General features: G+C 61.9%; 47 protein-coding genes, 1 tRNA gene and 1 riboswitch (1 of these 49 running past the window's edge). Of the genes, 6 read left to right on the top strand and 42 right to left on the bottom strand.

The window, feature by feature from the left end:
* The 20 genes from VGB22_09165 to VGB22_09070 all read right to left on the bottom strand — a co-directional run.
* Nucleotides 1-700 carry the start of an Rne/Rng family ribonuclease gene (locus VGB22_09165; protein ID HEX9751436.1) on the bottom strand. 962 nt of this gene lie to the left of the window's left edge, so the window shows 700 of its 1,662 coding nt (coding positions 1-700); it begins with the start codon at nucleotides 698-700; the stop codon falls past the left edge of the window.
* Nucleotides 693-1,679, bottom strand: a complete 987-nt coding sequence (gene fmt / locus VGB22_09160) for a methionyl-tRNA formyltransferase (protein HEX9751435.1) — start codon at nucleotides 1,677-1,679, stop codon at nucleotides 693-695. Before fmt ends, VGB22_09165 begins: the two co-directional genes overlap by 8 nt.
* Before the next feature lie 43 nt (nucleotides 1,680-1,722).
* Nucleotides 1,723-2,043 (bottom strand): preprotein translocase subunit YajC, encoded by a 321-nt coding sequence (gene yajC / locus VGB22_09155; GenBank protein HEX9751434.1) that lies wholly within the window; start codon nucleotides 2,041-2,043, stop codon nucleotides 1,723-1,725.
* 11 nt (nucleotides 2,044-2,054) lie between these two features.
* Nucleotides 2,055-3,185: a tRNA guanosine(34) transglycosylase Tgt gene (gene tgt, locus VGB22_09150; protein HEX9751433.1), complete on the bottom strand. Its 1,131-nt coding sequence runs from the start codon at nucleotides 3,183-3,185 to the stop codon at nucleotides 2,055-2,057.
* Nucleotides 3,186-3,477: 292 nt separating this feature from the next.
* Nucleotides 3,478-3,957, bottom strand: coding sequence for a hypothetical protein (locus VGB22_09145; protein HEX9751432.1), 480 nt, complete (start codon nucleotides 3,955-3,957; stop codon nucleotides 3,478-3,480).
* A 6-nt stretch (nucleotides 3,958-3,963) separates the two neighbouring features.
* Nucleotides 3,964-5,325 (bottom strand): DNA repair protein RadA, encoded by a 1,362-nt coding sequence (gene radA / locus VGB22_09140; protein ID HEX9751431.1) that lies wholly within the window; start codon nucleotides 5,323-5,325, stop codon nucleotides 3,964-3,966.
* A gap of 353 nt (nucleotides 5,326-5,678) precedes the next feature.
* Entirely contained in the window at nucleotides 5,679-6,425 is a 747-nt protein-coding gene (locus tag VGB22_09135; GenBank protein ID HEX9751430.1) for an ABC transporter ATP-binding protein, read from the bottom strand.
* Nucleotides 6,426-6,435: 10 nt separating this feature from the next.
* A complete protein-coding gene (locus VGB22_09130; GenBank protein HEX9751429.1) occupies nucleotides 6,436-7,212 on the bottom strand; it encodes an ABC transporter permease in 777 nt (258 codons plus the stop codon).
* 63 nt (nucleotides 7,213-7,275) lie between these two features.
* Nucleotides 7,276-8,706, bottom strand: coding sequence for a replicative DNA helicase (gene dnaB, locus VGB22_09125; protein HEX9751428.1), 1,431 nt, complete (start codon nucleotides 8,704-8,706; stop codon nucleotides 7,276-7,278).
* A 124-nt stretch (nucleotides 8,707-8,830) separates the two neighbouring features.
* On the bottom strand, nucleotides 8,831-9,865 hold the full coding sequence (locus tag VGB22_09120; GenBank protein HEX9751427.1) for a Gfo/Idh/MocA family oxidoreductase: 1,035 nt from the start codon (nucleotides 9,863-9,865) through the stop codon (nucleotides 8,831-8,833).
* A 5-nt stretch (nucleotides 9,866-9,870) separates the two neighbouring features.
* Nucleotides 9,871-12,036, bottom strand: coding sequence for a glycosyltransferase family 39 protein (locus VGB22_09115; protein ID HEX9751426.1), 2,166 nt, complete (start codon nucleotides 12,034-12,036; stop codon nucleotides 9,871-9,873).
* 70 nt (nucleotides 12,037-12,106) lie between these two features.
* Nucleotides 12,107-13,126 (bottom strand): lysylphosphatidylglycerol synthase transmembrane domain-containing protein, encoded by a 1,020-nt coding sequence (locus tag VGB22_09110; protein ID HEX9751425.1) that lies wholly within the window; start codon nucleotides 13,124-13,126, stop codon nucleotides 12,107-12,109.
* Nucleotides 13,116-14,267, bottom strand: a complete 1,152-nt coding sequence (locus VGB22_09105; GenBank protein ID HEX9751424.1) for a glycosyltransferase family 4 protein — start codon at nucleotides 14,265-14,267, stop codon at nucleotides 13,116-13,118. The genes VGB22_09110 and VGB22_09105 overlap by 11 nt, the downstream gene beginning before the upstream one ends.
* A gap of 47 nt (nucleotides 14,268-14,314) precedes the next feature.
* Nucleotides 14,315-16,978 carry a DUF2723 domain-containing protein gene (locus VGB22_09100; GenBank protein ID HEX9751423.1) on the bottom strand — a complete coding sequence of 888 codons (2,664 nt, stop codon included), beginning with the start codon at nucleotides 16,976-16,978 and terminating at the stop codon, nucleotides 14,315-14,317.
* Nucleotides 16,975-17,427: a transcription antitermination factor NusB gene (nusB, locus tag VGB22_09095; GenBank protein ID HEX9751422.1), complete on the bottom strand. Its 453-nt coding sequence runs from the start codon at nucleotides 17,425-17,427 to the stop codon at nucleotides 16,975-16,977. The genes VGB22_09100 and nusB overlap by 4 nt, the downstream gene beginning before the upstream one ends.
* Nucleotides 17,428-17,543: 116 nt before the next feature.
* Complete coding sequence (ribE, locus tag VGB22_09090; GenBank protein HEX9751421.1) at nucleotides 17,544-18,026, bottom strand: 6,7-dimethyl-8-ribityllumazine synthase; 483 nt, start codon at nucleotides 18,024-18,026, stop codon at nucleotides 17,544-17,546.
* Between the two features lie 11 nt (nucleotides 18,027-18,037).
* Nucleotides 18,038-19,309 (bottom strand): bifunctional 3,4-dihydroxy-2-butanone-4-phosphate synthase/GTP cyclohydrolase II, encoded by a 1,272-nt coding sequence (locus tag VGB22_09085; GenBank protein HEX9751420.1) that lies wholly within the window; start codon nucleotides 19,307-19,309, stop codon nucleotides 18,038-18,040.
* 23 nt (nucleotides 19,310-19,332) lie between these two features.
* On the bottom strand, nucleotides 19,333-20,004 hold the full coding sequence (locus VGB22_09080; protein HEX9751419.1) for a riboflavin synthase: 672 nt from the start codon (nucleotides 20,002-20,004) through the stop codon (nucleotides 19,333-19,335).
* Between the two features lie 11 nt (nucleotides 20,005-20,015).
* Nucleotides 20,016-21,227, bottom strand: a complete 1,212-nt coding sequence (gene ribD, locus VGB22_09075; protein HEX9751418.1) for a bifunctional diaminohydroxyphosphoribosylaminopyrimidine deaminase/5-amino-6-(5-phosphoribosylamino)uracil reductase RibD — start codon at nucleotides 21,225-21,227, stop codon at nucleotides 20,016-20,018.
* Between the two features lie 138 nt (nucleotides 21,228-21,365).
* Nucleotides 21,366-21,504: riboswitch (FMN riboswitch) on the bottom strand.
* An 88-nt stretch (nucleotides 21,505-21,592) separates the two neighbouring features.
* The gene (locus tag VGB22_09070; protein ID HEX9751417.1) at nucleotides 21,593-22,216 is read right to left on the bottom strand and encodes a thermonuclease family protein; all 624 of its coding nucleotides are present in this window, start codon (nucleotides 22,214-22,216) and stop codon (nucleotides 21,593-21,595) included.
* On the opposite strand from VGB22_09070, the gene VGB22_09065 reads away from it, so the two are divergent.
* The 3 genes from VGB22_09065 to VGB22_09055 all read left to right on the top strand — a co-directional run bounded on the left by VGB22_09065 (nucleotide 22,203) and on the right by VGB22_09055 (nucleotide 27,187).
* Complete coding sequence (locus VGB22_09065) at nucleotides 22,203-24,167, top strand: ATP-binding protein (protein ID HEX9751416.1); 1,965 nt, start codon at nucleotides 22,203-22,205, stop codon at nucleotides 24,165-24,167. The two genes, VGB22_09070 and VGB22_09065, sit on opposite strands and share 14 nt — an antisense overlap.
* Nucleotides 24,168-24,227: 60 nt before the next feature.
* Nucleotides 24,228-24,313: transfer RNA gene (locus VGB22_09060), tRNA-Leu, on the top strand.
* A gap of 261 nt (nucleotides 24,314-24,574) precedes the next feature.
* A complete protein-coding gene (locus VGB22_09055) occupies nucleotides 24,575-27,187 on the top strand; it encodes a hypothetical protein (protein ID HEX9751415.1) in 2,613 nt (870 codons plus the stop codon).
* Nucleotides 27,188-27,338: 151 nt separating this feature from the next.
* On the opposite strand, the gene VGB22_09050 is transcribed toward VGB22_09055, so the two are convergent.
* Complete coding sequence (locus tag VGB22_09050; protein ID HEX9751414.1) at nucleotides 27,339-30,791, bottom strand: S8 family serine peptidase; 3,453 nt, start codon at nucleotides 30,789-30,791, stop codon at nucleotides 27,339-27,341.
* Between the two features lie 199 nt (nucleotides 30,792-30,990).
* Here VGB22_09050 and tkt point away from each other — a divergent pair, with 199 nt between their 5' ends.
* From tkt to VGB22_09035, 3 genes are all read left to right on the top strand, one after another.
* Nucleotides 30,991-33,018, top strand: coding sequence for a transketolase (gene tkt, locus VGB22_09045; protein ID HEX9751413.1), 2,028 nt, complete (start codon nucleotides 30,991-30,993; stop codon nucleotides 33,016-33,018).
* A gap of 117 nt (nucleotides 33,019-33,135) precedes the next feature.
* A complete protein-coding gene (locus tag VGB22_09040) occupies nucleotides 33,136-34,671 on the top strand; it encodes a PQQ-dependent sugar dehydrogenase (protein HEX9751412.1) in 1,536 nt (511 codons plus the stop codon).
* Between the two features lie 302 nt (nucleotides 34,672-34,973).
* Nucleotides 34,974-35,585 (top strand): transposase, encoded by a 612-nt coding sequence (locus VGB22_09035; GenBank protein ID HEX9751411.1) that lies wholly within the window; start codon nucleotides 34,974-34,976, stop codon nucleotides 35,583-35,585.
* Nucleotides 35,586-35,822: 237 nt separating this feature from the next.
* Here VGB22_09035 and VGB22_09030 read toward each other — a convergent pair whose 3' ends face one another.
* The 21 genes from VGB22_09030 to VGB22_08930 form a co-directional block, all read right to left on the bottom strand.
* Entirely contained in the window at nucleotides 35,823-37,136 is a 1,314-nt protein-coding gene (locus VGB22_09030; protein ID HEX9751410.1) for an amidohydrolase family protein, read from the bottom strand.
* A 1-nt stretch (nucleotide 37,137) separates the two neighbouring features.
* A complete protein-coding gene (locus tag VGB22_09025) occupies nucleotides 37,138-40,290 on the bottom strand; it encodes an amidohydrolase family protein (GenBank protein ID HEX9751409.1) in 3,153 nt (1,050 codons plus the stop codon).
* 158 nt (nucleotides 40,291-40,448) lie between these two features.
* On the bottom strand, nucleotides 40,449-40,874 hold the full coding sequence (locus VGB22_09020; protein HEX9751408.1) for a DUF420 domain-containing protein: 426 nt from the start codon (nucleotides 40,872-40,874) through the stop codon (nucleotides 40,449-40,451).
* A complete protein-coding gene (locus VGB22_09015; protein HEX9751407.1) occupies nucleotides 40,874-41,521 on the bottom strand; it encodes an SCO family protein in 648 nt (215 codons plus the stop codon). The genes VGB22_09020 and VGB22_09015 overlap by 1 nt, the downstream gene beginning before the upstream one ends.
* Nucleotides 41,518-42,318, bottom strand: a complete 801-nt coding sequence (locus VGB22_09010) for an ABC transporter permease (protein ID HEX9751406.1) — start codon at nucleotides 42,316-42,318, stop codon at nucleotides 41,518-41,520. The genes VGB22_09015 and VGB22_09010 overlap by 4 nt, the downstream gene beginning before the upstream one ends.
* Before the next feature lie 20 nt (nucleotides 42,319-42,338).
* Entirely contained in the window at nucleotides 42,339-43,331 is a 993-nt protein-coding gene (locus VGB22_09005) for an ABC transporter ATP-binding protein (protein ID HEX9751405.1), read from the bottom strand.
* A 31-nt stretch (nucleotides 43,332-43,362) separates the two neighbouring features.
* Complete coding sequence (gene cyoE, locus VGB22_09000; GenBank protein HEX9751404.1) at nucleotides 43,363-44,274, bottom strand: heme o synthase; 912 nt, start codon at nucleotides 44,272-44,274, stop codon at nucleotides 43,363-43,365.
* 8 nt (nucleotides 44,275-44,282) lie between these two features.
* A complete protein-coding gene (locus VGB22_08995; protein ID HEX9751403.1) occupies nucleotides 44,283-45,275 on the bottom strand; it encodes a COX15/CtaA family protein in 993 nt (330 codons plus the stop codon).
* A 27-nt stretch (nucleotides 45,276-45,302) separates the two neighbouring features.
* Entirely contained in the window at nucleotides 45,303-46,115 is an 813-nt protein-coding gene (locus VGB22_08990) for a cytochrome c oxidase subunit II (GenBank protein HEX9751402.1), read from the bottom strand.
* On the bottom strand, nucleotides 46,108-46,386 hold the full coding sequence (locus VGB22_08985; protein ID HEX9751401.1) for a hypothetical protein: 279 nt from the start codon (nucleotides 46,384-46,386) through the stop codon (nucleotides 46,108-46,110). Before VGB22_08985 ends, VGB22_08990 begins: the two co-directional genes overlap by 8 nt.
* Nucleotides 46,383-46,589: a hypothetical protein gene (locus tag VGB22_08980; GenBank protein HEX9751400.1), complete on the bottom strand. Its 207-nt coding sequence runs from the start codon at nucleotides 46,587-46,589 to the stop codon at nucleotides 46,383-46,385. The genes VGB22_08985 and VGB22_08980 overlap by 4 nt, the downstream gene beginning before the upstream one ends.
* Nucleotides 46,590-46,592: 3 nt before the next feature.
* Nucleotides 46,593-46,895 (bottom strand): cytochrome C oxidase subunit IV family protein, encoded by a 303-nt coding sequence (locus tag VGB22_08975; protein ID HEX9751399.1) that lies wholly within the window; start codon nucleotides 46,893-46,895, stop codon nucleotides 46,593-46,595.
* A gap of 20 nt (nucleotides 46,896-46,915) precedes the next feature.
* Entirely contained in the window at nucleotides 46,916-47,341 is a 426-nt protein-coding gene (locus tag VGB22_08970) for an SH3 domain-containing protein (protein ID HEX9751398.1), read from the bottom strand.
* 3 nt (nucleotides 47,342-47,344) lie between these two features.
* On the bottom strand, nucleotides 47,345-47,935 hold the full coding sequence (locus tag VGB22_08965; GenBank protein HEX9751397.1) for a cytochrome c oxidase subunit 3: 591 nt from the start codon (nucleotides 47,933-47,935) through the stop codon (nucleotides 47,345-47,347).
* A gap of 6 nt (nucleotides 47,936-47,941) precedes the next feature.
* Entirely contained in the window at nucleotides 47,942-49,720 is a 1,779-nt protein-coding gene (locus VGB22_08960; protein HEX9751396.1) for a cbb3-type cytochrome c oxidase subunit I, read from the bottom strand.
* A gap of 62 nt (nucleotides 49,721-49,782) precedes the next feature.
* A complete protein-coding gene (locus tag VGB22_08955; GenBank protein ID HEX9751395.1) occupies nucleotides 49,783-50,574 on the bottom strand; it encodes a carboxypeptidase regulatory-like domain-containing protein in 792 nt (263 codons plus the stop codon).
* 186 nt (nucleotides 50,575-50,760) lie between these two features.
* Nucleotides 50,761-52,236 carry a trehalose-6-phosphate synthase gene (locus VGB22_08950; GenBank protein HEX9751394.1) on the bottom strand — a complete coding sequence of 492 codons (1,476 nt, stop codon included), beginning with the start codon at nucleotides 52,234-52,236 and terminating at the stop codon, nucleotides 50,761-50,763.
* A 92-nt stretch (nucleotides 52,237-52,328) separates the two neighbouring features.
* Nucleotides 52,329-53,120, bottom strand: a complete 792-nt coding sequence (gene otsB, locus VGB22_08945) for a trehalose-phosphatase (GenBank protein ID HEX9751393.1) — start codon at nucleotides 53,118-53,120, stop codon at nucleotides 52,329-52,331.
* 154 nt (nucleotides 53,121-53,274) lie between these two features.
* Nucleotides 53,275-55,035, bottom strand: coding sequence for an Ig-like domain-containing protein (locus tag VGB22_08940; protein HEX9751392.1), 1,761 nt, complete (start codon nucleotides 55,033-55,035; stop codon nucleotides 53,275-53,277).
* Between the two features lie 231 nt (nucleotides 55,036-55,266).
* Nucleotides 55,267-55,632 carry a helix-turn-helix domain-containing protein gene (locus tag VGB22_08935; GenBank protein ID HEX9751391.1) on the bottom strand — a complete coding sequence of 122 codons (366 nt, stop codon included), beginning with the start codon at nucleotides 55,630-55,632 and terminating at the stop codon, nucleotides 55,267-55,269.
* Entirely contained in the window at nucleotides 55,613-56,065 is a 453-nt protein-coding gene (locus tag VGB22_08930; GenBank protein HEX9751390.1) for an SRPBCC family protein, read from the bottom strand. The genes VGB22_08935 and VGB22_08930 overlap by 20 nt, the downstream gene beginning before the upstream one ends.
* Nucleotides 56,066-57,671 lie beyond the last annotated feature (1,606 nt).

Raw genomic sequence — 57,671 nt, 5'->3', positions numbered from 1 at the left:
TGTCTTCCTTGAATTCCTTTTCGCTGCCGCCTTCGGCTTCGGTTCGGGCGATCAGTCCGCAGCCCTTGGGGCGTAACGGATCGAGCACGGTTCGCAAACGGCGTCGTTCGGCCCAATTGGAGATGCGCTTCGATACGCGGACGTGCGTGTCATCGGGCACCAGGACGACGAAGCGGCCGGGCAGCGAGACATTCGTCGTCAGCCGCGCGCCCTTGTCACCCAACGGTTCCTTGATGACCTGCACGAGCAGGACTTGATCTTTCTTGACGACGTTTTCGATTTTCCCGTACCGCTCGCGTTTGACCAGTTCGCGGCGCCCTTCGGCGGCCTCGTCGTCAAGGGCGCTTTCGTACTCGTCGTCGTCGAGCCGGCCGATGTCGCTGGCATGCAAAAACGCGGTCCGGGCCTCGCCGATCTCCACAAAGGCGGCCTGCATGCCGGGGAACACCGATGTGACCGTTCCCTTGTAAACGCTCCCCGCCAGTTTGGTTTCTTCCGGTCGCTCGTACCACAGCTCGACGAGCTTGCCGTCTTCGTGGATGGCGATGCGTGTCTCCGCCTCGCCGGCATTGACGATGATTTCTTTTTTGACCGGCGGCAGGTCGGCGGGCGGACTCCACTGGCGCGAGCGAAACGGCCGTGGTGCGCGGCCGCGTCCCGGGCGCGTCTGCCGGGGTTTGGGTTTTTCTGTCTCAGTCACTGTCGTTGTCATCCTGTACCGACGCTCCCTGTGGCGGATGGTATGGTTCGATGCGTTCGCCGGGGTTGATGCCATATCCGCGGACAAACTCCGCGCCGGTCTGTGCCCGTTTGCCGGAGGGTTGGATCATCGTGATGCGCACGGCGCCATCGACGCATGCGACTTCGAATCCCGTTTTGGGATCGGCGCTGATCACCGCTCCGGGCTGTTGAGAAGCTGTCGGCCCCGTGGTGGGGCGTGCGTTGAGAATCTTGATGGTTCGCCGCCGCCACATCGCCAATGCCGCCGGTCGCGGCGAAAGGCCGCGTATGCGATCGGCGATGCGTCGCGCGGGCTGATGGAAATCGATTCGCTGATCGTCGGTTGTGATCCTGGGCGCCGGCGTGCTCGCTGTGTCGTCCTGCGGACGCGGCGTCAGCGATCCGGCTTGGAGTCCGTCGAGCGTGTCGATGACAAGTTCGGCTCCGAGGGCGGACAGTCGAGCGGATAGTGCGCCCGCGGTCTCCTCGTCGCCGATCGCCGTGGCCCGTTGCAACAGGACCTCTCCGGTATCCACCGTATTGCGCAAAAGAAACGTTGTCACGCCGGTGCGCGTCTCCCCGGCCATGATGGCGCGCTGAATCGGCGCAGCGCCTCGATAGGCCGGCAGCAGCGAGGCATGCAGGTTGAAGGCAAACCGTGGAATGGAAATGACCGTCTCCGGGAGGATTCTGTAGGCGACCACCACATACGCCTCGGCCTCGATGTCGCGCAATTCCTCCAGAAAACTCTCCGACCTGAGTCGTTCCGCTTTGAGCACCAAGCTTGATTGCCGCGTTTGCGCCCACTGCGCGATCGCGGTCGGTTGCGGCCGGCGCCCTCTGCCCTGCGGCTTGTCCGGCCCGGTGACGATGGCCGACAGACGATGGCGCGGGTGCGCGGCGATGGCCTCCAGCGCGGGCAGACCGAAGGGAGCGGTTCCGAAGAAGACGACATTCACCGGTGTTCACTCCGGACATCTCCGCGCCGTTTCCCGACACGCGCTACCTGGACTCGGCCTTACCGGCGATGGCGGATTTGAGAAACTCGATTTTGGTGTCCTCGCCGACTTTCAACACCACAACATTTTCCTTGTCGCCGAAGCCGATGACAGTGCCGAACATCCCCGAACTGGTCACGACACGGTCGCCTTTGGCCAGCGAGTTGATCATCGCCTGCTGTTCCTTTTGCCGCTTGCGCTGGGGACGGATCAGCAGGAACCAGACCACCACGATCATCAGGACAAACGGCAGGAAGGTCAGAAACGGGTTGCCGCCAGACCCGTCTCCGGCAGGGGCAGGCATGGCCAGCAGGAATCCGTGCACGGATCGTCCTCCTATGGCGCCTCCGTGGCGCCGCTGCGGTAGCGTTCCAAAAAGCTTCCGGCGAACACACCCCAGCGACCTTCGCAGATCGCGGCGCGCGCCCGCCGCATCAAACTCAGGTAGAAATGCAAATTATGGCGCGTCGTCAACACCATTGCGGAGATCTCTCCGGCATTGAACAGATGCCGGATGTAGGCGCGGCTGTGCCGTTGGCAGGTGGTGCAGTCGCAATCGGGGTCAAGCGGCCCTGAGTCCCCGCTGAATCGGGCCGCTTTGATCGGCAGCGGGCCATCATGCGTGAAGGCGGAGCCATTGCGGGCGTTGCGGGTCGGCAGGACACAATCGAACATGTCCACGCCCAACCCTATGCATTCGATCAGATCTTCGGGGGTCCCGACCCCCATGAGGTAGCGGGGTCGATCCGGAGGCAAAAGCCCGGCCGACAACTCGGCCATTTCCAACAACAACGGCTTCGGCTCGCCGACTGACAGCCCGCCGATGCCATAGCCGTCAAAGCCGATCTGAAGCAACTCCGCAGCCGACCGCGTCCTCAGATCAGTATAAACCGACCCTTGAACGATTCCGAATAACGCCATGCCGTTCTGATAATTAGAGTGGCTCCAATCGTGTGACAGCCGCGCCCAGTCCAGTGTGATCGACAACTCTCTCTCGGCCTGGTCGCGCCCGGCGGGATACGGGGTGCAGACGTCTAAGACCATGGCGATGTCCGACCCCAGCCCCTGCTGGATTTCGCAGACCGACTCCGGCGTGAATCGGTGTTCGGAGCCATCGAGATGCGACCGAAAAGTGACGCCGTCGGGATCAAGCTTCCGAAGGTCCTGCAGACTGAAAACCTGATACCCACCCGAATCGGTGAGAATCGCGCCGTTCCAGCCGCTGAAACGATGCAGCCCGCCCGCCTGTCGAACGATCTCGACTCCCGGACGCAGATACAAATGGTAGGTGTTCGAGAGGACAATCTGAGCCCCCAGCGCCTCCAGATCACCGGGAGGGAGCGCTTTGACTGTGCCGGCAGTGCCGACCGGCATGAACGCGGGCGTGTCGAATTCGCGATCACGGACACGTATTCGCCCGGCGCGGGCGCCATCAGAGGCTGATTGGAGGGTGAAGGTGAGGCGCACGAATGGCAATGGTACAGTGTAGGGCAGACCATTCAAAACAGTTGGTAACGAGTATGCGTCCGTAGGGGCCGGGTTTCCCGGCCCGACGGATAGGGCGCGGAGACCGCGCCCCTACCCAGACGGTTTAATATCGATGGATGCCCCACCCGAAGGGTGGGTTGAACAGGTTCTTGTGCGTGTCAGCCCTCGGGCTGACCGCGGGCCGTCAGGCCCGACATGGCTCACTCATCGCCTCGTGATGCCGTCAGCCCAAGGGCTGACCGGCACAGATGGACCACGCGTGCGACAAGTCTCAGTTTTTCTTCAGAGAGTATTGACGGATAAGTTGCTTCAGCGCTGGGCTGAATCCGGTCACTAACACTCCGCATTGCGTACGTGCATATGCCGTACGGACTTTCTGCCAGTCGGTGGTAACTGAAGTGACAGAGACGCACTTTTTGTATGACGTATGTGGCTCAAGCCGCTGTGGAAGTTTTCCCGGATAATCCAATCCCTCCTCAAGTCTAAATGTGGCAATGGTCCTTCTCGAAACGCGTAACCCAACATCTTCGACAACCACGGGGAATTCGCTCAGGTTGAGAACCTCAATACAGAAGTTTATCGGAGAATCCTCGAGACCTCCAACACCCATTGCATGCGTGGGAGTCACCCTCAATCGCACCTTTCCACGACGAATCTGGTGCCAGATGTTGATAACTCCAAGGACAGCCCCGGTGACGCCGCAGACGGCGCCTATGATGGCAGTGATCAGTGTTATAGATTCGCGATCCATGACTTGCTACAGCATCTCCAGCGCCTGACTGATCGTGGTCACCGGCTTCGGTTCGATTTCGCCGGACAACGCGGAGCGCTTGAGGTCGAGGGCGGGGACGATCGCGGAGGTGAAGCCGCCCTTTTCGGCGACGATCAGTCGTTGCGCCAACTGCGGCACGCTGCGGATGTCGCCGGACAATCCGACTTCGCCGATGAACACAGATCGTTCAGGGGTCGCGCGTTTGAGCGCCGATGACGCGATGGCCATCGCCGCGGCCAAGTCGACCGCCGGTTCATCGGTCATATACCCGCCGAGGACATTGGCGTAGACATCACGTCCGGCCAGTTGCACACCCGCGACATTTTGCAGAACTGCGCCGAGAATCGCGATGCGACGTGAATCGAGACCGGCGACCACGCGCTGCGGCGTGCCGTTGGTCTGCCCGACCAGCGCTTGAATCTCCAACAGCAGCGGACGTCGTCCTTCTAAGGCAACTCCGACCGCCGAACCGGGTCCATGCGAACCAGCATCCGACAGAAATCGCGCTGACGGATCGGTCAACTCTGTCAGGCCGTGCTCGGTCATCTCGAAGAGGCCGACTTCGTGCGTGGCGCCGTAACGGTTCTTCGTGCAACGCAGGATGCGCACCCAGTGTCGGCGATCGCCTTCGAATTGCAAAACCGTGTCGACCAGGTGCTCGAGCACTTTCGGTCCAGCGAGAAACCCGTCCTTGGTGACATGCCCAACCAGCAGGGCCACCGCATCGGACCGTCGCGCCCAATCGGAGATCGCGGCGGCGCAATCACGCACCTGTGAGACCGTGCCGGGCGCGCTCTGCAGATCGGGATCGGAGACGGTCTGGATCGAATCGACGATCAGCACGCGCGGTTTGCTGTGTTCGACGGCGCTGAGGATGGCGGCGAGATTGGTTTCGGTCAGAATCGACAGTTCGCTGCGGATGCCGAGCCGTTCGGCGCGACGCTTGATCTGTGTCGCCGATTCTTCGCCGGAAACATACAGTGTCGCGAAGCCGCGCTGCGCGAAGCGTCCGGCCGCCTGCAACAGCAGCGTCGATTTGCCGATCCCCGGCTCTCCCCCGACCAGCACGGTCGATCCGGGGACTGCGCCGCCGCCGAGAATGTTGTCGAACTCACCGATGCCGCTGGGAAGTACGACGGCCTGATCGGTCCGTAGATCGGCCAGCGATGTGACGGCGGATGCGGCATTTGCGAGTTTCCGGCCTGGTTTCTTTCGGTCAGGCCCTGGTCCGCGCTCCTCCAGCAGTGTGTCCCAGGCGCCGCAGTCGGGGCACTGGCCCATCCAGCGGGCGAACACCGAGCCGCAGCCGGAGCAGGCGTAGAAGGTCCTGGCGGACACGGTTTTCATGTGAGTAGGAAACGGGGTGCGGCGTTGGGAAACAAGTGCGCGGAGATGAACTGACAAGGATCGCGATAGAAAGTGATGACCAGAGCGATCCCTTACAAATCCCGAATCCTGCCTTCCCCTCCTTCAGTTGGATCATGGAAATGCGGGTAATGTCATTCCGAATCTCTCCGTTCCGCACCACATGTGCGGGACGGGGGGGGTGAGGAATCTCCAAGGAGACGGCGCTGAACACGGAGATTCCTCACCCCCTCCTCTCAGTCCTGCCCTCGGCGGGACTGAGAGGAGGGGAATTCGGAATAACATTGAAATGTCGGTGAGTCGAACCGTGGCGCAAGACCGCTCGATTGTCTGCGTTACAGCGGCTCCAACGGTCCGGATGTATCGCCGCTGACGAATTGCCGAACGATGGGGTTGTCGACGGTCTTTGCTTCGTCGACTGTGCCGCAGAACGCGATGCGACCGCCATGCAGCATCGCCACGCGGTCGCCGATCTTGAAGGCCGAACGCATGTCGTGGGTCACGGCGATCGCGGTGACATGAAGCCGTTCGCGCAGCGCGACCAGCAGGTCATTGATCCCCTCGGCCGTGATCGGATCCAGGCCGGTGGTGGGTTCATCGTAGAGGACGATCTCCGGGTCCATCGCGATGGCGCGCGCCAATGACGCGCGCTTGCGCATGCCGCCGGAGAGTTGGGATGGAAACTTATCGGCGTGCTGCTCCAGTCCCACCCACGCAAGCCGCTCGGCGACACGATCGGCGATCTCCGCCGGCAACATCACGGCGTGGACACCGAGCCCCAGGCCAACGTTTTGCGCCACCGTCATCGAATCCAGCAGGGCGCCACTCTGGAACAGAAACCCGAAGCGCAGCCGCAGACGGTACAGATCATTGCGCAGCAGCGATCCAATGGTCACGCCGTTGATGGCGACCTCGCCGGAGTCGGGCGTGAGCAGTCCGACCACGTGCTTGAGCAAGACGCTTTTGCCGCAGCCGGATCGTCCGATGACCACCATGGTTTCGCCGCGTTCGACATCCAGATCGACGCCGTCGAGCACACGACGGCCATCGAATGATTTGGACAATGCGCGGATGGCAATCATCGACGAGGGCTCAGATTTGAAAGAGGAGCGTTGCGATCAGGTAGTCGGAGACGAGGATCAGGACCGAGGCGATGACCACGGCGCTGGTCGTGGCACGTCCGACGCCTTCCGCCCCGCCACGGGTGTTGAAGCCCTGGACGCATCCGATCAGGGTGATGATCAGCCCGAAGATGGCGGCCTTGGTCAGCCCCGCATACAAATCGCCGCTGACAAAAAACAGCCGGAAACTGTTCATGAAGTTCTGGGTGGTGATGTCGACAAACCACGCCGCCACCGCCAGCGCCCCGAGCATGGCGATGGTGTTCGCATAGAGCACCAGCACCGGCAGCATGATCACGCCCGCGAGAACACGCGGCCAGACGAGGTAGCCGACGGGGTCGATCCCCATCACTTCGAGGGCATCGATCTGTTCGGTAACTCGCATGGTCCCCAGTTCGGCGGCGATGGAGGCGCCGACGCGTCCGGCAACAACCAGCGACGTCAGGACCGGGCCCAGCTCGATCATGATCGCTTTGCCGACCGCACCGCCCAGGAAACGCAGCGGGACATAGTTTTCGAATTGATACGCCGCCTGCCAGGTCGCCACCGCGCCGGTGAAGAGCGATGTCAAGGCAATCAGCGGCAACGAATGGACGCCGATATCCAGCATCTGGTTGCTGGTGCGGCGCATGCCGCGAAACACATGCGGGAAGGCGGCCAGCATACGCACTACAAAGTGCGCCAGCCAGCCGACGTAGGAGACCGCCCCGATGAACCAACGGCCCGCGTTGCCGATGAGTGTCCGCACAGGAGGATTATCGGCGGGTGGGGCGGTGTGCGCAATGAATGAAAAGACGTGTCGAACCAGTGATCAGAACGGCGTCTCTTCGTCGCCCACTTCGCCGGTGACCATCGGGCCCCGATGGTCGGGGTCGCGCGACATATTCTCGAAACGGGCGAAATCTTTCAGGAATGTCAGCCGCACCGATCCGGTCGGGCCGTTGCGCTGCTTGCCGACGATGATCTCGGCGACATTGGCCAGGGGATTGCCCGCGCGGTCCTGCGTGATGTCATAGCGTTCGGCCCGGTATACGAACATGACGACGTCGGCATCCTGTTCGATCGCTCCGGACTCGCGCAGATCGGAGAGCAGCGGGCGCCGTTCCCCGCCGCGCTGTTCGACCTGGCGGGACAATTGCGAGAGCGCCAGCACCGGGAGGCTCAATTCCTTGGCGAGCGATTTGAGTGAACGGGAGATGAGCGCGATTTCCTGCTGGCGGTTTTCGGCGGATCGCGGCCCGTGCATCATCTGCATGTAATCGACCACGACCAGTCCGATGTGGTGCTGCGCCTTGAGGCGACGCGCCTTCGCCCGCAACTCGAGAATCCCGATGGCCGCGGAATCGTCGATGTAGATCGGCGCATCCGACAGGGGCCCCACGGCGATCGACAGGGCGGAAAACTCCGCCGGGCGGAGCCGCCCGGTCCGCATATGATGCGCATTGATCCGCGCGCGCGAACACAGCAGGCGCTCGGCGAGTTGCTCCTTGGACATTTCCAGCGAGAAGAAGGCGCATGGCTTGCCGCGATCGACCGCCACATGCTCGACGATGTTCAGCGCGAGCGCCGTCTTGCCCATGGAGGGGCGCCCGGCAAGGATGACCAGATCGGAATCGTGCAGTCCCGCCGTGAGGGCATCGATTTCATCGAAGCCGGTCGACAAGCCGGTGATGCCGCCGCCATGGCGGTGGTATTCTTCGATCGATTCGAACGTCTGCGGCAGCACGTCGGCCAGCGTGATGACATCGCGCCGTTCGCGCGCCTCGGAGATGGCGAAGATGCGCGCCTCGGCCTCATCGAGCAAGTCGCCGACGTCGCCGGGCGCGGTCTGGCAATCCTCGGAGATGTTGCGCGCGACCGACAGGAGCCGTCGCAGTACCGACTTGTCCTGCACGATGCGTGCGTGGGCCGGCGCATTGGCGGCGCTGAACACCGAATCGGCGATGTCGATGAGCGCGGCGCGTCCGCCGCAGGTTTCCAGGTCTCCGGCGCGGTCCAGCTCGGAGGAGACCGTCGCCAGATCGACCGGCTCGGCGCGGTCGAACAGCGCGCACATCGCCGCGAAGATTTTGCGGTGCGCCGGTTTGTAGAAATCGTCGGGCTCCAACAGTTCGATGACCTGCCCGACCGCGTGTTCGTCGCGCATCATCGCGCCGAGCACCGCAATTTCGACCTCCAGCGCCTGCGGCGGGATTCGTCCGGCGAGATCGGTATCGGTCGATTTTGCGGCGACGGGTGTCATCGAGCTGCTCTTTCACTATCACATACTGCGGCAATGAAGCCGCTGTCCAATCACTTTCCGATGTGAAGAGAAGTTGTTGGTAACTGACTTGAGGATGTGAATAAGTCGTGGTTTGCTGTTGAAATTACAGGGGAACCGGCGCGCCGCCCTGCTTCAGCGACCGGTCGGCTGCCTCGAGGATCGAAACGACGCGGCGGCCCGACTCGGCATCGCTGCGCGGCGGGCGTTTGTCGCGGATGGCGCCAATGAATTCATTGGTGACGAGCGTGAGCGCCTCGGTCCCGTCGATGTGCGGGGCATGCATGTCGCCGATGCGGTATTGGACCAGCGCGCGGTGGACTTCTTCGACGTCGGTGGGCATTTGCACACCCTTGTCGTAGACCTTCACCTTCTCCGACGGTTCGTTGTCGTCGAAGAAAATCATCTTCTTTGCGCCGCCGATCAGCATGTGACGCACCTTGACCGGCGCCAGCCAGTTCACATGGAAGTGCGCAATGGCATCGCCTGCGAATGTCACGGTCAGATAGGCAATATCTTCAATCTGGCGATCAAAGTGGGCGCGTCCCTGTGCGGCGACCGAGACGGCCGGCTTCTTGACGATGGCGTCCATGATCGACAAGTCGTGCGGCGCCAGGTCCCAGAGCACGTTGACGTCGTGCTGGAACAGCCCCAGATTGACGCGGACCGAATCGAAATAGAGAATCTCCCCCAATTCCCCCGCATCGACCAATTCGAGAATGCGCCGCACGGCTCCCGTGTACAGAAACGTGTGATCCACCATGAGGGTCAAACCGCGTCCGGTGGCCAGCGCGATCAGGTCGTCGCATTCGGCGACCGAGGCGCACATCGGTTTTTCCAGCAGCACATGTTTGCCGGACTCGAGCGCTGCCTTCGCCAGCGCGAAGTGCGTGTTGACCGGAGTGGCGATGATCACGGCGTCGATGTCGTCGGCGGCGATCAGCTTTTTCGCGTCGTCGTAGATCCGACACCCCGGGTAGCGCACCGCGACAAAATCGCGCCGCTCCGGCTTGCTGTCGGCGACTGCGGTCAGGACGGCCCGCGGGTTGATGCTGACGTTGCGGATGAGATTCGGTCCCCAGTATCCGGCGCCGATCACACCGACGCGAACCGGATCAGAATGGGCGGCCGCAGCAGTCATGGGCACTAATAGTAATGCCAGGTGTTATCGGACATCAAGAGCGCGATCAACAGGTTGTACTGCCCCACCTGGCGGCCGACATCGAATGACAGATCGTCGCCGGACGGGACATCGTGATCGAGCAACTCGCTGCGCGATGACGCCGATTTCAGCGCGAGATCGTCCCAGAGACGCGGGTCCATGCCCTCATGCAGGCGTTCGACCGCGGTATATGTAAAACCCGGCCCCGACCAGCGGCGGGGGTCGTCAGTCGGCATGGCGCCATAAAGCCGTACGCCCCCGGGACGCGGCGGAGTCGGCGTCACGCTCACCGACAGCTCGATCTCCCTGCCCGAAATCAGCGTCTCCATGACTTCCTTCGGAATCAAGATCTGCGACCAACTGCGCACGTCGCAGCGACGATCTCCATAAACGTCCAGAAACGGCTCATACGACCGCTTGCTGTAGAATGACACCGTGTCAACGAGATTGTCGACGGAGACAATCAGTCCGAGATCACCGATCCTCACGAGCACCTCGCAGGTGGAATAATCGTCCGCCACGATGTCCATCAGCGCGAGTCCCTTCAGGACGTCGGCCGTGTCGATATCGTCGGGACAGAGGATCGTCCGGCGCGCCGACACCTCGGGATTGTCCAGGCCCACCGACCATTCGGCATGCCCGTCGCGCGGAACTGTTGTCACCAGATAAAGGATCGCGACGACACTCCCGACCGTGATCGCGGCGGCGGTCCGGGAGGGAGCGGACGCATCGAGCAGACGCACGCACGCCCCGACACCGCCGGCAACCAACGCCACGCCTCCGATCCAATACGCCATCACGGCAGCGGCGGGCGACAAGATTCCCACTGAGAGCCACAGCGCCGGATTCAGCAGCGAGAGCCCCCCGCCGACGCCGGCGAAGATGGCTGCCGCCGCCGCCCACTTCCCAGCGGCGTGTGCGCCGAAGGATTCATGCATCCACATAACGCCCATCGCGGCGGCGCCGATGACGAACGGCATCGCCACGAGATTGTAGCGCGATACCGCGTGCATGACGAGATGAAGCAGCACGAAGTACGCGATCACCGATACCGGGAGCCATGCCAGCGGCCCGGCGCGTCGCGGCCAGGCAATCAGTCCGATCATCGCGAAGATGACCACTCCATGATGGTACCACTGCACGCCGGCGATGCCGAACGGGAAACCACGGCGGTAGTCATCGGATGCTCTGTTCCAGACCCGCAGGAACTTTGTCAGGTACAGATGCCCATAGGCCAGTGGGCGCTCCATCATGTCGTGGAGAATCGGCCGCGTCCAGAAGTCCACCGGGAACAAGTCGAGATTGGCGCCCTGTGCGTCCAATGTGTTGGCGACGCGGAAGTTGCCGACGCCATAGGCGGGATCGCGCAGGCCGAACCGTTCGTAGCGGACATTGACAAGGACGGCCCACGGCAGCAAGGTCAGCAATGCGGCCGCGCCGGTTACCGTCGCGCTGAGCATCCCCCAGCGCCACTCCCGGCGCAGAATCCAGAGCCACACGCCCAACAGCGGGACAATCAATCCGATCGCCGACGCCTTGGTCATCGCCAGCAGTCCATAGAGGAATCCGGCCAGCAACAGCCACTTCACGCGTCGGGAACCGTGCGCTTTGACCATGGCAGCGACCATCGCGACGGCGAAGAAGACGGACAGAGTTTCGGTCACCAATTCTCCGGTCCGGAAAATCGCCGGGCCATAAAGCGACCAGCCGAGCCCCGACAGCCAGCCGCCGACCGGCGACATCAGTTTCGCCATGAGCAAAAACAGGATCGCCGCCGTGGCCGCATCGAGGAGGGCCTGCACGATGCGGACAACCCAGAAGTCGTATCGGGGGGCGATTCGAAATACAGCGCCCAGGAGTGCGGGATAGATCGGGCCGCTGAAGAACACGTCGTCGAAGGCGCCGTAAAACGTGGGCGGCTTGTATGGGTACCACGCGACATCCTCGTCGTCGATCAGGTCATCGTAGAGGAGATCGAATTGAAGTCCGCGCGCGGCGGTCGAGTCGATAAACAGACGGGGATTGGTCAGGACCAGGGGCCCGGCCAGGCCGACCGACACGTAGCGACGTGCGTCGAAAAACACCGGCGGCTGATCGATTAGCAGGAAATAAACCAGCCGGACGCTGAGGGCGAAGGCAAAGACCAGCAACGCGGGCTCGATCCGTCGAAGACTCCCAGTGACGGAAGGCGGCCAAAACGGACGTCGTGGCAATGGCATGTCACACAGTGTGTGCGCTGCCGGCGATGTCCGGCGTGGCCTCTCCGGAGCCGCTCAGCTTGAGGTGTTCATGCCGCAGGTGATAAAACCCGACCAGCGTGATCGGGATGTATTGCCCCGCGTGCATCAGAATCGCCACGGCCACCGCCTGTGTGTCATTGAGCCCATACAGCTTCAGGGAGATTTGGACCGCCCAGTGAAACACGCCGACAAATCCCGGCGATGCCGGCACCGAGATCATCAGCGAGACGACGACGAGCACGACGAACGACGCCTCCAACGGGAGATGGCCGAATCCCAGGGAGAGAAACACGAGATAATTGGACGCACCCAGCAGAAACCACAGCAGCAGCGACGAACTGATGACGCCGGCGGTCGTGGGCAGATCGTGATGGATGGTCAAGCCACGGGCAAACTTGGCGGTGATGTCGCCGGCCACACCCTCGGCGCGCTTGAAGAGTCGCTTCGTGAGATTGCTGATCCAACGGACAGCGATCTCGTTGCGCAATTGAATGAACACGAGAATGCCGACCAGCGCGATATTGATGACCAGAAAGATCCAGCCGATCTTGCGTATGTATCCGTACTCCGACAGCGTCGATGTGCGCGAGAAGAAGGTCAGCACCAGCCAGAGGAATATCAGCAGCGTGAACGAATCATAGATGCGTTCGACGATGATGGTCGCCAGCGCCGCCGAACGCGACACGCCCGTTTTGATGCCCAGCGACACGGCGCGCGCGATTTCGCCCAGCCGCGCCGGCAGCACGTTGTTGGCCATGAAACCGATCATCGTCGAGGCATAGACTCGGGCAAAGGGGATCGTGCCGATCGGGCGCAGGATCAGCATCCAGCGCCAGGCGCGCAGGCGCATGAGCGCTACGGCGGAGACAACGTAGGCCGCCAGCCACCACCACTGAGCGCCGCGCAGCACCGTGACCAACTCGCTCCATTCCACCTTGCGCAGCGCCAGATAGAGAAAGACGGCGCTGATCAGAATCCCGATGATCGCCTTACGCCGCACGGACCGTCTCCCGTTTGAGAGCGATCTGCGTTGTGCCGGCCGCGACCGCTTGCAGGATCTCCTCGGTGTCGCGGGCGGCCGCGTCCCAGTTGAAACGCGCGGCCCACTCCAACGCCCCCGTGGCGAGGCGATCGCGCAATGCCGCGTCGCTTAAGATCAACCCAAGCCGGTCGGTCAACGACGCGATGTCGCCATAGGGATACAGCAGTCCGGTTTCTCCGGCGCGGACGGAGTCGCGCAGGCCGGGGACGTCGGCGCACACCACCGGCGTTCCGCACACGTTCGCCTCGATGTTGGTCAGGCCCCATCCTTCTTTCAACGACGGGCAGACGACCGCCCACGACCGCCGGATCAGGCGAATCTTCTCCTCGGCGTCGAGAAAACCGTGGAACGTGACGCAATTGTCCATCGCGGTATGCCGCGCCACAGACTGCAGGCGCGGCATATCATCGCCGGCGCCGATGATGTGGATGGACAGCCCCGGAAACCGGTCGCGCAGCAGCGACGCGGCGCTGAACAGATGGTCGATGGACTTGTAACGCTTGATCCGCCCCAGATACGACAACATCGGCGTCGGGCTCTTCGCGACGGCGGCATCGGGCCGGTAGCGCGTGTGGTCGATGCCGTTGTGAACGACGCGGATCATCGCGGCGTTCATCCCGCGCCGCACCAGATCATCGCGCGTCGATTCGGAAACGACCATCATGGGCACGTCACGATAACGGCGCGGCACCAGCGATTCCATGAAATAAACATAGGACGCGGCCAGCGGGTTGACTTCGCGGTAAATCGCGGTCCCGAACAGATGGTGCACGATGCCCAGCACCGGCGCCGTGGCAAACCGTTTTGAGAAGAAGGGAATCTTGTTGATGTCGTCGATGACGACGTCGAATCGCTGTTGTTTCAGGAGACGGCGGGCGGCTCCGGGGACCGTCCAATTGAAAGTGTTGCGTCCGCCCACGCGCACGACGCGCATGCGGTCATACCTCTCCTCCGGCGGAGCACCGGCAAACCGCGAACACAACAGAACAATGTCGTGACCCGCGTGTCCCAGCCGGGACAGGATTTCGTGCAGATGGACTTCGGCGCCGCCGGCGAGCGGGTGCTTGCGGTCTTGCCAGTTGAGCGCGAGAATGCGCAACAGTCATCCCACGGCGACCGGATTCGCCTCGGCGCGGCGCCCGGGCGCTACGGCAGCAATGTGTCCGGCGGCGGCGTCTGGACGCCCCGGGCCGCGCGCTCGTTGGCCACATCCTGCGCCCGCGCATAGAGCTCCTGCGTCGCCGAATCGGCCGGATTGGACGCCATCCAGCCCTCGATAATTCCCAGGAGCGTATCGAAACGTTGATTGTCGTAATAGAATTGCGCCAACGCCCGGAATGCCGACTCATCATCGGGGTATTCCGAATACGTATCGGTCATGATCGCTTCGGCGCGCGTGTGCTCTTGCATGCGACGAAATGCATAGGCGATGTTGAGGCGGACGCGCACTTCGTCATCGACGCTGCCCAGAGCCGCCGTCAGCAGTTGATCCAGCCCGCTGCTGTCCCGCAAATCGGTGTAGAGCTGCGACAAATAAACATACGGCTCCCATTGATGCTCGAAGAGACGGATCGCGTGCCGCATCATCTCGACGGAACCTTCCAGATCGCCGCCGCGGCGCAGACTATCCGCCACCATGAAGAAGCCGGAAATGTAGTTTTGCACCATCCGCCCCGACGTCTCGTCTTTATAGACCGACGGATCATCGATGCCACGGAATTGGTAGACGTTGAGGAGTCGGTGAGCGAGCAGATCGACGTCGACTGATTGACTGCCGGATTCGGGAACCAGCCGATACGCCATTCCGACCATTCTCAGATGCTCCTCGATCGACTGGTTGCGAAACTTGCGGTTGGCGGGCGTCACGGTCACGGAGAAATTGATCGGGTATTTGCCGCGGTTCGACGAGAGGATGACGTCGATCATCTGATCCTGAATCCGATGCAGCGTGCCGTCGGGATCGCGGTAGTGCACGAGCCGATCGATTTGTTCGTCGGTCAGATCGATCGGGACATCATGGAAGTCTTTCAACTGTTTGATGTACCAATGGGTGTTGGCGAGACTCAGATTGACGATGCGGACATCGGTCCGGACGCCGTAGACGGTCTGCAGGCACCACACGGGAAACGTGTCATTGTCGCCGTTGGTAAACAGCACGGCCGACGAATCGGCCGAGGCAAGGATATTGTGCGCGTAATCGTAGGGGATGTAGTTGTTCGAGCGGTCGCAGGCGAAGTAGTTGGCCTGAATGGTGCGCAACGGCATCACCGCAACCAGCAGCGCGCCCAGCGCCGGCAGGACCACCGACCGTGTCGCGCCGCCGAGCCAGCGCACGACGGCCGCGCCGCCCAGACCGACGGCCATGCCGAAGAGCATGAACGCCGGCAGGAAAAAGTAATCCCGGTCGCGCACTTCCAGATAGGCGTCCTGGGTCGCCGGGTTGTAACGGGTCCCGTCGGCGAAGTTCATATACCAGACAAGTCCGACACTGCTGATCAACAGCAGCGCGAGCAGCAACAGGCCGGTGATTTTCCGGCGGCGCAGGGCGACGCCGGTTCCGATCAGTCCGAGCACGAACAGCGGCAGGAACGCGCGGTCATTGTATCCGTACTGTCGGTCGAAGAACCCCCAGAATCCCATGCGCGAGTGCTGTCCGAGTTGATTGGCCCACTCGCCGCGCCGTTTGAGCGCACGCTCGAACATCGACTGGCTGCCGTATTGCTTGCGCTCCAGAAACCCGGAGAATGCTGTCCACGATCTCGGATCATTCTCGTTGATGGTCGGATTCAGGTTCGCGCGGATCGGGATGTACAGGTGTGTCGAATAGCCCAGCAAACCGGCGACCAGCATCGCGCACGGCAGCCCCCAGGCGACCGAACGAATAACCCACGGCATGATTCCCAATCCCCAGATCAACGCCGCCAGGAAGATCGGCCACGGCTCCGCCCGCCCGACGGACAGCGCCAGACCGAGCCCCCAGACCACGGCTGTCCAAATCCATCCCGCATACGACCAGCGGCGATACCCGGCCATCAAGCCGGTCACGGCGATCCAGATGGCCATGCCCCAGAAAAACTGAGAAACACCCAGCATGATCAGCGCGAGCACAAAGCCCGTCGCCCAAAACCGCCAGTCACGTCGCAGCCGTTGCGACAGCAGCACCACGGCGAGAAAAATCGGCGGCATCACCAGAAAGACGGTCATGTGAATACCGATGGATGCCATCGCCACAAACGACAGCGCGATGAGGAAGCGGTCGCCGGCGGGCTGCTCGCGGCGCTCTTCCCACAGCAGCGTCAGCCATAGCAGAGCCAGTATCAGGAACATCGAAAGCGAATAGACTTCGGCCTCGACGCTGTTGGACCAGTTGGTCGCACCGAATGCGAACAACAGCGCGCCGCTGAATGATCCGGAGTAGACCGCGAGGCGTTGCGCCATGCTGAGATTCCGCGACGGATATTCGTCGGCAAACCACTTGGTGATGATGCGCGACAGGATGAAGAAGGCCAGCATGGCCGCCAGCGCCCCCGAGATGGAGGACAAAAGGTTGATGCGCAGCGAGGGGTCGGCCGCCAGTGGCAGCATGGCGAAGATGCGTCCAATCAGAACAAAAAGCGGCGTGCCGGGCGGATGTGGCACGCCGAGGATATGTGAGCAGGCAATGAATTCACCGCAATCCCAGAACGGCACCGTCGGCTGCACGGTCCGCCCGTAGATGAACAGTGTGATCAGCAGGACAATTCCGCCCAGCAGGGGCAGCAGCGGATCCGTCGCCAGTCGGTGGCGCCATTCGTCGAACTGCAATTTCATGTTGGGTCGGTCTTGTCGGGTTTGACGCTCGACGATTCCTCTTCCTGACTGATTCTCTTGTACACGGCATCGAGAACGCCGTTCACGAACGCGCCGGAATCCGCGCCGCCGTATTCCTGCGCGAGCGACACGGCCTCGTCGATGATGACGGGCATCGGTGTCTCCGGGCAGGCCTGCAACTCGGCGATGGCCGCACGCAGGATATTCTTTTCAATCGAGCCGATGCGGGCGAAGTCCCAATGCGCGGCGCTGTCGCGCACGAGGCGATCGATTTCGTCGGCGCGCGCGATCGCCGCGCGGAACACACGATCGGCGTACGCCAGCGTCTGTGCGTCGTAGGTCACGCGTCGCGATTGATCGGCAAAAATGTCCTGCGGATCGGACGCAGTTGTGTGATGGGCGTAGAGACACCCCAACACCAATTCCCGCGCTTGACGCCGTCGGCTCATCGTCTCTCTCGCGGTCGCACAATCGACCGGGCAGAATGTACTCCGGCCCTTAGGGGCAGTAAAGCTCTTATCCCTGCGATGACGGTGAATCGAATGCGACAGTGCGCGGAGGCGACTTACGAGACTGACGTCAGCCGCCGCTGGACATCGGCCATTTCGATGGCGGCCACGGCGGCGTCGGCTCCCTTATTGCCCGACTTGCCGCCGGCACGATCGATCGCTTGTTGCACGGTGTCGGTCGTCAGCACGCCATAGAGGACCGGTATCGCACTGCGCTGCGCGATGTCGGCGATGCCCTTTGTCACCGCCGAGGCGATGTAATCGAAGTGCGGCGTCTCGCCGCGAATGATCGCGCCGAGGGCAATGACGGCGTGGAATCCGGCGATCTGGCTGATGCGTCGAACGACACCCGGTAATTCGAACGCACCGGGGACCTTGACGACCACAATCGCCGATTCGGCCGCCCCGTGGCGTCGCAGCGTGTCGAGCGCGCCCGACAGGAGCTGGTCGGTGACGACGCTGTTGAACCGCGATACCACGATCCCGAACCGCAGATCGCGGGCATCGAGCCGGCCTTCGATCGTCTCGGAGACGGACATCGCATCGGCTCCTATGGCTCCGCCGTCTCCAGCCGCTGCAGCAGGTGCCCGAGCTTGTCGCGCTTGGTGGTCAGGTAGCGCCGGTTGGGAGCGACCGGGGTCATTTCAATCGGGACGCGTTCGCTGATCGTCAGGCCGTATCCCTCCAGACCGACAACCTTGCGCGGATTGTTGGTCATCAGGCGCAGAGACGACAGCCCCAGATCCTTGAGAATCTGCGCGCCGACCCCATAGTCGCGCAGATCCGCGGGGAATCCCAGGCGCAGGTTCGCCTCGACCGTGTCGAGCCCGCGATCCTGCAAGTGGTACGCGGAGATTTTGTTGGCCAGCCCGATGCCGCGCCCCTCCTGGCGCATATAGAGCAGCACGCCGGTCCCCTCGTCGGCGATCATGCGCATCGCGCGGTGCAACTGCGTGCCGCAGTCGCAGCGCTGCGACCCGAACACGTCCCCGGTGAGACATTCGGAATGCACCCGCACCAGGACGTCCCGGCGGCCGTTGACGTCGCCTCTGACCATGGCGACATGATGCGCCCCGTCAAATGTCGATTCGTACAGACGCAGGCGAAAGGTTCCGTGTTCCGTCGGCAGATCGACTTCCGACAACGGTCGAATCAGCTTTTCGGTGCGACGGCGGTACGCGATCAGGTCGGCGATGGAGACCAGTCTCAATCCCATCGCGTCGGCGAGCGCGCGCAATCGCGGCAGCCGCGCCATGGATCCGTCGGCGTCCATCACCTCGCAGACGACACCGGCGGGGACGCGTCCGGCCAGACGCGCCAGATCGACGGCGGCTTCTGTGTGCCCCGCGCGCACTAGCACGCCGCCGGTGCGCGACTTGAGCGGAAAGACGTGCCCCGGACGCGCCAAGTCCTCCGGACGCGTGGACGGATCGACGAGCGCTCGTATCGTCGCCGCACGATCGGACGCGGATATTCCGGTCGTGGTGCCGCTGAGAGCATCGACCGATTCCGTGAAGGCGGTCTGCAACCGTGCCGTGTTCTCGGCCACCATCGGATGGAGGTTGAGCGCGCTGAGGCGATCCTCTTCCAACGCCACGCACACCAATCCGCGGCCGTGAGTGATGAGAAAGTTGATCTTTTCGGGCGTGGCCGCATCGGCCGCCATGATCAGATCGCCCTCGTTCTCGCGGCGCGCGTCATCGACGACGATCACGAACTCGCCGCGCTGTATCGCCGCGATAGCATCGTCGACGGAATCCAAGCCGACGTGATGCCCGTTGCCGTTGCCGCCGTACTCACTGGTGAGACTGGATGGCGCCATCTGTGCCTCTCTCCTATCGGTGATTACAATCGCCCATCGCGTCCAAACAGAGCCGCCGGTGATGTCCCTTCGGCTCCCGGCTGCCCCCAACCGTCACGTTCCGCAAACACCCTGCGAACATACCCGATCACCGCTTTGATCAGCGGATCAAACTCCAGATTGAGCGCATCGCCGATGCGGGCTGATCCCAGCGTCGTGCGCGCGAGCGTCTCCGGGATCAGCGCGAGGCGGATCAGGCCCGGCGCGTCCGACGCGATGGTGAGACTGACGCCGTCGACTGCGATCGATCCTTTGGGCACGATCCATGAACCGAATTCATCAGGGTAGGCCACATCGATTACGTGGCCCGATGAATCGATTCGGCGGGACCGCAGCGTTCCGGTCGCGTCGACGTGACCGTTGACGAAGTGTCCGCCGAGTCGGTCCTGCGGGCGCATCGCCGGTTCCAGATTGACCTCGGTGCCGACGTGCCACGCCCCGTAATTCGTCCGTCGCAGCGTTTCGGGTATGGCAACGCCGCCGAACGTGCCGTGACCGACCTCGGTCACCGTCTGGCATGCTCCGGCGACGTTGATCGAATCGCCGCGCTGAACCATTGCCGCAATCGCCGGTGCGGAGATCGTCCAGCGAACGCCGTCATCAGTCCGCACGAGGCGTTCGACCTTGCCGATGTCCTGTACCAGTCCGGTGAACATAGCCCAGCCCGTTACAACTCCCGGTCGTTCTCGCCGGTTCCCTCGTCGGCGCTCACCGCCGTCGGTTCGGCATCATTGAGTCGTTCGTCGACGGACGGAATCGACACATCGGGTTCACTATCTTCGGGATCATAGTTCGGATAACCGCTGATCAGCAGGTCGCGTCCCAGCCAGCTCACTTCGGCATCGACCAGCCGCACCGCATCGGCAATCGACGACGCCCGCCAGCGGCCGAGCATCGAGAGCCCGTCGCCGAGCAGACGCGTGGCGACAATCAGATGAATCTTGTCCGCCAATTGCTCGCGAATAAACGATCCGAAGACCTGCGCCCCGCCTTCGACGAGCAGACTGGTGATGTTGTTGCCTGCGGCGCGTTCGAGCAATTCGCGCAGATCGATTTGGTGCCGGTCGTCGGGGTTGACATACCAGTCGAAACAATCGGGACGCGGCGCGGTCACCGGGCGGCGTCCGATCGTCAGCGACACACGCACGGTTTTGCGGTCGCCATTATCGGCGAAGACGGCGGCGCTCGGGGGAATCTTGGCCCATGAATCGAGTATCAGGCGCAACGGGTCGCGTCCGGTGACGCGGCGCACGGTCAGATGCGGATCATCGGCGAGCACCGTATTCTTGCCGACCAGGACCGCGTCGTAACGCGCGCGCAGCCCATGCACGAACTCGCGCGCTTCCGGTCCGCTGATCGATTCGCCGCGGCCGCCGGTGGTGGCGATCTTGCCGTCGAGCGTTTGCGCGATCTTGAGCGTGACCAGCGGACGCCCGGTCATCGCGAACTTGATGTGCGCTTCGTTTTGTCGCATCGCCTGCCGTCGCAGTGTGCCGACACGCACGCCGATGCCGCTGGAGCGCAGACGACGGATGCCGTCGCCGCGCACCTGCGGATTGGGATCCTCCATCGCGCAGACAACATTGGCGATACTGGCCTCGATGATCGCCTGAACACACGGCGGGGTCTTGCCCCAGTGGCTGCATGGCTCCAGCGTGGCATAGAGCGTTGCGCCTTCGGTCTGTCCACGCGCCTGTTTGAGAGCGATGACCTCGGCATGCGGGCCGCCGGCCTGTTCGTGATGGCCACGCCCGATGTCACGGCCGTTTTTGACCACAATGGCGCCGACCATCGGGTTGGGGCTGGTGCGTCCGGCGCCCTTCTCGGCCAGCGCGATGGCCTCGGCCATCCAGTGTGCGTCGATTGCTTTCTGATCCATGAATTCTTGGGGCGGGAAATAGAAAACCCGCGCTCTACCTTCGGACACACTCCGGGGTAAAGCGCGGGTTTAGCAATACGTGCGTATCGCAAAGACCCACAACGGCTTATTCACACGCCCATTCTGGACGCATGCGCCGTCTGCCTTCTCCCATCCGGACTGTACCGTCGGCGCCGGGATTTCACCGGCTCAGCCGTCCCATTATGGCAATCTGATCGGGACGGGTCGCGGGCTGTCACCGCCGGTTGAGGAATTGCGCCTCACCCCGAAGGCCCGATGTCACACCTATGTACGCGGCTGCGTCGATTCCGGTCAAGAGTATTTGGTGCGGGCACAGAGAACTTTGACACGCACGGCGCGTCACGCTACGGAGCGCAGTTCGCGCACGGCGCATAGCCGTAATAGAACGCGGAGTCGCGGGATATGAATTGAAGTTCGTACTCGAGTTCGATGGCAGCGACGCTGGCGCACTCGGGGTAATGGAAGCGATGACCGAGAAAGGATCCGATATAAGGCGTGTCCGCTGCGCCGGACGCTTCGCGCCATAAACCGCGACGCGCGTCCATCGCCTCCTGCAATGCGAGGACCAGGCGGTCGCTGTCGAGAAGATTCCCCTCGAAGAAATAGCACCACGCCCACCCGGCCCGTACCAACGCCTCGTTGACACAGACGTCGTCTGCTAAAACAAAAGCGAGCGTGCGGCCATAGCGGTCGACGCGGTCGTGGCCGAACTGTAGACGGACTTTCTTGCCCATGACCAATGCCGTGTTCAGTGCCGTGGCCGAATCGGCGCCGGGCTTGCCGCGTTCGGGGGTGTTGATGCCGATGTAGCGGACAACGCGGCCGTCGTCGAGCTCAATCGTGTCGCCGTCACGTACCGTAACGACCCGTGCCGTATCTGTGACACTCTCCGAGGTGCGATCCGAACAGGAGAGTACGCCCACGGACACAGCCAATGCAACGGCGAGACGCCCGATGGCGCTCGTCAACGGTATCCGGCAGGCGGCCGATAATGGCAATGTGGGTCCCATTCTCCGAGCGGCCGACGGCGCAGCGTCGGGCATGGTGAGCAACCGGCGCCGGAAATCACGCCCGTTCGCGCATTATGTCAAAGGAGTATTCTTTTTCCTGGTCTGTCTGTTCGCGGTCAGCACCCTCTCGCCTTTGATCCTGCTGCAGCGTCTCATCGCCGAGGAGGAACGGCAGATGACGCTGCGGCTGTGGCGCGCCGGCGAAGAGGCACGGCGCGTGTGGCATGATGCCGATGACAGTGTGCGTCTGGTTGATGAACTGCGTCGCATCGCGCGCCAAAACTCTCTGCGGCGATTTTCCATTGCGGCCTACACGCCGGCGGCCGGCCCATCGGGGTGGCGCCATGTCTGGGTCGATCTGCATGCCATCGGCATCACCGGCGGCGATACGCTGCTGCCCTCACCGCCACCGCAACATGCCACGGAGACGAGATTGGGCGAGGTCCGCCTGCGGACGTTGGCCATCAATTGGGCCTCGACGCCGGTCGTCCTGACCGCCGTCATTCCGGCGGCGCAATTGGCCGCGCTCCAACGGCAGCGGGACATCGAGCTGTGGGTGCGCGGCGGGACGCTGTTGGCGTTCCTGGCATTCTGCTGGATGTTTTATCGCAGCGTGATTTTGCCGTTTCAGAGCATGCGACGCCGCGCGAATGCATTGGTGGCGACCGGTGTCCTGCCGCCGCAGCCGGGCGGAACCGAAAGCGACCCGGAATATGTCATGGAGACGTTCGACACGCTGGTCGCACGGTTGCTGGAACAGGCGCAGCACCTGCGTTCGCGCGCGGCCGACTCGGAGCGTCACGCCCGCGACCTGGAGCAGTTCAACGATTACATTCTGCGTTCGCTGTCGACCGGCGTGATGATCGTCGGGCACGACGGCGACATCCTGCGTTTCAATCGCGCCGCCGAGGAGATTCTCAAGTGCGACGGCGCCGCGATGATCGGCTGTCTCATCGACGACGTGCCGGTGCCGCAACCGCTGGTGTCGCTCTGCCGGGAAGCATTGGGCGAATCGATCACCTACGCCCGGCGCGAACTGGAGATTCCCCGTCCCGTCCCGGAGGGCACGCTGTATCTGGGCGTCAACACGTCGCTGATCCGCAACGAACAGCAGGATGTCATCGGCGTGAGCATCCTGCTGACCGACCTGACCAATATTCGCGTGCTGGAGCGCGAGATGGCCGACCGTCAGCGGCTGGCCGATTTGGGCGGCATGGCGGCCGGTCTGGCGCACCAACTGCGCAACTCGATCGCCGCGATCCTTGGATACGGCAAAATGCTCCGGCGCGAGGCGTCCGGCCGCGCCAAAGAAACCGACTGGGCGGATGCCATCGTGCAGGAGACGATGGAGACCAGCGACATGGTCACGCGTTTCCTCGAATTCGCGCGACCGCTTGAAGGAGACCGCAGCACGGTTGAGCTCATGGAGGTGCTGGGCGACGCGATCGAGGTGTGCCGTCCGGTCCTGCTGCAACACGGCACCCGCGTCATCGAACCGACTGTGCACTCGCGGGCCGATCATCGGATCGAAGGCGATGCCCTGCTGCTCAAACAGGTGTTCGTCAATCTTCTCCAGAATGCCGCGGAGGCCGCCGGCCCGGAGGGTGTGGTGCATATCGAAGCCGACGAGCGTCTCGCCGACGACGGCGCCAACCGCCGTGTGGTCGTGCGCGTGCGCGACAACGGGCCCGGCATCCCCGACGACGTGCGCGCCGACCTGTTTCAGCCCTTCTTCACGACCAAGGAGACCGGCACGGGGCTGGGGCTGGCGCTGGCCAAAAAAATCATCACCCATCATGGCGGTTCTCTCTGTCTGCTGCACTCCGGCCCCACCGGCACGGTCTTTGAAGTCTCCCTCCCGGCGATTCGGGCGAAAACTACGGCCGCTTCTTCGGCAGCGCATGTCTGACGGCCTGTCGGCTGTGTTGACTTCCCCGGTGACGAATCCTATTCTGGCGGCAGCTTGGCCGCCGGAGTGGTGGAATTGGTAGACGCGCCGGACTCAAAATCCGGTGGGACCTAAATCCCGTGTCGGTTCGATTCCGACCTCCGGCACTTTCCCGGTCCGGTTCCATTGTGACTCCGACCTTTCGATACCGACACGAGGTTTCTGCCCGCGTACCGCTGATTGGTTGGAATATCATCGGGGTTGGCCGGTAGTAGCGATGAGGTTTGATCCGAGGACGTTGACTTGAACCCCAGTGTTGCTGATCTTGACAGCGGCCGGAGAGAGCGCCGACTGGCACGTTCGGCCCGGCGATGTCGCCTGGCGGGCGCGTGGCGATGTAATTCTATATGTGGCAAGGAGATGATAGATTGCGCCAGAGTGACACTCTAACTGGTGTCCCCGGTCATGGGTCGGTCCGGGTCGTGGGCCTGTTGCTGTTGGCGTGCGTGTCGTTGTCGATGACATCGCTGGCCAGAGACAACCCGCCTCCGCTGGAACCGCCGAAGGGATCGGGGGCCTGGGTTCATCAGGCCGCGCCGGTATTCGACCGACGGCTGCACTATATCGGCGAGCTGTGGACCTCATTTGGCAATGACGGTTCCTGGGGTACCTCGCACGGCGACGATGCCTGCCCGATCGACGAGACGTTACTTCGCATCAACTGGTGCCCCTCGCTGGAGTACCCCGGCGGCACCCGCATCGACTATCTCTACAATGGCGGCTTGTGGGTCGGCGGCATTGTCGGGACCGACACGCTGGTGTCGGTCGCCTACGACGGCTGGGATGGCATCGGCGATGAGTTTAACGGATTCGAGCCGATCCGGGAGGGGCTGCCCGACGGGTATGTCTCCGCCGGTTGCGCCGGCGGCGGGTCAGCCAAGTCGCTGGAGCAGGTTTATTACACCGAATACGTCGATACGGTTTTCACCAGCACGAATTTCACGCAGCACACTCCCATGGGCCTGATGGTGCGGCAAGCCACGCATCAGTCATCGGACAATTTCGCCCGTGACTTCGTGATCTACGATCTGGAAATCGAGAACATCGGCACCAACATAATCAAAGAAATCTACACCGGAGTCTTTAACGATTGCGACGTGTACTACCAGTTCGCGACCGGGAACACGCAGGATCGTTTCAACGACGACATCTCCGGATTTTTGCCCTATTGGCCCAATCCGATCGATCCGACTTATACCGATACGCTGCTGGTGGCGTGGGTGGGCGACAACGACGGCGACCCCGACGGCGGACAATTTCCGCGGGCGTCGGCACGGGGGGCGTTTGGCTGGCGCTTTCTGCGTCTGCCGGAGGGTGCCGGTGTCAGTTTCAATTGGTGGACATCGAATGCATCGGCCATTCTCGACTGGGGTCCCCGTCTCGCGACCGATCTGCGCCGGCTTACCCATGGCGGGCAGGGCACTCCCTCGCGTGATTTGCAGAAGTACTGGTTCATGTCCAATGGCGAGCAGGACTACGGACAGTTGTACTCGGCGGTCAACTTCAGTTCACAGGGATGGAAGCCGCCCTTGACGGAGGCGGTCGCCTGCAATCTGGCCGACGGGCTGGATACGCGCGCGCTCCTTTCGGCCGGACCGGTCAACGAGTTGCGGCCCGGCGAGAAGTTTGCCATCACCTTTGCGTTCCTGGGCTCCGACGATATCCATCGCTATCCCGACAATGCGTTCGACTGTGTCGATCCGACGCAGTTCGTCAACAATCTGGATTTCTCCGACCTGGCCAAGAACGCGTGGTGGGCGGGGTTCGTCTTCGACAATTACGGCGTGGACAGCGATGGTGACGAAGATGCGGGCCGGCACTACCCGATCATCGGCCCCGACACCATCTTTTACACAGGCGACGGGTGTCCCGACTTCACCGGCCCGAAACCGCCCACCGGTCCCGCGAGCAATAACCTCTCGTTAATCTCGCGGCCCAACGAACTGGAGATCAATTGGAACGGCGCGAATTCCGAAACGGTCCTCGACCCGTTGATCCGTCTCATCGATTTTGAAGGGTACCGCGTCTACGTCGCCGAACGCAATTCTCCCGATGACTTCCCCAGCTCCGGCGATTATGCCATGGTCGCCAGTTGGGACATCGAGGATTTTCGCCGCTTCACGCTCGACCCCTTATTGAACCGCTGGGAGGTCACATCGCATCCGTTCACGGTCGAGACCTGGCGGGACATCTTCGATGATCCCGTGTTCGATCCCATCTATCACGGGACACCCGATTCGGCGTACACGTACTCCGATTTCAACGATCAGGGGCAGGTGGTCGAGCGGAAGGGATACTTCGAGCGGCAGGACTTCAACCAAGGCAATACGATCATCTCCAACGGAGTCGAAAAACCCAACCTGATCCAGCGCGTCGGCACACGCGACACGATCGTCGGGCTCGATACGCTCACGTACGGGGTCTACAAGCTCGTCCTGGACAATCTGCTGGCGTCCAAGACGTATTTCGTTTCGGTCACCGCGTTCGATTACGGTGATCCGTTCAACGATCTGGATCCGCTGGAGACGATCCCCGGCACCAACCGTGTCTACGGCATTCCCATCTACTCGTCCGACGTGGTCGAGGATTATTGGCAAGTCGGAGGCGCCCGCAAAGATTCAGTCCGCGTCAGCGTCTATCCGAACCCGTACAAAAGCGCGATCATCGGCGCCAGCGGCCAGTTGAGCACGTATTTCGATGAAGGGTTCGAGGGTCGGTTCGCGCAAGGCAGCTTCGATGAGCGGCTGCGCCGAATTCACTTCATCAACATGCCCGATTCGGCGACTGTGCGCATTTACACGCTCGACGGCGACCTCGTGCGCGAACTGAATCATCCCGACCCGTTCCTGTCGAGTTACTCTTCGGAGATTTCGTGGGACCTGATTTCCCGCAACCAGCAGGCGGTCGAGTCGGGCATCTACATCTACCGCGTCGACTCACACCTCGGCGCGCAGGTCGGCAAGATCGTGATTATCAAGTAGTCGCACCGGCATATCGCCGGGGTGTCGCAGCACCCGTGACTATCCGCGCCGCAGTCGTTCAGTCGCAACCGAGTAATAGAGTTTACACGAATCTGAACGCCACGCCCAACGTTGGCGGTACGAACTTGCTGACCGTCGCATTCTCGTAGTTCTATAACGGCGTGCAGGGCGGCGGGCCGGCGCGGAACACGTAATCGACGAGGGCCACGGCATCGAAGACATCGGGCGGCGGCGGCGAGCAGTTGCATTCGGCGCGTCCTGGCGGATTGGGGAGCGGTTCGGCGCGGAAGACGACGCCGATGAGCAGGACGACATCGAACACGTCGCCGACGCAATCGAAGTTCATATCGCCGGGGATGTATACGGCATACGAGTGCGCCGGCGACGGCGCCGACCAGTTTCCGGCATCGTCGCGCGCGGTCACGCGCCAGTAGACGACCGTGCTGCACTGTTCCAGCGGCGTGCTGTCGGGCAGCGTATACGTCGTGACCGAGGTCCAAAGCGAGTCGACATCCGAGGCAAATGTCGAATCGGCGCTGATCTCCCACCGATACACGACCGGCGATGACAGACTCTTCGCGGTGACTGCGCTCCACGCAAACGTGGGCGTGATGTCCGCTTCGTAGGCGAAGTCGGCGGGTGACAGCAACGACGGCACATCGGGCGCCTGCGTGTCGACTTCGAAAGTGCGTATCTCCGAGTAGGCACTCGAATCGCCGAACACGTTGTATGAAAGAACACGCCAATAGTGGACACCGTCGGCCAACGCGGGCGAGGCCACGCTGCTGTCGTCTGACGCGTCGAGATGAACGAGATTCGCCGTGAACGCCGGATCGTCGCCTATCTCGACTGCAAACGCAAAGACATCGTATGGAGGCGGATATGGCACGTATGCGCCCTTCCCCCATTCGAGCGTGGGAGTCGCATTATTGAACGGTGCGCCATCGGCGGGAGCCACGAGCAGCGGCACCGGGGGATTATCGAGCACGGTCACGCGCAGCGAATCGGCGGCTGCCGCGCCGGGGTCGGCCTGGGAGACCGCATTGACTTTGACCCAATTGGTCGAACCGGCTGATGCGCCCGGATCGATGGTAAACTCCAGCCCCAGCGTGTCGTCTTCGCCGGGGGCCAGCGATGATGTGCCGCCCGGCGGACTGACGCTCCAGCCCTGCTGGTCGGTCAGCGACCAGTCGATGTCGTCGGCGAAGAACCCCGTGTTGGTGACCGTCGCCGCCGACTCAATGGTCTTGCCCGCTATACCGAGCGTGTCGTTGGACGCAACGGCTTCCACCGCGCGCCCGGAGATGACCGCGACGATCTTTTGATCGGATGAATTGACGGCGGGATCGGCCTGCGAGACGGCGGTGCCGGTGATCGTGTCATTTACGTTAAACGGCCCGCTTACCGGAATCGCGACCGTGAAGCTCAAAAGCGAGTCATCCAAGCTGAGGATGGAAATTGTGACCGGGTTGGGCGTGATCGTCCAGCCGTGAGAGCTGCTCAAGGTCACATCGTAGGTGTCGTTTTGTGCGCCGTTATTGGCGACGAGGATGCCGAACGGAAGATCGGCGGGTATGCTCGTTGTGTCGTTGTCGGCTGCGACGGTCACGGCATAGTCTTGCGGCCCCGATGAAAGATCGATGGCCGCCGAATAGACGAGCGAAAAGTCCTGCGGTCCCTGCGGGACATTGAAACCCTCGACTTCAATTGTCCAGATGCCGGCCGGGAGCGGTCCGGTGATGCGCACCTGCTCGATGTTGTTGCGCCGATCCAGGCCGGTCGTGGCGTCGGCAGAGGGATTGGCCGGATTGAGAACCCACGGCAGATATGTGGTCGCGCCGCCGGGCGAAATCAGCCGCAAATCGAGATCATTGATCAGAGTCGGATTGGCGCCCGCAAACGCGCCGGGATCATCCCAGGCGAGCGTGATGGACATCGGCGTGACCGAACCATCGCTGACAAAAGTCCATTGCGGCGTCTCGCCGTGATCGACACTCGCCTCCAAGAACGCTCCGTCGTCCAACCGATCGACCGCCGCGACGATGTCGAGACGACCGTAGCCGAAATCGTACTCCGGGCCGGTGGAGCCCAGATCGAAGGCCGTTTCGCAGAACATCGCGCGCACGGTCGATGCCAGCGGCACCTCGCCGGGATGCAGATCGTTGAATCGTTCAAGCCACAGGGCGACGCATCCGGTGGTGGTCGGCGCGGCCATCGAGGTGCCGCAATAGACCGTGTAGCCGGATGTCAGCTTGGTGGATGTCACGCCGAAGTCGGCGCCGGTCTGGCAGCCGGGCGCAACGATTTCCGGCTTGAGACGCCCGTCATCGGTCGGCCCCCAACTGGAGAAACTAGTCATGGTCGAGTTGTTCGAATTGATCGCGCCGATGGTGAGCGCATTCTTGGAGGTTCCATAGGGGATGATCGTGCCCCACGTAAAACCCACCGAGCCGCAGTAATCGGGGCTGTTCAGCCGCTCGTTGCCGGCCGACCACACATTGATGACCGGCTTGCCCAAGTCACCGCGCACGACGTCATCGATCGCGCCGCATTCGGAGAAGTAGTTCCCCAGATAGGCGTTGCAGTTGGATACGGTGGGCGGCGAGTAACCGACCCCCCAGGAGTTGTTCGACGCCCAGATGTCGTGCGTGTTGATCGCGCTTTGGGTTTCATTCTCCATTTCGAAGGCGAAGTTCCACCACAGATAAGTGACCAGCCCCGCGGCCGGCGCCATCCCGCGATAGGTGCCGCCCGACTCGGAGCCGGAGCCCAGGATCGTACCGGCGACATGAGTGGCATGCGTCATAAAGGAAGCGGCGTCACCGGAGACGACCCGTCCGCCGAAATCGCTGTGGTTAATGTCGGCGCGGCCGCCGTCCCATTCGCCGACCATGATCCCGGAGCCGTCGAGGTTGTACGGCGCGGTCTGCGCCTCTTCGGCGCGGCTGTTGGTACGGCATGAGTTGTTTGTCTCCCGTCGCGGCCAGAAGGGTTCGACCGTCAGCACGCGTGAGTCATGGGCAATGTCGAACCAGTTGTCCGCCGGCAATGCGACAGCGACGGCGTTGGCGAGACGAGAGACTCCCAACGTCACCGCGCCATACTCGGCGGCCAGCCAGACGGCGGCCGCCTCCGGTTCGATGTGCGGAAAAACAGAAATCGAAAATTGCGGGCGGCCGGACTCATCCAGACACCATTCCGGGGTTCCTGCGACTTGGAGCCCCTCGGGGAACTTTTCCTGGGGCTGGAGCGCCCCGATCCATGTGATTCCGTAATTTCCGGTTTCATCGGCGCGGAAATCAGCCGGCAGCGTCGCGATGTAGGCGTTTTCCGGTATGTACCGGTGAAGCGTTATCCCGCGCGCTGCCAACGACAGACGATCGGTTGCCGTGGGTATCTGTTCGAACTGGATGATCGCGCCATCGCGATCTGTTCCAGCGGCCTGAATCCGTTCGAGGTGCTGCTCGGTCTCGGCGGGATCCGGGAGCCGTGTCCCGGCGGTCAGCCGCAGCGGACGGACTCGGGCGGTGTCGGCGACCGACCCAGCGGAGACCAGAATGGTCAGGAGCAGGACAACGACGAATGCGCCTGTGTACCGGGACATGACGACGGCGATCCTTTCGTCTGGATTCAGAAACAACTGCGACGTAGACTGGGCAACAACGCGAGGGATCGCGTGTGATGCGCCACAACGCAGTTCAGTATACCCCGCATGACGCAATTGTCAACGCTGCAAATCATCGCCCAAAGAGAGCCGGCGCATGACTTTGGGACCACGCGACTAAGACTGGGGACCTTCGGCAATGACTGATCGCGCCCTCGAGCAACAGTGCATCAACACCATCCGCTTTCTCGCGGTCGATGCGGTCGAGCGCGCCCAATCCGGACACCCGGGCGCGCCGCTGGGGATGGCTCCGACCGCGTTCGTCCTTTGGGATCGGTTTCTCAAGCACGATCCGTGCGATCCCGCGTGGTGCGACCGCGATCGCTTCGTCCTCTCGGCCGGACACGCGTCGATGCTGTTGTATTCGTTGCTGCACCTGACGGGATATGACCTGCCGCTCTCCGAACTGGAACATTTCCGCCAATGGGAGAGCAAGACACCGGGCCACCCGGAGTGCGGCCTGACCCCCGGGGTCGAGGTGACGACCGGACCATTGGGGCAAGGCTTCGCCAACGGCGTCGGCATGGCGATGGCGCAGCATTATCTCGCGCAGCAATTCAATCGTCGGGACCACTCCATCGTGGACCACTTCATCTATGCGCTCGTATCCGACGGCGACTTGCAGGAAGGAATCTCCTCGGAGGCCGCCGGTCTCGCGGGGACATGGGGATTGGGGCGTCTGATCTATCTGTATGATTCAAACGGCATCCAGATTGATGGCTCAACCGAAAAATCGTTTCGCGAGGATGCGGCCGCGCGATTCCGCGCCTACGGCTGGCAGGTCATCGGACCGGTCGATGGAAACGATGTCGAGGGAATCGCGGCGGCGATCCGTCGGGCGCAGGCGGATACGAATCACCCTTCGCTGATCGTGATCAACTCGGTCATCGGATACGGCAGTCCCAAGCAAGGCACAGCGGCCGTGCACGGGGCGCCGCTGGGAACCGACAATGCCCGTGCCGCGAAGGACGCACTCGGCTGGCCGCAGGCGCCGTTGTTTCACATCCCCGGCGAGGTCCTGGCGCACATGCGCAGGGCGGTCGAACGCGGGCGGGAGTCTCACGCGCGGTGGCGGGAAAGATTCGACGCGTACACGAGGGCCCATGCGGAACTGGCCACCCGGTTTCAGTCGACGGTCGAGGGCCGACTGCCGGACGGATGGGACGACGGACTCGACACTTTGTTTGAGGGAATCGGCAAAGCGATGGCGACGCGTTCCGCTTCCGGGACGGTGATGAATCATCTGGCCGAGCGTCTGCCGCAACTGATCGGCGGCTCCGCCGACCTGGCGGAGAGCAACAAGACGCTGCTGAAGGATTATGGCGACTTCATTTGGGATGCGCAACGCGGCCGGAACATCTATTTCGGAGTGCGCGAGCATGCGATGGGCGCCATCGTCAATGGCATGGCGCGACACGGGGGCGTGATTCCGTACTCGGCAACGTTTCTGACATTTTCCGACTACATGCGTCCGGCGATGCGCCTGGGCGCGCTCATGGGAGTGCGCGCGATCTACATATTTTCGCACGACAGCATCGGCCTGGGCGAAGACGGGCCGACCCATCAGCCCATCGAGCACCTGATGAGTCTGCGGCTGATCCCTAATCTGACAGTGATCCGTCCGGCGGATGCGCGTGAGACGGCCGAAGCATGGCGCGCAGCGATTACGAATGAGAGCGGGCCGACCGTGCTGGTGCTGACACGGCAGAATGTGCCGGTCCTCGACCGCCGGCAGTGTGCCCCGGCGTCGGAACTGCATCGGGGCGCCTACACGCTCTGGCAGTCGTCGGGCCGGACACCGGAGATCATCATTATCGGAACCGGCTCCGAGGTGGCATTGGCGCTTCAAGCCGGAATGGCACTGGCCGGGGATGCAACCTGCGTGCGTGTGGTATCGATGCCGTCGTGGGAGCTCTTTGAGAAGCAATCGTCGAGGTATCAAGATGAGGTTTTCCCATCTTCGGTGAGACTGCGTATCGCAGTCGAAGCCGGGATCACCATGGGATGGGAACGCTATGTCGGCTCCGAGGGAATCGTCATCGGCATGACGAGATTCGGAGCGAGCGCCCCCGCCGAGGTTCTTTATGAAAAATTCAACATCACCGTTGCACGCATCGTGCAGGCGGGCACCGAATTATTGATGCGCCGGGGCGCCGTGGTTGCGTGACACCGACGCGCGCCGTATGAATCCTTGACTCGGTCTCGGATAAGCCGACATTAGGGATATGCGGGGCTCGGTCAGCCCCGACCACGAAGTAAACTACCTGCCGGTTTGGAGGGTCGCATGCGATCATTGCCAATCAGAACTGTTGTGGTATCGGTTGCGGCATTCATGCTCACCATCGGCGCGACGGATGCCATGGCCGGGCTGAATACGGTTCAGGTCATCGACGGGCTGATCCGCCCGATCTACATCACCTCTCCCCCGGGCGATTTCGAACGCCTGTTTTACATCGAACAGAACGGGACGATCAAGATCATCAAGAATGGTGTCCCGCTCGCCAAACCGTTCCTGAATATCACCAGCAAGATATCCTGTTGCGGCGAGCGCGGGCTGTTGGGGCTGGCGTTTCACCCCGATTATGAGACCAACGGGTATTTCTTCGTCAACTACACCCGCGTCACGACCGGCGCGACATGGATCGAGCGATACAAGGCGTCGGAGACCGATCCCGACACCGCCTGCACCCACGCCGACAGCATCCTGAAAATCATCGAGATCGCGCAGGACTTTCCCAATCACAACGGCGGCTGCCTGCAGTTCGGTCCCGATGGAATGTTGTATGTCGGCATGGGCGACGGCGGCTCGGGGTACGATCCGAATGAGAACGCGCAGGACCCATCGTCGCTGCTGGGCAAGATGCTGCGCTTCGATATCGACATCGCCGCGCCCTTCGTGCCCGCCGACAATCCCTTCGTCGGTGCACTCGATACGCTGCCGCAGATTTGGGCATTCGGACTGCGCAACCCCTGGCGCTGGAGCTTCGACCGCGCGACCGGCGACCTGTACATCGGCGACGTCGGTCAGGATACGACGGAGGAAATCGATTATCAGCCCGCCGCCAGCACCGGCGGCGAAAACTACGGCTGGCGCTGCATGGAGGGCTCGCACTGCCTGCCATCGCTCTCCGGGTGCGGCGGGCCCTGCCCGATCCCGGGGCGCGTCCTGCCGATCAGCGAGTATGATCGCTCGCTGGGTTACTCGGTCACCGGCGGGTATGTGTACCGCGGCTGCGCGATTCCCTGGCTTGACGGCGCCTATATTTTCGCCGATTACGGGTTCGGCAACATCTGGAGCTTCCGCTACGACGGGGCGGTCAAGAGCGACTCCACCGAACGCACGGCGGATCTCGATCCGCCGGGGGCCGACGCCATCGATCAGGTCTCCTCGTTCGGGGAGGACGCGTTCGGCGAGTTGTACATCGTCGATTACGACGACGGCGAGATTTACAAGATCGTCTCCGACACGCTCGATGATTGCAACACCAACAACCGTTCCGACCGCTGCGACATCGCCTTCGGATTTTCCACCGACGTCAATGCCAATCAGATTCCCGACGAGTGCGAAGGGCTGTGCGCATGCGACTGCTTCGGCGATCCGGTCTGCAACGGCGTCGTGAATGTCTTCGACGTGGTCGCGGCGGTCGATATCGCCTTCCGCAACGGCGACGACATTCCCGACCCCAATGTCCTGTGTCCGCGCACGACGACCGATGTCACCTGCGACGGCGTCACCAATGTCTTCGACGTGGTGGCATTCGTCGATGTCGCGTTTCGCAACGGCGACGCGGCTGTCGTCTACTGCGATCCGTGCGCGTGAATTGAGGGGGAGCGGTCAGCCCAAGGGCTGACCCGCACAGGAATCAGCTTATGCACTATCAAAAGTGATTGCTGCTCGCTGCTCATGGCGCTAACCTCTGCATCACTAGGCCTACAGAATCAACCTGCGGGGGCAGAAGGAGTCATGCCATGCGCTTTGCCGCGGTTCTTTGTGCGGGTCATCCGTTGGGCTGACCCGCACGGGAACGTTGTTCATTGCACTCTTCGGGTGTGACATGGGGCCGAATTGTTCGTGTGCCGGTCAGCCCTTGGGCTGACCGTCCAGCGCAGAGTGATCGCGATATGAAACGTGGACGATCAGGGATTGACGATAGCACGTACCCGCTGTTCATCACCACGACGCTCACAGGATTCGCCCGGCTGTTCACCGACTCAGAATATGCCCGGGTCGCACTCAGACTCATGGAACAAAGACGCGCTCATCATGGAATGACGATCCATGCATATGCGCTGATGCCCAGCCATCTGCACGCCATCGTCAAGGCACCCGTGAAGGGCGAGACTTCACGGTTCATGGCATCTTGGAAAAGCTTGACGGCTCAGGCAATTCTGGCACAGTTAAGCGAGACCGAACGGATACCGTTTGCTGCCGCCGCGCGCCGGTACGGAGAACCGCAACGAAAGCAGCACAAGTTGTGGATGTCCCGATTCGATGATCTGGCGCTGTACGACTCCGACACGTTCGCGGTCAAGCTTGAGTACGTTCACCGCAACCCTGTGAAGGCGGGATTGGTGATCTCGCCGGCTGATTTCGAGTTCTCCTCGGCACGGTTTTATGAGTATGGCTCAGCGGATGCATTCGTGACGCTGACTGATTGTCGTCCGCTGCTCCTCGCGCGGGGCACTGCGTTATGTCCCCCCCGCGCCGGGGGGAGCGGTCAGCCCAAGGGCTGACCCGCACGGGAAGTGCGGGCGGCGTGTGAAGGACAGCGCGAGGGCAGACCGCCACACGAGCGTGGCATGACGTCCTGTTCCCGGCGACCGGCGAGGACGAGGTCAGCCCAAGGGCTGACCGGCACACGAATGTCCCCCCCGCGCCGGGGGGAGCGGTCAGCCCAAGGGCTGACCGGCACTCGAAGTGAGGGATGCGTGTGCGGGTCAGCCCTTGGGCTGACCCGCACGGGACGATACTCAGTTCGTAATGCCCTGACGCCGGTACTTCTCTTTGTATTTCTCCCAGAGAATCTTCTGCTTGTCGGACAGATCGGTTTTGCGTCCACTGATGAATTCCATTTCGACGTTCGTGGGCGTTTCCATGATGTCGCCGTCGGAGACGATGATATTGGCGTCTTTGCCGACCGTCAATGACCCGATGCGGTCGGCCACGCCGATAATCTGTGCGGGATACAGTGTGATCGCTTTGAGCGCTTCGTCTTTGGGCAGTCCGTATGAGGCCGCCTTGGCGGCCTGATACGGGAGATTGCGAACGCTGGATGCGCCGCCCTCGGTGATGCAGTAGCGGACACCGGCTTTGCGCAGGCGGTCGGGGACGGTGAACGGGTCATCGAAGGGATCATCGTTGCGTTGCGGCAGCCGATTGATGCCCTGGATGATCACGGGGATGTCGCGGCGCTTGAGCAGCTCGGTGCAGTGGGGGGCGTCGTATCCGCCCAGCACAATCAGCTTGATGTTTTCACGTTCGGCGAAGGCCACTGCCGCCTGGATTTGCTCGAGTTGATCGGCATCGACGATGACCGGCAGTTTGCCTTCAAGCACCGGAATCATCGCCTCCCAACGGGCGTCGTGCTCGTGGGCGGAACCGTTCGCGCGGCGCGCAATCATGTAGGCCCGCGCGTCATCGAAGGCCTGCTGAATCTCCTTGAGGTTTTTGTCGCGCTGCTTGAGCTGGTCTTCCTCGGATTCGCGCATCCACCACGCGGTGATCGTCGTCATGCGCGGCCAATTCACGCGCATCGCGACCGGGGCGCGCAGGGTCATGTCTTCCCAGGTCCAGCCGTCCAGATTGAGGACCGCCCCCATGCCGGAGATGACGCCGCCGCTGGGAAGCGTCAGGACCGATGTCACGCCGTTGGACCTCGCCACCGGAATCAATTCACTCTCCGGGTTGACCGCGACTTCGGCGCGGGCATTGGGATTGATCGACCCGGTTTCGCTGCGGTCCTCGGTCGCCCGGACAGAGCCGATCTCAGTCAGACCGATGTAGGTATCCGCGTCGATGAGTCCGGGATAGACATGCTTGCCGGCGACGTCGATGCGTTCGGCGTTGGCGGGCACGGAAACATTCGTGCCGACCGCCGTGATCCTGCCGTTGTCGAAGATGACTGTCCCGCCGCTGATGTCGTCGCCGTCGACGGTGTGCACGGTGCCGCCGATCAGCGCGATCGGACGGTCCTGCGCCGGTGCGGGAATCTGAGTCGAAGCGAGTGCGGCGGAACCGATGCCGACCGCGAGGACGGTGGCCAAGATATGCTCAGTGGTGTTCATGTTAACGGCCCTCCCCGGTGATGGCATCCAGTTCCCATTCGTGCGCGCCCTCGTCGATGGCGTGATCGAGTCCGTGTCCGCAGTAGATGTCGCAGCGCGGCCACTGGCGACCGCCGCGTCCTCCTGCCTCGCCGGGTTCGTCGCCGGAGTCGAGCACTTTTTGCACCAGCGCGGTCTTCATTTCGTCGAGCCGGGCGCGGCGCGCCATGTCGTCCTGGCGGTCGAAGTATTTGCGTCCGTCGATCCAGGTCTGTTCACAGGCCGCATAGGTCGATAGCGGCGGGGCATTCCAGATCGCCAGATCGGCGTCCTTGCCCGCCTCGATCGATCCGACACGATGATCGATGCCAAGCTGCCTGGCGGGGTTGAGCGTGACAAAGTTCAGCGCGTCCTCCTCCGAGAGACCGCCATACTTCACCGCCTTGGCGGCTTCGGTGTTCATGCGCCGGGCCAGTTCGCCCGAGTCGGAGTTAAAGCTCACGACGACGCCGGCGTTGTGCATCAACGCCCCGTTGTAGGGGATGGCATCGATTACTTCCATCTTGTAGGCCCACCAGTCGGAGAAGGACGAGCCGCCGACCCCGTGTTGGGCCATGACATCGGCGACCTTGTATCCCTCGAGGATGTGTTGAAATGTTCCGAGCCGCACGCCGAAATCCTCGCAGGTGCGCATCAGCGCGAGGATTTCATCCTGGCGGTATGAATGGCAGTGCACCAGCCGCTCGGCATCGAGAATCTCCGCGATGGCCTCGAGTTCGAGATCACGGCGCGGCGGCATGCCGCGCTTGGTACTGTTCCAGGTGTCCCAACGCGTCTTGTACTCGCGGGCGGCGGCGAACTCATCGCGGACCAACTGCTCGACACCCATGCGCGTCTGCGGGTAACGCGACGTGAAACGGTCGCCCCAGTTGCTCTGCTTGACATTCTCACCGAGCGCGAACTTGATCCCCGGCGGCGCTCCGGCAAACTTGATTTCTTCCGGCAGTGCGCCCCAGCGGAGCTTGATCACCTGATTTTGCCCGCCGATGGTGTTGGCGGAGCCGTGCAGGACATTGGCCGCGGTCAGGCCACCGGCCAGTTGGCGGTAGATATCTACGTCATTGCAGTCGATGAAATCGCCGATGCGAACTTCGGCGGTGATCGTCTGTCCCGATTCGTTGATGCCGCCGTTGGTGGCGCTGTGCGAGTGGCAATCGATCAGCCCCGGCGTCACATGCCGGCCTGAGAGATCGACGACATCGGCGCCGGCGGGCGGGGCCGTGCTGCCGACCGATACGATCTTGCCGTCACGGACCAGAATCGTGGCGCGATCGAGTTTCCCCTGCGGGCCGCAGGTCCACACGGTGGCATTGGTGAAGTAGACCTCGCGGGGCTGCACCGGGGGTCCGTCGACGCCGTAGGCCCCCAGGGGATAATTGACGGCATACGACGCCATCTTCGTCTCCTTGGCCTTCGACGTGTCGGGCTCTTTGGTGAAGGGCTCGGTGCGCCTGCCGGTGAGCGTAAACTTCGCGCCGTCCGACCAGATGCCGTCGCCGATGAGATCGTCACCGATGACCGTGCCCGACATGCGTGTGACACCCGTCCACCCGAGCGTGTCGGCTTTGACCGATATCGCCAGTCGCGCGTCGGACAGCGACACATCGTCGAGTTTGACGGAATTGGTGTCGACGGCGATCTTGCCTTTGAGTTTGTCGGGAGCTCCTTCGACCGAGAGCGACAGCATGCCCGGCTGACCGCGACGTTCGGACAGAGTCAGTTCCCATTTCCCACGCGGCTCGACGACGGGCGGCGACTTCACCTCGTAGCGCTCGCCGCTCACCCAGGTTTCGATGACGCTCGTCTTGCCGTCGAACAAAGGGCCGTCGGTAATCAGCAAATTTCCCAGCTTGCCTGTCTCGATGGTGCCAAGTCGGTCCGCCATGCCATACCATGTGGCGGGCGTGACAGTCAGCGCCCGCAGCGCGGCATCGGCCGACAGTCCGCGCTTGACCGTAGTGCGCACCTGCTCGAGAAATGTTTTGGTATCCTTCAATCCCTCTGAGCAAAACGCAATCGGCACACCGGCATTGGCAAGACGTCCAGCATTCTCCGGCGCGCTGTCCCAGTGCATCAGGTCTTCCAGTGACACGCGCAGCGCCTTCTCGGGCGTTTTCACATCGGGCGCCTTGGGGAAATCCAACGGCACGATGACCGAGCGTCCGGTGGCGCGGATGGCATCGAGACGGCGGTATTCGCGTCCGGAGCCATGAACGACAACATTGAGACCCAATTCCCGTCCGACCTGGTCGGCCCGCAGAAAGTACATCTCATCGGACGCGTCGATAATGACCGGCTTGGTGCTGCCCATGTAGCCCGCCATGGCATCGAGGGCGTCATTGCGTTCCGGGCGCGGCAGTGTGCGATCTTTGGTGTGGGCGGCCCATGCCTTGGCGTACCAGTCGGCATCGTAAAAGGCCTGCCGGAAGAGCGTCATCGCCCCCATCGGTGAATTGGGATACTCGCGATCCCCCCACGAGCGGCTGGTGGACAGCACGCCGTGCATCGCGACTCCATCCCTGAGAATCGCCGCTGCCGCATCGCCGTCGCCGGTCGCGACCAGGGCGCTGGTACCGGCAATGATGGCATCGCCGGGGGCGGCGAGCCGCACGGTGATTCCCTGCGAGCGGAAGGTCTCGTTGGCCTTCTCATCGGCCTTGAAATCGCGCTCGACGCGATTGTGCGGCTTGATGTCGTTGCTCCAATAGTTGGCGCCGCCTCTGACGGGGGGTGTACCGGGGGTTTCGCTCTCCGCGCCGCCACCGCCGCGCCGTGCTCCCCCGTCGGCGGGACCGGCCGGAGTGTATTTGGTGTACGCGTCGATGAGGCCGGGGTAGATCGTCTTGCCGTCTAAGTCCCAGACGCGGGCATCGGCCGGGACAGCGGCCGCTGCGCCCACTGCGACGATGATACCGTCGCGGAGAACGACGGCGCCCCGTTCGATCGTCTGTGTCGGAGAAACGACGATGCGCGCATTGATGAGCGCGTGCACGGCGGGCGTCTGCTCGCGGATACCCAGCGGCGGCACCGTACGCTCGGCCCGCACGTCGGCCGTAGCGACCGATGCGAGCAGCAGAGCGCCAAGTCCGATGACGCCCATACTCATTTGCTTCATTCGAACCTCACTTGGGTTGTGGAAGAATACCGGCGCAGTATGCGAACGGGCCGCAGAACTGCGGATTCCAAGACGGACAACGATATTGAAAGCATCGTGCGATTACAAGCGTTGCAGCGAAACGTTCGAACGTCAAACCATCGAATGTGATGCTTTAATCACTGCGGTGGAAACCATTGGTAGAGCATAAAATAGATAATGACACCGGTGATTGAGACATAGAGCCAGATCGGCAGGGTGAATCGGGCGATTCGCTTATGCTTGGTAAACTCCGATCGCGCCGCCCGCCGTACGGTCAGGATGACCATGACGAGGTTGACGACGGCCAGCGGGGTGTGCGTGTAGAGGATCGAGAAGTACAGGGTCTTGGGCCACCCCGGTGTCGTGAAACGCGTCACGCCCGCCTGGGAGTGATAGACGATGTAGGAGATCAGAAAGAGCACCGAACACGCCAGGGCGGTGAGCATCAGGTTGCGGTGCAGGTTGCGACGCTTGGTTTTGATCGCCCAGAAGCCGCACAACAGCAGAACGGTCGCCACCGCGTTGAGCGCGGCATTCAGCGGCGGCAGAATCGAGATGTCCATCAGGCGGGATCTTCGCGGCGCAGAATGTCGAGATCGTGCCGGATCTTGTCGATCAGCTCCGGTTCATCGCTGTGGTAATAGCCGCGGATGTGGCCGCGCTGATCGACCAGCGCGAAGAGCGTGCTGTGCAGGATCGGGTCCTCGCGGTCGCCGATGGCGAAGCCCTCGATGGCGACGTGCATGATCGTTACGATATCACCAGTGAGAAACGTCCAGCGATCGTGGTCGGCGCCGTAGCGGTCGCCGTACTCTTTGAGCACCTCCGGCGTATCGCGATCCGGATCGACCGAAAAGGAAACGAGGCGCAATGCGTCGATGTCGGCCAAGGCCTTTTGCAGTTCGGCCATCCGCGCGGTCATCAATGGGCAGGGTCCGGCACAGTATGTGAAGATGAAATCGGCCAGCCAGATGTTGCCGCGCAGATCGTCGCGCGACAGCGGCGTACCGTGCTGCGTCGTCAGCGTGAAATCGACCAGCGGGCCATAGTCGGCCACGATGGTCCCCTCGGCAGCGGGGGCCTGGTCGGCACGCTGCGAGGTCAGATGCGCATAGCCCAGGTATCCGGTTACTGCCAAAGACCCGACCAGCGCCAGGACGGCAACCGGAACGATGCGGCGAATGGAACGTGTACGGTCAGGCGTGGTCATGGTCCCCCTTCCCGGTTCCGCCCCCCGACCGCAACGACCGCCAACCCGAACGAGAACACTCCAAACCCCGCGATCACCGCGATGCTCAACGTCAGCCCCGGCAGCGATCCCTGCAGTTCGGGCTGTCCAAGATACAGCATCCGTCGCAGTGCCGCATCACCATATGTCAGGGGATTGATTGCCATGACCGTCTGCATCCATCGCGCCGCTCCGGCCGAAGGAAAGATCGACCCGGACAACAGCCACATGGGAAGCAGGAGCAGATTCATCATCGTGTGATACGACTGCACCGAACGCATTCGCCAGCCCATGGCGATGCCCAGACTGGTCATGGCCAGCGCCAGCCAGAGCATGACCCCGATCGCGCCGAGCAGCCCCAGGGCGCTGCTGTGCAGACCCAGGATCGGCGCGACCGGCAGCATGATGGTGGCCTGCGCCACCGCCAGCGTACCGCCGCCCAGCGCGTGACCGAGCACCAACGCCCACGCGGGAATCGGCGCGATGGTGACGCCCTGCAGAAAGCCGCTCGTGCGATCTTCGATGATGCCGATGGTCGAGAAAATTGCGGCGAACAACATCACGAGCAAAATGACGCCCGGAAGCAGAAACTGCGGATAGTTCAGGGCGCTGCGGGCGATGGGATGCTTGAACGATTCATACAGGCCGCCGCCAAGGAGAATGAGCAGGACAATCGACTGAGCCAGCACACCGATCAGCCGTCCCCGCTGGCGCAGCATGCGGGTCCATTCGCGGCTCGCCAACGCACTCACGGCCAGCCACGGACGCGGCCGAACCACTCTGACGGACTCCTGTTCGCTCATCGGGATGATGGCCCGGATGCTGCCCCAGACGATTGGGAATTCTCCTCGGAGAAGCGGCGCCCGGTGCGGTCATAGAACACGTCGGCCAGCGTCGGATGCGCAATCTGTATCGATTCGACCTGTGCGCCGAGTTCATTGAGAAGATCGCCGGCTGAGTCGTCGGAGCCGTTGAGGACGACACGCACCAGCCGATTGTCGATCCGTGCGGCCCGGCCCTTCCCCTGCACACGCGCCAGGACCGCATCGACGTTTCGGCAACTGATCGTGGCGATCTGTTGGCCCAGTTGCGCGCGCAACTCCAGCGGTACGCCATCGGCGACCACTGCGCCATCGTCGAGAATGATCACACGGTCGGCACGGTCCGCTTCCTCGAAGTGGTGGGTCGTAAACAAGATCGTCAGATGTTCCGCGCGTCGCTGCACCTCCAGCAGTTGCCAGAAGTCGTCCCGGGCGGCGGGATCCAGCCCGGTCGTCGGTTCATCGAGAATGAGAATCGGCGGCTCGTGCAGCAGCGCCCGGGCCAGGTCGGCGCGCCGTGTCCAGCCGCCGGAGAGCTGATCGACGCGTCGATTCAGATGGTCGTTCAGGCCCATCCGACCGGCGCCATCGGCGATGCGCGCTCGCAAACCGGCGCCCGACAGGCCGCGCAGCTTGCCGTGATGCGTCAGATTCTCCCGCACGGTCAACATGCGATCCAGCGCCGGCGACTGGAAGATGACACCCATGCGGGCACGCGCCATATTCAAGCGGACAGACAAATCATTCCCCAGAACATGGATCGCACCCTTCCGGAACGGCAGCGCGGTGGCCAACAAGCGAAACAGCGTTGTCTTGCCGCTGCCGTTGGGGCCGAGCACCGCGATGAGTGCGTCCTCCGGAATCTCGAGAGTGATGCCGCGCAGTGCCGGCTGCGACCCATAAGAGAAGGACAAATCTGATATGGAGATGGCGGGCGTTGTATCGGTTGAAGATTCCGGAGAATGGGCCACGGCAGATTCGCAGGCAGACCGCGTGGAGCGGTTACGGCTTCCAAACCTGGCACAGCGCCAGGACAATCAGGATCGCCGGCAGATACGCCAGCGACACGCCAAAGACACGCCGCGTGTAGGTGGTCAGATCGTCGCGGCGCCAGCGCCGGGCGGTCAGCAGCATCAGGGCGCAGACCGATGACGCGCCGACGAGATAGACAAACCCGCCCATGCCCCAAACAGCGGGCAGCAGCGTGACGGCGGCGAGAAATACACTCGTCATGAACACGCGCCGAATGACCCGCCCGCCCTCACGTCCGACAAGAGGCGACATGGCATACCCGGCGCGGTCGTAATCGTCGCGGTAGATCCAGGCGATAGACAAAAAGTGCGGGAGTTGCCAGGCGAAGAGAATCCCGAAGAGAGCGGCCGCTTCCCACGTGAGACGTCCGGTCGCCGCCGTGAATCCCATCACCGGCGGCACTGCCCCCGCGACAGCGCCGACGAAAATGCACCATGGAGTCGTACGTTTCATCGGCGTATAGACAAGGACGTAGAGAACGGCGGAGGACAGTCCCAAAACCATGGTCAGGAGATTGACGGTGGCCGCCAAATAGACCGATCCCCCGATCGTCAGTGACAGGCCGAGCAACAACGCTTCCCAGGGGAACAGACGACCGGACGGCAAGGGACGGTCATCGGTGCGCTGCATCAGCGCATCGAATTCGCGTTCGCGGTATTGGTTGAGAGCCGCGCCGCCCGCCGCAAGGATTGCGGTCCCCAGCACGACGTGAATCAGGACACCCGTTGCCGCCAGAACGCCGGTGCCCACGACAAAACCGACGGCCGCGCATAGCATGACCAAAAGCCCGATGCGCGGCTTGGTCAGCGCCAGGTAGTCGGCGAACCGTGACGGCGCCAGGGCAATGGCCGATTCGCCGACAGCCGAAGGCGGTGTTTTCACATCCAAGGTCAGGCGGTCTCCAATTTGACCGCGGCCGGCGCGCGCATGGCCCGCAGCGTGACCATGAGCGAGAGGCCCAGTGTCAGGGCGCCGACTCCGACATGCGCCGTCGTGACGACGATTGATTTCATGGTCCAGATGGTGAGCGCTCCCAGAAGGAACTGCACACCAAATAATGCGACGAGATATCCGCCCCAGCGTTTGAGCTGGGCATCGGTTGAGGCATCGCGGCGAATGCGGATGTACTGATACACGATGATCAATCCGACAACAACCGCGCCGACCCGGTGCGCGAAATGCACCGCCACCGATGCCGCGTGCAGCGGCGGAATCAGTTGCCCATACGACAGCGGGAAGTCCGGGATCGCCAGCCCGGCGCCCATGTGGCGCATCAAGGCACCGACGAGGATTTGCGCGTAAATCAGCGCTGTCGTGGACAGCGCGACTTTTGATAGACCCGTTGGCATGAGTGATCTCCTCTTGGTTTGACCCGGCTTCTGCCAGGAGCTGCTGTTCATCATTGCCAATGTAACTGTCAGTGAGAAAAACGCCATCGCCAGCCCGGCATGTGAGACCGACACCGCAATCGGCAGTTTGTGCAGGACAGTGATGCCGCCTAAGATCGCTTGCGCCACGACGGCAAACCACGCGACCAGCGCCAGAACGCGTACAGTCCGTCTTCGCTCAATCAACCAGACCCAGACAGCGAGCGCGGTCATCAGTAATCCGACCGCTCCCGCCACCATGCGGTGACCGTGCTCGTACAGGACCCCGCCTTCCATCTTCGGGAAGAATTGCCCGAACGAGAGCGGCCAGTCGGGAACTGCCAGCCCCGATCCGGTCGTGGTGACCAGACTGCCGACTAAGATCAGCAGGAACGTCGCGATCGAAGTCAATTTGGCGAAACGTCCGAGCCAGAGTTTGTGCGCGGCATGGCTTCCACTTGACGTGATCGCGGCGGAGCCGACGGCGGGTGATGCGATAACCTCGACGGATGACACTGCGGGAGTTGTCCGAATGCGGAGAGACTACCCCTCAGACGATCCCTCGGCGGGCGCGTCTGTTTCCTCTGATTCGTCCTCGTCCGACGGCTGCAGGTATTCGATCTCCTCGGCCATCCAGGTGTCGTACTCGGCCTGTGTGTCGATGCTTAAGAATCCGCGCATGCGATAGTGCCCCAGGCCGCACAACTGCGCGCAGGCGATCTCCGATTGCCCCGTCTTGATCGGAGTAAAGGAAACCGGAATCATCATGCCGGGGATGACATCCTGCTTGACCCGCATGATCGGCAACGCAAAGCAGTGAATGACGTCCTTGCTGGACAATTGGATCAGGACCGGCTGGTTGACCGGCAGGTGGAGTTGGTTGATGGTCCAGATGTCATCGGCGCCGGCGGGATCGGAGCGATCCAGTCCGACCGGGTTGCTCTGATCGTCCATGAGTTTGCTGTCGACGCGACCGAACACCCCATCGTGGCCGGGGTAGTGGATATTCCACTGAAACTGCTGGGCGACCACGCGGATGGTCGGCGCATCGGCCGGATCGGGGACATTGACCACGACCTTCGACCAGACGGGAATCGAGAATCCGATCAGGAGCACCGCTTCGACGATGGCCACCGTGACTTCGAGATAGGTGGATCCGTGCCCCCGCACGCCGACGTGATCGGCCTTTGGATGACGCCCCGCACGGAATCGGAAGAGGATCATAATGAAGAATATCCCCCACCCGATGAAGAGCGCGAACATGAGAATATGGATCCATCCGATCAGGCGGTCGATCTGGTAGCCGTGCGCCGAGGCGATTTCCGGAAGTCCGAGCCAATGGAGGAATTCAGGCATTCTGTCCGCCTCGCATGCTATTCAGCCAGCGTTGATCGACCGTAACCTTGTCCATGATACGCGCCCGACGGATCAGGAACGCAAAAAACGTCACGACTGACAGCAAGACACCGCCGGTCACCGCCAGCAGGGTCAGAATCGCCATGTTCATTCCTGCGGTCATCGGCGCGGCCGGGTCGCCCCCGCAGACGGCGCAGGCGCTCGCCGCAGCGGGCAGCGTCAGCGCCGCACCGGCAACAACCGCTGTCATTCCCAGGTATCGCCGCATCATAAGAAACTCTCGTGCCGCAGTTTTCTCAAAAAGCGAATGCCATAGATGACGAGCACGATCGCCATCGCGAACGAGACGGCGCCCAGCGCCGCCAGTTGTGCTGCGCCGTCGGAGGAGTATTGCCACAGACCCCAGGCGCCAACCGCGCACGACATGATGGCCGCGATCGCAATGAAGAAAATGTGAAATGACTTCAGCGACATGGCTTAGACGTGCAAATGGTCCATAAAGGTCGACAACGGCAGAAACATCAGCGCCAGAAAGAAGATGACCGTCAGGATCAGCGTGCTGTAAATCAGCTTCTTCTCGGAGATCAGATGCATAAAGTAGGCGGCCACGAGCCCGCCCTTGACCACCGCAATGAACAACGCAATGAAGATGTGCATCGCCGTCGATACGTCGAGGCGGGACGCAATTACGGTCAGCACCGTCAGCGCCGCCAGCGCAACGAACACAGCGATGTAACCGCGGACTTCGCGTTTGATGCTCTGTGCGTCGGTGTGCGCCATGTCGGTCGTTCCTGGGTCCCCTACTCCGGCTGCTCCAGTTTCAGTTTGGCGGCCTCGCGCGTTTCGGACAACAAGGATACGTGCACCCACCCGGTTTTGTAGTTGCCATCGGATGTCTCGAACTCCACGCCGATCCATTCGCCCTCGCGCAGTCCGGTGACATCGGTCGAATCGGGATAGCGCATTTTGGCGATGATCTCCCCGGCCGTCGACGGTTCCGCCCGGACATTGGCGACATTGACGTTGACGAACATGTAACGCGCCGAAGAGAGTCGTCCGTCCACGCCGGCGGCGATGCCCGCGCTGTCGGCTGCCGTGGCATCGGCCGATGCTCCGGCTTCGGTCTCGACGCGGCCGACCCGTTCTTTTTTACTCGACGAGCAGGCCGCCAGGGCCACGCCGCAGACGACTGCGGAAACGACGATCAGATCGGATGTTCTCATCATGCCCTATAACAAGTAGAGCAACGGGAACAGGAAAATCCAGACCAAGTCGACAAAGTGCCAATACAGTCCGACGACTTCCACGCGGTTGGTCAACCGTTCGGGTTCGGAGCGCAGCCACCTGTTGCTGGTCAGGAGGTGATAGCCGATCACGATGATCCCGCCGACGACGTGCAGTCCGTGCAGGCCGGTCAGCGTGAAGTAGACCGCCAGAAACGTGCTCTCGCCCGGATACAGGTGGTGCGAAAACTTCGCCCCGTATTCGATGGCCTTGATGATCATGAATCCGAAGCCGCACAGGAGCGTCGCGACCATGTACCCTTTGTAGGCGGCCACCTTGCCCTGCCGCAGCGACGCCCACGACATGACCATCGTGACGCTGGAGGTGATCAGCACCATCGTGTTGAGCATCGCCAGCGGGACATTGAGGATATCGGCGCCATGCGGCCAGTCGGTCGACCCGACGCGCAACAGGACATAGGCGGAGAACAAGCCGCCGAAGAGCATCACTTCCGACGCCAAGAAGAGCCAGATGCCGAGCTTGGCATTGTACAGCCCGGTGTCGGCGCGCGCCGTCAGTGTGTGCGGTATCTGCATCGGAGTTCAGGCCCGTGCCGGCTCATTCTGCGGTGTGAAGTCGGTCGGGGCTCCCGGGACGCTGTATTCGTATGGTCCACGGTGGACCGAGGGCAGAGTCGTGAAATTGCCATGCGGGGGCGGCGAGGGCGCGGCGGTCCACTCCAGCGTAGTCGCCTCCCAGACATTGTCCGAGACCTTCTTTCCTTTACGGATGCTCCAGAAGAAATTCCAGATGAACGGGATTTGGAAGACAGCCATTGTCCAGGCGCCGATCGACATGACGAGATTCCACTCCAGCACTCCCTGTGCGTGGGCATACTGCTGGCCGCCGTCATAGAGCCGGCGCGAAACGCCCGCCAGTCCCTGAATGAACATGGGCATGAAGATAACGTTCATACAAACGAAGGTTCCCCAGAAATGAATCTTGCCCAGCACGTCGTTCATCTTGCGTCCGGTCACTTTGGGATACCAGTAATACAGGCCGCCGAATAAGGCGAGAATGGTGCCGGGGGCGACGACATAATGGAAGTGTCCGATGACATAGTAGGTGTCGTGCAAGTGAATGTCGGCCGTCGACAGTCCCAGCGGCAAGCCGGTCAATCCGCCGATGCCGAACATCGGAATGAAGGCGATGGCGAAAAGCATCGGGGTCGTGAAACGGATCGAGCCGCCCCACAGCGTGATGATGAAAACCGAGATGATGATGACCGAGGGGATCGAGATAATCATCGTCGTCGCCTGGAAGAAAGAACTGATCGTGGTTCCCATGCCGGTCAGGAACATATGATGCGCCCAGACGACGAACGACATGAAGCCCAGAAAGATCGCCGAGAAGACCAGCGATTTGTATCCCCACAGCGGCTTGCGGGTGTTGTTCGCCAGGATCTCGGCGACGATGCCGATGGCCGGAAGGATCAGGACGTACACTTCCGGATGCGCGAGAAACCAGAATAAATGTTGCCACAACAGCGGGCTGCCGCCGCCGGAGTTGGTCAGCAGTTCGCCGCTGACGACCAGGCCGCTGGGCAGAAAGAAGCTCGTGCCCGCGAGCCGATCCATCAGTTGCATGACGCCCGCCGCTTCCAGCGGCGGGAAAGCCAGTAGCAGCAGGAAGGCGGTCACGAACTGCGCCCACACGAAAAAAGGCAGACGCATCAGCGACAGTCCGGGCGCGCGCAACTGAATGATCGTGGTGATGAAGTTGACCGAGCCCAGAAGCGACGATGTGATCAGGAAAACCATGCCCAGCAGCCAGACGGTCTGGCCGGTGGTCGCGATGTTGGCCAGCGGCGCATACGAGGTCCAGCCCGAGTTGGCGGCTCCGCCGGGGACAAAAAAGCCGGCGAACATCACGATGCCGCCGACCAAATAGATCCAATAGCTGGCCATGTTCAGCTTCGGGAACGCCATATCCGGCGCCCCGATCTGCAGCGGCATGACATAGTTGCCGAAAGCGCCGACGCCGAGCGGCACGATTCCCAGGAACACCATGATGGTGCCGTGCATCGCGCCCAACGAATTGTAAAACTCCGGCACCATGATCCCGCCGGGCATCGCCGACTCCCCGAAGAGCCCGCCGATCAACGGCATCACTTCTCCGGGGAAGGCGAGTTGCCAGCGCATCATCATCATCAGGAAAAACCCGAACAACAAAAACACCAGCGATGTGATGGCGTATTGGATCCCGATCAGCTTGTGATCGGTCGAGAAGATATAGTGCCGCCAGAATCCGAGCGGTTGGTGATGCGCTTCGGGGTGCGGCGTCTGGATGTCGTGAGTGTGGAGCGTTTCCTGCTGACTCATGATTCCTCAAGATGGCAGAACCGATGCCGCGGCCGCGCCGCGGCTGTGGCAGCCGCAGTGGATCAGGTGCCGGACGCTCCGAATGTGAATGCCGTGGCTGATGTCTCGCCGTCGCCGACGGTGACGGTCTGCGTCATCGTTCCGGCTTTCTCGTGCCATGCCTCCAGTTCATAGGTGCCCGGCGGCAGGGGTCCGATCGAGAAGCGCCCGGATTCATCGGTGACATCGAAGTGCGGGTGTGGCAGGACACCGGCATAGGCCGCCATCCACGAGTGGACATCGCACTTGATCTTGACCATGACTTCGGGTTCGCTGAAGGACTTGGTCACGCGCATCCCCTCTTTGGGCATGGCCAGGTTGAATTCGCGGCTGTTCTTGGCGAGCGCGTGGACATTGTGCAGCGTCGGATCGCTGTTGAGAATCGCCAGCGGTTGATTGACACGAAGGCCGAAAACATGCGGATCGTAATGGCATCCCCTTTGGTCGAAGATCACCGTGTCGGCGGTGGCGGGGAAGCCTTGGCCGTCCAGACCCGACTTGACATAAACGAATACATTGGCGAGCTCCCCGCCGCTGCCGACGATGTACTCTTCGGTGAAGACCGGCTCGGAATGGAGCTTTCCGCAGACGGGATCGGAATCCATGCGGATGCGCGTGTTCTTGGGGGCTGTGCCGGAGAAAGTCACAGACCCGGCGAGCGTGGCAGTGGCGGCCTTCGGCGGTGTCGCCTGCTGGGTCTGCTGCTGTGGGGTTGCGGGCGGCGTTTGGGTCGTGGAGTCACCGCCTCCGCCGCATCCTGTCATTATCGAGACGGCGCACACCGCCGTGAACGTCATTACGTAGGTATACTTCATCGGATCAAAGCTCCTTCCCTGGATCTGTTCAACATCATTTAGGTCCGACATTGCGGACGCGAATTCGGTAAGACTAATGAGTTTGTGTCACTTCCAAAAGAGAAAAATGAGTATCGGGCAACGAATCTGCGGCGGCAAGCTGTTTCCGTTCGTGGACTTGCGCGGTCCGGTTTGATGATTCCGAAATCAGGCGCGCGTGTCGGCGGGCTCCGCCGTGGCTTCCGGCAAGCCCTCAAGACGTCCGCCCTGCGGCATGGCCAGAACTGTCTGCAACCAACGATGGACGTCGTTGCGTCGAATTTGCGATCTCAGAAGCTTCATCCGCGACTGTTGCTCCCGTTCATTCATGGAGTAGGCCTGGTGGATTGCATCCGCGCATCCCTCGCGGTCGTACGGGTTGACGCACAGCGCGCCGCGCCCCAGTTGTTCGGCCGCTCCGGCGAACTCGCTGAGGATCAGCACGCCGCGTTCTTCGACGGAACTGACGCAGTACTCCTTGGCGACGAGGTTCATGCCGTCGCGCAACGGCGTCACCAGCGCGATGTCGCTCGCGCGGTAGTGCGCCAACAGCTCGGTCCGATCCAGGGCGCGATACAAGTAATGTATGGGCACCCATCCGTGCCGCGAGAACCGCGAGTTGATCCGGCCTGAGAGTTGGTCCAGCAGCGACTTGAGATCGCGATAGTCGGGGACATGGGTCCGGCTGGGAACTACGATCTGAATCAGCGAGACGCTCCCCTGCATCTGGGGATACTTCTCCAGCGCGCGCTCGAAGGAGAGAAACGTCTCGGGTATGCCCTTGGTGTAGTCCAGACGATCAATGCCGAGAATCAGTTTTCCGACGCGGTAGCGTTCACGCAAATACCACGAGGCCTCGGCGACCTCCATGCGACGCGCCCCCTCATCGAATTCGTCGAAGTCGATGCTGATCGGAAAGGAGCCGACCTTGATCGTGCGTCCCTCGAATTCCAGCTCGCCCCCGCGCCGCCCCATGCTGACCGACGTTTCGGGGACCAGTCCGCGCACACATTGCAGGAAGTTTTGGCGGTCACGGATTGTCTGAAAGCCGATCTGATCGTAAGCCAGCAGCGCGCGTATGATCAGGTGTTTCCACGGCATGCGTCGAAACAGGTCCAGCGAAGGAAAGGGGATGTGCAGGAAGAATGAGATCGGCCGTCTGACGCCCGCTGCGCGCAGATCGGCGCCAACCAGCAGCAGTTGATAGTCATGCACCCAAACGAGTGATTGCCGGTCGAGGTCGGAGGCGATCACCTCGGCAAACCGTTTGTTGACATCGACATACGCCGCCCAAGTGTCGGCTTCAAAGCGGCAATGCCCCAGCAAATCATGGAATAACGGCCAAATCGCCTCGTTGGCGAAGCCGCGATAGTACCCTTCCTCCTCGTGTTTGCTCAACGGTATCGGGACAAGCTGATAGCGGTGTTCCTGATTAAACCGTTCGAGGAGCGGACCAAAGGGAACTTCCGGGCCGCAGCCGGGCCAGCCGATCCAGACCCCGTGATTGCGCTCCATGATCGGAGCCATCGCGGTGACCAGCCCGCCGGCTACGGGACCCAGTGTCCATCGGCCGCCTTCGGAGATGACAGCGACCGGCAGCCGGTTGGAGACAACAAACAGTCGCGCTGACTTTTGATTCGTCATATCGACGATCCGAACGAACGGTTCGACGATGCGGCCGACCACACACTGATGGTGGCCGGCGTGTCTACCGCTGATCCGATCAATCTATCATTTCAACGGTCCCGCGTCCACCCAGCCAGAAAATCCAAAAGCTCCCCCGGCGGCCTCAGCCAGTATCGCGCCCGACTGGGACGAACTTCCGGGCGTACCAGAATCGCCCAATCGGTCGTGCTGAGTCGGGCAAATGCATCTTCGTCGGTCTCATCGTCTCCGAGATAAGCGAAAAACGCATCGGGCCGGCACTCGGCCTTCAACGTTGATACCGCATCGCCCTTGGATCGGGCCATCGACCTGACTTCGATACCGCCGTCGAAGCGTCGCAATTGCAGCGGGGTTCCGTCAACGAGTCGCTCCCAGATCGGGTACAGGACCTCGATGCAGCGTTGGCCTTCCGCAGGCGGCAAGCGACGGGTGTGCAGCGCCACCGACGCGGTCTTCGACTCCAGCGCGTCCCTGGGGATCCGAGACGGGACGGACGCCAGCGCGCGCTGCAGCACGTCTCGCACGCTGCCGGGCGGTGACCACTCCTCGATTTTTCCATCCGCATGTTGACGTTGCCAACCATGAGCGCCCCAGATCTCAATCGGAAATCGGACATCCAGCAGCGCGACCACCTCGGTCACCGGCCGGCCCGAGACGATGACGAGCCGGCTTTCGGGTCGTGTGGATATCGCGTCCAGTCGCTCCCGCACACCCTCATACGGAACCGCGGCCATGCGTTCGGCGCGAAAGGGCGCGAGCGTGCCGTCGTAGTCCAGCATCAGGACACGATGTGCGTGATTTTGAACCGATTCAAATCCACCGAAATCAAACGGGACGGGATGATCGGGAGGGGACATTGTCATGTGAATTGTCAAGATACATTGCCGAGACATCCGGCCAAGGGCAAGTTTGCCCACAGCGACGCGTGCCGCTCTCGACGCCGCGGTCTGACCCCAAAGAAAACGCCCCGGTCTCATGACCGGGGCGCATCGGAAGCCCATTCGGATGATGCGGCGTCTAATGCGACGGACTACAATCGGGCGCCTCGCACGGGTCATCGAATCCGCAAATCGGCGAATAATCCGCACGGAAAGCGTGATCGACCAGCACGACAACGTCGAACACGTCGATGGCGCAGTCGCAATTGGCATCCAGCACCGAGAACGGACACGACGAGAATCCCAGCTCAGGGTAGTTGCGGAAGGCGACATCGACGCAATGGATGACATCGAACACGTCGATGATGTCGTCACAATCCCAATCGCCCTGGCAGGGACACAGACAGACGTCCGACTCGACGGAGACATGGACGGGGATGGTAATTTCTATGGGGTCCGGTTCGACCGTGCGCTCGCGCAGCGTGATGATCGCGTTGTACTCGTTGGGGTACAGCCCCGCCGTGTCGATGTCGACCGTGAAGCTGCCCGGTGTGAATCCCGTATCGATGGACAAGAGGACCCACGGTTGGTTCACCTCGACTTCCCATGGGATTTCGCCGCATCCCGGATCCGTCACGTTAACGAGCTTGGCGGCGGGATCGGTTCCGTACTCGATCACAAAATCGAGAGAACCGGGGTTGGCGACCAGAGTGTCGGGGTTGGGCGTGACCGTAATGGTGATGGTCGCAGTGTCGGCCAAATCACCGTCGGAGACGATGAAGGTCGCCATGTGGACGCCCTCATCGGCGCACGTCGTGAGCCAGTTGAACAATGCCAGCCCCACGCCGTTGTCCGCCAGGGTTGCGGCGGCCGGAGCTCCCTCCATCGTGATGTCGAGAGAATCGTCGTCGATGTCGGTCGCGCCGACGGCAAACGCGAGGGTCTTGCCGGCTTCGACAAACTTATTCGAGATGGGGCCCCAGACCGGCGGGTCGTTGACCGGGTTGACCGTGAAGGTCGCCGCGTCTTCATCGAACTGCAAGTCGAGATCGGTCGCGCGAAATGTGATCGTTTCGCTGCCGAACCAGTCGGGGTTGGGGATGAGGATGGTGGCGATCTTGCCGGGACTAATCACCACACCGAGTTGCGATTGGCCGGTCGCTGTCCAGGTCATCTCGGCATCGGTGTTGTCGGGATCGACCACATAGTCGTTCAGATTGATCTGCGCGAAGGTGCTCCCCTCGTCGATTGTCTGGTCGGGAATGTCGGACACCTCTGGCGGGAATACTGGGTTGCCGATCGTGACCAGTCCGCGCGTGAAGGTGGGCACGACCGGCGTCCCGGGGCCGCACTGCGAATACACAAGGTGATTGCCCGGGGTCGTGCAGGTCGAGTCGATCTCGAAGAGGCCGTCGACATTGGTGACATCGAAGGTGATGATGAGCGATGGCGTCCCTCCGGGCGGAACGCCGTCGTTGCCGACCGGCAGGCACGGATCGGAGACCTGAACGGCGCTGTACATGAAGGCGTCGGGACTGATGAAGTCGACGGCGCTGAAGAACATGTACCCCGACCCACCACACAGCAGAGGGTTGGTGTTGTCCTCATCGGGATAGAAGTTCTTGGTGACGAAGCCGATGAGCGAGGTCGTGAAACGATTGGCGGCATCGACCGTGAGCGTGTTGGTCATGTAGCCGCCGGACGTCGTGATCTCACGGAACTCCAGTGGGATCACGATCGCGTTGAGCTGCACATCGTTTTCCACATAAACGCCGATCGTGACCCCGGCGGCGCCCAGCGCCACCGACTTGGATTCGACCAACACGTGGTTGGCCCCCCAGGCGCTGGTGGGGATCAGAAGACAGAGCGCGCCGCTGAGACGAAGTAGGGTGGTCTTCATGCGATCTTCCTCCTGAAGATCTTTGGGTGCCTGATGCTCGCGGTGTGCTGCCGACGCCTGCGAACGAGAAGTAACCGTGGGACTCAGGGCAACCCGCCCTCGGCCCGCAGGGTAGGTTTACGCCCGCGAAGCTGCTTTGTCAAGCAGACTTACGGGGCTGTCGGGGTCAAGATTCGGTAAAGATCGAGACAGGAGCTGCCGGGTCCTGACACGGGCCGTCCGGGCCGCGGCTTATCTTCTTTTCTTCACGGGGCCTTCGACATGCGCCTGCAATCGCGCGAGCGCCTGATCCCACTGCTTGGAAACGAGTTTGAGATACGTGCTGAGTCCTTCCAGCGGCTCCGGATCGAATTCAAACAGGGTCTCGCGTCCGGCACGGACATGGCGCACGATTCCCGCGCTCTCTAAGACGCGCAGGTGCTTGGTGATCGCCTGACGGGTCAGCCGCGAGCCCACGGTCAGTTGGGAGATCGAACGCGGCGGTCCGACCGAGAGCCGGGCGACCAGCGACAGCCGCGTCTGGTCGCCGAGCGCGGCAAAGGCCGGAGCGTGATTGCGCCGTATTGTCGGGTTGCTGCTACGGGTTTTGCGCGACATGGGTCTCGATGTTCTGCATTTGAATCGTCCAGCCGCCTTCGTTCATGCGGAACGCCTCGAGCCGCCGGTCGCTGGGAATTTTGTCGAATCCGGATTCGGTCACTTGCAGCAGCGTCCCCGTGGCGGTCTTCTCGAGCCGGAATTCGACCAGCGTGGGCGTCTCCTTCGAATAATCGACTCCGGGTTCGATGGCATAGGGATGCCATGTAAATGAGAAGAGCCGTTCGGGCACCATCTTCTGCACCACGGCGTCAAACCGGAGGTGCTCATAGCCGGGATAGGTGATCTGGCCGCGCACGGTCTGCCCCGGCACGAACGGGCCCTCCAACTTCACCCGAAACCACTCGCCGAACTCGCGGTGATCGGTCAGGGCGCGCCAGACCCGGGCCGCCGGTGCCTTCAGTTCGATTTGCTTGACGATACTGTGTTCCATGGGGGCAACCTCCGGCAATGGTGTGAGCGTCTTATGCAACCTGTCGGTTGCATATTAGCGGGTGGCGAAGGATAAGGCAACTGTTTTGTTGCTCGTTGTGCAGGAGGCGCCGCCGAGGGCTCAGATCTCATCGCGAACGCGAAGAAAGTTATCGCCTGCCGCGCGGCAGTCGGGCAGGGCCGAAAACAGTTCAATCGGAGACGGACTCGGGGAGGCAGTTATGCGGCGTTCGCGGGACGCACCTCTGGGGGAAGTGAATTCGGCAAGCCCTGACCAAGAACTAAAGCGCGGTCAGGGCCACCCTGCCGTAAAACACCGAATCTCCCTCAGATCGTATTCATGCCAGCCGGCGATTGCTGGAGTCGAAAGGAGGATTGCTGACACTACGAACACAAAAACTGTCCTCATTAATTGCCTCCTCACATTTGTGGAGCGATATCTATGCCATTAGGTGTTTGGCTTTCATCATACAGTATCATGTGGACTCCCAACGAGTGAGCATCTATTGCAAGGAGCGGCTGCCCCCCTGTCCCTGGTTCCCCACACCGCACGTAAGCCTTTTTGCCATCAGGCAAGAACCTAATGTCTCGAGGAGCAACTGCCCGTGGCCAGCCAAGATCATCTTTATGAACCGAAATGGTATCAATCCGCGCCCCACTAGACGCGTCTACAATCGAGATGTATTGTCGCCAAGGTCCAAGAACATATATCCCACCGTGCGTTAACCACACCTGATTTCCGTCAGGAGTTACTCGCGGGAAGCCACCAGGCGAATCCGTCGGGAACGTGAACAAAAGCTCACCCCGAATTAGATCGTATCCAATCAGACAGACGCAATCGGCGGAGTTGCCAACGCCATAGAATTTGGACCCGTCAGGAGATAGATCGAAATGAGTAACGTAGAACACATCCGACTCTGGTGTAACCTTGAATATGATTGTGTCTACGATTTCATGAGTCTCGACATCATAGACCAAAGTGATCTGACGAGGTTCAGATAAGCTACGCCGATCGCTTGTTCCGATTATGTAATGGGTCCCTGGGATCTGACGCGCCCCTACCAGCTCGACGCTATCTATTTGATATGACCCGAGGTCCGGAAGTTCTAGTTCCCAGAAATGCCTTAATCCTGTGACGATTAGACTCTCCGAATCGTCATGAGTGACGAATTCAGCATTCACAAAACTCGTTGGTACTATGCCGATTTCGGCTTTGGTACTTAGATCCCAGACGGGGCGAACTCCGTAAGCATTTGCCACGAGGTACTTCCCATCCGATGACGCGTAGACATCAGACAACGTGCCACTGGAAGGAAGATCAAGTGTATCAATCACTGCATCACTGTCGCAGTCCATGACCAAGATTCGGGTCCTCCCAGTTGTGTGGTCATTTACACCTACGTAGAGCCTGTAGTGGACCGAAGCGAGATCAATTATTCGCTGTGACACGCATGCGAGATTGCACGCTGATCCTCCCCCGATTTGGTTGACACCTCATAAGAGAGTTTTGATACTCTCGGAGGAGGTGTTTGATGAGCAGTTCAAGACGCCGGTACACGGCGGAGTTTAAGGCGGAAGCGGTTCGGCTGGTGGCGACCAGCGGCAAG

The organism is Candidatus Zixiibacteriota bacterium (assembly GCA_036397555.1).
Classification (GTDB): domain Bacteria; phylum Zixibacteria; class MSB-5A5; order WJJR01; family WJJR01; genus DATKYL01.
This window is presented reverse-complemented; position numbering and strand designations above follow the sequence as displayed.

Excerpts from the sequence above, each read along its gene's own strand:
- radA (HEX9751431.1), bottom strand. The coding sequence starts at position 5,325 with ATGAAAACCGTGTCCGCCAGGACCTTCTACGCCTGCTCCGGCTGCGGC.
- VGB22_08960 (HEX9751396.1), bottom strand. The coding sequence starts at position 49,720 with ATGAGTCAGCAGGAAACGCTCCACACTCACGACATCCAGACGCCGCAC.
- tkt (HEX9751413.1), top strand. The coding sequence starts at position 30,991 with ATGACTGATCGCGCCCTCGAGCAACAGTGCATCAACACCATCCGCTTT.
- VGB22_08970 (HEX9751398.1), bottom strand. The coding sequence starts at position 47,341 with ATGATGAGAACATCCGATCTGATCGTCGTTTCCGCAGTCGTCTGCGGC.
- VGB22_09030 (HEX9751410.1), bottom strand. The coding sequence starts at position 37,136 with ATGAACACCACTGAGCATATCTTGGCCACCGTCCTCGCGGTCGGCATC.
- VGB22_08980 (HEX9751400.1), bottom strand. The coding sequence starts at position 46,589 with ATGTCGCTGAAGTCATTTCACATTTTCTTCATTGCGATCGCGGCCATC.
- VGB22_08975 (HEX9751399.1), bottom strand. The coding sequence starts at position 46,895 with ATGGCGCACACCGACGCACAGAGCATCAAACGCGAAGTCCGCGGTTAC.
- VGB22_08930 (HEX9751390.1), bottom strand. The coding sequence starts at position 56,065 with ATGGAACACAGTATCGTCAAGCAAATCGAACTGAAGGCACCGGCGGCC.
- VGB22_09020 (HEX9751408.1), bottom strand. The coding sequence starts at position 40,874 with ATGGACATCTCGATTCTGCCGCCGCTGAATGCCGCGCTCAACGCGGTG.
- VGB22_09135 (HEX9751430.1), bottom strand. The coding sequence starts at position 6,425 with ATGATTGCCATCCGCGCATTGTCCAAATCATTCGATGGCCGTCGTGTG.
- nusB (HEX9751422.1), bottom strand. The coding sequence starts at position 17,427 with ATGAGCCGACGGCGTCAAGCGCGGGAATTGGTGTTGGGGTGTCTCTAC.
- ribD (HEX9751418.1), bottom strand. The coding sequence starts at position 21,227 with ATGGATCAGAAAGCAATCGACGCACACTGGATGGCCGAGGCCATCGCG.
- VGB22_08940 (HEX9751392.1), bottom strand. The coding sequence starts at position 55,035 with ATGAAGACCACCCTACTTCGTCTCAGCGGCGCGCTCTGTCTTCTGATC.
- VGB22_08985 (HEX9751401.1), bottom strand. The coding sequence starts at position 46,386 with ATGATGCGGCGATACCTGGGAATGACAGCGGTTGTTGCCGGTGCGGCG.
- VGB22_09120 (HEX9751427.1), bottom strand. The coding sequence starts at position 9,865 with ATGACTGCTGCGGCCGCCCATTCTGATCCGGTTCGCGTCGGTGTGATC.
- VGB22_09085 (HEX9751420.1), bottom strand. The coding sequence starts at position 19,309 with ATGGCGCCATCCAGTCTCACCAGTGAGTACGGCGGCAACGGCAACGGG.
- VGB22_08935 (HEX9751391.1), bottom strand. The coding sequence starts at position 55,632 with ATGTCGCGCAAAACCCGTAGCAGCAACCCGACAATACGGCGCAATCAC.
- VGB22_09035 (HEX9751411.1), top strand. The coding sequence starts at position 34,974 with ATGAAACGTGGACGATCAGGGATTGACGATAGCACGTACCCGCTGTTC.
- ribE (HEX9751421.1), bottom strand. The coding sequence starts at position 18,026 with ATGTCCGTCTCCGAGACGATCGAAGGCCGGCTCGATGCCCGCGATCTG.
- dnaB (HEX9751428.1), bottom strand. The coding sequence starts at position 8,706 with ATGACACCCGTCGCCGCAAAATCGACCGATACCGATCTCGCCGGACGA.
- otsB (HEX9751393.1), bottom strand. The coding sequence starts at position 53,120 with ATGACAATGTCCCCTCCCGATCATCCCGTCCCGTTTGATTTCGGTGGA.
- VGB22_08955 (HEX9751395.1), bottom strand. The coding sequence starts at position 50,574 with ATGAAGTATACCTACGTAATGACGTTCACGGCGGTGTGCGCCGTCTCG.
- VGB22_09050 (HEX9751414.1), bottom strand. The coding sequence starts at position 30,791 with ATGTCCCGGTACACAGGCGCATTCGTCGTTGTCCTGCTCCTGACCATT.
- VGB22_09145 (HEX9751432.1), bottom strand. The coding sequence starts at position 3,957 with ATGGATCGCGAATCTATAACACTGATCACTGCCATCATAGGCGCCGTC.
- VGB22_09025 (HEX9751409.1), bottom strand. The coding sequence starts at position 40,290 with ATGAAGCAAATGAGTATGGGCGTCATCGGACTTGGCGCTCTGCTGCTC.
- VGB22_08950 (HEX9751394.1), bottom strand. The coding sequence starts at position 52,236 with ATGACGAATCAAAAGTCAGCGCGACTGTTTGTTGTCTCCAACCGGCTG.
- VGB22_09015 (HEX9751407.1), bottom strand. The coding sequence starts at position 41,521 with ATGACCACGCCTGACCGTACACGTTCCATTCGCCGCATCGTTCCGGTT.
- VGB22_09100 (HEX9751423.1), bottom strand. The coding sequence starts at position 16,978 with ATGAAATTGCAGTTCGACGAATGGCGCCACCGACTGGCGACGGATCCG.
- VGB22_09065 (HEX9751416.1), top strand. The coding sequence starts at position 22,203 with ATGGCGCTCGTCAACGGTATCCGGCAGGCGGCCGATAATGGCAATGTG.
- VGB22_09080 (HEX9751419.1), bottom strand. The coding sequence starts at position 20,004 with ATGTTCACCGGACTGGTACAGGACATCGGCAAGGTCGAACGCCTCGTG.
- VGB22_08965 (HEX9751397.1), bottom strand. The coding sequence starts at position 47,935 with ATGCAGATACCGCACACACTGACGGCGCGCGCCGACACCGGGCTGTAC.
- VGB22_09040 (HEX9751412.1), top strand. The coding sequence starts at position 33,136 with ATGCGATCATTGCCAATCAGAACTGTTGTGGTATCGGTTGCGGCATTC.
- VGB22_08990 (HEX9751402.1), bottom strand. The coding sequence starts at position 46,115 with ATGCCTGAATTCCTCCATTGGCTCGGACTTCCGGAAATCGCCTCGGCG.